At 43.5% G+C, this 57671-nt stretch carries 56 protein-coding genes, 2 pseudogenes and 2 riboswitches (2 of these 60 running past the window's edge); of the genes and pseudogenes, 38 read left to right on the plus strand and 20 right to left on the minus strand.

All coding sequences use genetic code 11. The features are described from left to right. On the minus strand, positions 1-369 hold the 5' portion of the coding sequence (locus tag R7M92_RS02415; RefSeq protein ID WP_318132607.1) for a YceH family protein. It extends 282 nt beyond the left edge of the window; only the first 369 of its 651 coding nucleotides appear in the window; it begins with the start codon at positions 367-369; its stop codon lies beyond the left edge, outside the window. 165 nt (positions 370-534) lie between these two features. Continuing rightward, positions 535-738 (minus strand): hypothetical protein, encoded by a 204-nt coding sequence (locus R7M92_RS02420; RefSeq protein ID WP_031777159.1) that lies wholly within the window; start codon positions 736-738, stop codon positions 535-537. A gap of 241 nt (positions 739-979) precedes the next feature. On the opposite strand from R7M92_RS02420, the gene R7M92_RS02425 reads away from it, so the two are divergent. Next, the gene (locus R7M92_RS02425) at positions 980-1294 is read left to right on the plus strand and encodes a DUF496 family protein (protein ID WP_005373603.1); all 315 of its coding nucleotides are present in this window, start codon (positions 980-982) and stop codon (positions 1292-1294) included. A 121-nt stretch (positions 1295-1415) separates the two neighbouring features. Beyond that, positions 1416-2753 (plus strand): MATE family efflux transporter, encoded by a 1338-nt coding sequence (locus R7M92_RS02430; protein ID WP_005385628.1) that lies wholly within the window; start codon positions 1416-1418, stop codon positions 2751-2753. A 74-nt stretch (positions 2754-2827) separates the two neighbouring features. Here R7M92_RS02430 and R7M92_RS02435 read toward each other — a convergent pair whose 3' ends face one another. Continuing rightward, positions 2828-5464, minus strand: a complete 2637-nt coding sequence (locus tag R7M92_RS02435) for an ATP-binding protein (RefSeq protein WP_104976233.1) — start codon at positions 5462-5464, stop codon at positions 2828-2830. Between the two features lie 615 nt (positions 5465-6079). Between R7M92_RS02435 and R7M92_RS02440 the strand changes: the two genes are divergently transcribed. Together R7M92_RS02440 and R7M92_RS02445 are read left to right on the plus strand one after the other, a co-directional pair. After that, positions 6080-7513 (plus strand): glyceraldehyde-3-phosphate dehydrogenase, encoded by a 1434-nt coding sequence (locus R7M92_RS02440; RefSeq protein ID WP_025767937.1) that lies wholly within the window; start codon positions 6080-6082, stop codon positions 7511-7513. Between the two features lie 240 nt (positions 7514-7753). Continuing rightward, on the plus strand, positions 7754-7975 hold the full coding sequence (locus R7M92_RS02445) for a hypothetical protein (protein ID WP_005373607.1): 222 nt from the start codon (positions 7754-7756) through the stop codon (positions 7973-7975). A gap of 125 nt (positions 7976-8100) precedes the next feature. Here the strand turns inward: R7M92_RS02445 and R7M92_RS02450 are convergent, their stop codons facing one another. The 4 genes from R7M92_RS02450 to R7M92_RS02465 all read right to left on the minus strand — a co-directional run bounded on the left by R7M92_RS02450 (position 8101) and on the right by R7M92_RS02465 (position 10894). Then, positions 8101-8430 carry a hypothetical protein gene (locus R7M92_RS02450; protein ID WP_005373609.1) on the minus strand — a complete coding sequence of 110 codons (330 nt, stop codon included), beginning with the start codon at positions 8428-8430 and terminating at the stop codon, positions 8101-8103. 329 nt (positions 8431-8759) lie between these two features. Then, complete coding sequence (locus tag R7M92_RS02455) at positions 8760-9374, minus strand: LysE family translocator (RefSeq protein WP_005373611.1); 615 nt, start codon at positions 9372-9374, stop codon at positions 8760-8762. Positions 9375-9483: 109 nt separating this feature from the next. After that, complete coding sequence (locus R7M92_RS02460) at positions 9484-10398, minus strand: LysR family transcriptional regulator (RefSeq protein ID WP_017819875.1); 915 nt, start codon at positions 10396-10398, stop codon at positions 9484-9486. A gap of 40 nt (positions 10399-10438) precedes the next feature. Next, entirely contained in the window at positions 10439-10894 is a 456-nt protein-coding gene (locus R7M92_RS02465) for an Lrp/AsnC family transcriptional regulator (RefSeq protein WP_318132609.1), read from the minus strand. Positions 10895-11221: 327 nt separating this feature from the next. Here R7M92_RS02465 and yjeH point away from each other — a divergent pair, with 327 nt between their 5' ends. Then, positions 11222-12484, plus strand: a complete 1263-nt coding sequence (yjeH, locus tag R7M92_RS02470) for an L-methionine/branched-chain amino acid transporter (protein ID WP_318132611.1) — start codon at positions 11222-11224, stop codon at positions 12482-12484. On the opposite strand, the gene R7M92_RS02475 is transcribed toward yjeH, so the two are convergent. Continuing rightward, on the minus strand, positions 12485-13930 hold the full coding sequence (locus tag R7M92_RS02475) for a PLP-dependent aminotransferase family protein (RefSeq protein WP_318132613.1): 1446 nt from the start codon (positions 13928-13930) through the stop codon (positions 12485-12487). Between the two features lie 99 nt (positions 13931-14029). On the opposite strand from R7M92_RS02475, the gene R7M92_RS02480 reads away from it, so the two are divergent. Then, complete coding sequence (locus R7M92_RS02480; protein WP_005373620.1) at positions 14030-14686, plus strand: pyridoxamine 5'-phosphate oxidase family protein; 657 nt, start codon at positions 14030-14032, stop codon at positions 14684-14686. On the opposite strand, the gene R7M92_RS02485 is transcribed toward R7M92_RS02480, so the two are convergent. After that, entirely contained in the window at positions 14667-15989 is a 1323-nt protein-coding gene (locus R7M92_RS02485) for an ATP-binding protein (RefSeq protein ID WP_005373622.1), read from the minus strand. The genes R7M92_RS02480 and R7M92_RS02485 overlap by 20 nt on opposite strands. 3 nt (positions 15990-15992) lie before the next feature. Beyond that, the gene (locus R7M92_RS02490) at positions 15993-16685 is read right to left on the minus strand and encodes a response regulator transcription factor (protein ID WP_005373624.1); all 693 of its coding nucleotides are present in this window, start codon (positions 16683-16685) and stop codon (positions 15993-15995) included. Positions 16686-17051: 366 nt separating this feature from the next. Here R7M92_RS02490 and R7M92_RS02495 point away from each other — a divergent pair, with 366 nt between their 5' ends. Beyond that, positions 17052-18593, plus strand: coding sequence for a hypothetical protein (locus R7M92_RS02495; RefSeq protein WP_258460972.1), 1542 nt, complete (start codon positions 17052-17054; stop codon positions 18591-18593). A gap of 12 nt (positions 18594-18605) precedes the next feature. Continuing rightward, complete coding sequence (locus R7M92_RS02500; RefSeq protein ID WP_031778833.1) at positions 18606-19295, plus strand: hypothetical protein; 690 nt, start codon at positions 18606-18608, stop codon at positions 19293-19295. 91 nt (positions 19296-19386) lie between these two features. Here R7M92_RS02500 and R7M92_RS02505 read toward each other — a convergent pair whose 3' ends face one another. Further along, positions 19387-20388 (minus strand): AraC family transcriptional regulator, encoded by a 1002-nt coding sequence (locus R7M92_RS02505; protein WP_258477209.1) that lies wholly within the window; start codon positions 20386-20388, stop codon positions 19387-19389. A gap of 107 nt (positions 20389-20495) precedes the next feature. Between R7M92_RS02505 and R7M92_RS02510 the strand changes: the two genes are divergently transcribed. The 14 genes from R7M92_RS02510 to R7M92_RS02575 all read left to right on the plus strand — a co-directional run bounded on the left by R7M92_RS02510 (position 20496) and on the right by R7M92_RS02575 (position 35159). Continuing rightward, a complete protein-coding gene (locus R7M92_RS02510) occupies positions 20496-20822 on the plus strand; it encodes an MFS transporter (protein ID WP_017635162.1) in 327 nt (108 codons plus the stop codon). Then, entirely contained in the window at positions 20822-22045 is a 1224-nt protein-coding gene (locus R7M92_RS02515) for an HlyD family secretion protein (RefSeq protein ID WP_318132615.1), read from the plus strand. The genes R7M92_RS02510 and R7M92_RS02515 overlap by 1 nt, the downstream gene beginning before the upstream one ends. A gap of 101 nt (positions 22046-22146) precedes the next feature. Next, the gene (locus R7M92_RS02520) at positions 22147-23469 is read left to right on the plus strand and encodes an ABC1 kinase family protein (RefSeq protein WP_005373639.1); all 1323 of its coding nucleotides are present in this window, start codon (positions 22147-22149) and stop codon (positions 23467-23469) included. A 112-nt stretch (positions 23470-23581) separates the two neighbouring features. Further along, complete coding sequence (locus R7M92_RS02525; RefSeq protein WP_005373641.1) at positions 23582-24928, plus strand: magnesium transporter; 1347 nt, start codon at positions 23582-23584, stop codon at positions 24926-24928. 805 nt (positions 24929-25733) lie between these two features. Further along, positions 25734-26972: a cytosine permease gene (gene codB, locus R7M92_RS02530; RefSeq protein WP_005373644.1), complete on the plus strand. Its 1239-nt coding sequence runs from the start codon at positions 25734-25736 to the stop codon at positions 26970-26972. A 9-nt stretch (positions 26973-26981) separates the two neighbouring features. After that, the gene (locus R7M92_RS02535) at positions 26982-28259 is read left to right on the plus strand and encodes a cytosine deaminase (protein WP_085569158.1); all 1278 of its coding nucleotides are present in this window, start codon (positions 26982-26984) and stop codon (positions 28257-28259) included. Between the two features lie 248 nt (positions 28260-28507). Next, entirely contained in the window at positions 28508-29146 is a 639-nt protein-coding gene (locus R7M92_RS02540; protein WP_318132617.1) for an HD domain-containing protein, read from the plus strand. Then, on the plus strand, positions 29147-29905 hold the full coding sequence (locus R7M92_RS02545; protein WP_042522681.1) for a helix-turn-helix domain-containing protein: 759 nt from the start codon (positions 29147-29149) through the stop codon (positions 29903-29905). It begins immediately after the preceding gene. A 146-nt stretch (positions 29906-30051) separates the two neighbouring features. Then, on the plus strand, positions 30052-31905 hold the full coding sequence (locus R7M92_RS02550) for an MFS transporter (RefSeq protein ID WP_318132619.1): 1854 nt from the start codon (positions 30052-30054) through the stop codon (positions 31903-31905). A gap of 117 nt (positions 31906-32022) precedes the next feature. Next, positions 32023-32640, plus strand: a complete 618-nt coding sequence (locus R7M92_RS02555; RefSeq protein ID WP_005373653.1) for a hypothetical protein — start codon at positions 32023-32025, stop codon at positions 32638-32640. 104 nt (positions 32641-32744) lie between these two features. Beyond that, positions 32745-32885, plus strand: a riboswitch (FMN riboswitch). Between the two features lie 114 nt (positions 32886-32999). Then, positions 33000-33656, plus strand: coding sequence for a 3,4-dihydroxy-2-butanone-4-phosphate synthase (gene ribB / locus R7M92_RS02560; protein WP_318132620.1), 657 nt, complete (start codon positions 33000-33002; stop codon positions 33654-33656). 105 nt (positions 33657-33761) lie between these two features. Next, positions 33762-34307, plus strand: a complete 546-nt coding sequence (locus R7M92_RS02565; RefSeq protein ID WP_318132621.1) for a glutathione peroxidase — start codon at positions 33762-33764, stop codon at positions 34305-34307. 10 nt (positions 34308-34317) lie between these two features. Further along, positions 34318-34761 (plus strand): DUF3429 domain-containing protein, encoded by a 444-nt coding sequence (locus R7M92_RS02570; protein ID WP_005396352.1) that lies wholly within the window; start codon positions 34318-34320, stop codon positions 34759-34761. A 152-nt stretch (positions 34762-34913) separates the two neighbouring features. Continuing rightward, the gene (locus R7M92_RS02575) at positions 34914-35159 is read left to right on the plus strand and encodes a hypothetical protein (RefSeq protein ID WP_005373664.1); all 246 of its coding nucleotides are present in this window, start codon (positions 34914-34916) and stop codon (positions 35157-35159) included. Between the two features lie 70 nt (positions 35160-35229). Here the strand turns inward: R7M92_RS02575 and R7M92_RS02580 are convergent, their stop codons facing one another. Both R7M92_RS02580 and R7M92_RS02585 read right to left on the minus strand, forming a co-directional pair. Further along, positions 35230-35829 (minus strand): thiol:disulfide interchange protein DsbA/DsbL, encoded by a 600-nt coding sequence (locus tag R7M92_RS02580; RefSeq protein WP_005373667.1) that lies wholly within the window; start codon positions 35827-35829, stop codon positions 35230-35232. 83 nt (positions 35830-35912) lie between these two features. Further along, positions 35913-36293: a hypothetical protein gene (locus R7M92_RS02585; RefSeq protein ID WP_318132623.1), complete on the minus strand. Its 381-nt coding sequence runs from the start codon at positions 36291-36293 to the stop codon at positions 35913-35915. A 278-nt stretch (positions 36294-36571) separates the two neighbouring features. On the opposite strand from R7M92_RS02585, the gene R7M92_RS02590 reads away from it, so the two are divergent. The 10 genes from R7M92_RS02590 (at position 36572) to R7M92_RS02635 (ending at position 45607) form a co-directional block, all read left to right on the plus strand. Then, positions 36572-36868, plus strand: a complete 297-nt coding sequence (locus R7M92_RS02590) for an isoamylase early set domain-containing protein (RefSeq protein ID WP_318132625.1) — start codon at positions 36572-36574, stop codon at positions 36866-36868. A 213-nt stretch (positions 36869-37081) separates the two neighbouring features. Beyond that, positions 37082-37795 carry a response regulator gene (locus tag R7M92_RS02595; protein ID WP_005373673.1) on the plus strand — a complete coding sequence of 238 codons (714 nt, stop codon included), beginning with the start codon at positions 37082-37084 and terminating at the stop codon, positions 37793-37795. After that, a complete protein-coding gene (locus R7M92_RS02600; protein WP_017819858.1) occupies positions 37795-39093 on the plus strand; it encodes an ATP-binding protein in 1299 nt (432 codons plus the stop codon). The genes R7M92_RS02595 and R7M92_RS02600 overlap by 1 nt, the downstream gene beginning before the upstream one ends. Before the next feature lie 119 nt (positions 39094-39212). After that, positions 39213-39605 (plus strand): hypothetical protein, encoded by a 393-nt coding sequence (locus tag R7M92_RS02605; RefSeq protein ID WP_005385575.1) that lies wholly within the window; start codon positions 39213-39215, stop codon positions 39603-39605. Between the two features lie 127 nt (positions 39606-39732). Further along, positions 39733-40089 (plus strand): diacylglycerol kinase, encoded by a 357-nt coding sequence (locus R7M92_RS02610; protein ID WP_017635149.1) that lies wholly within the window; start codon positions 39733-39735, stop codon positions 40087-40089. Between the two features lie 21 nt (positions 40090-40110). Then, positions 40111-41766: a phosphoethanolamine--lipid A transferase gene (locus R7M92_RS02615; RefSeq protein WP_318132627.1), complete on the plus strand. Its 1656-nt coding sequence runs from the start codon at positions 40111-40113 to the stop codon at positions 41764-41766. A 123-nt stretch (positions 41767-41889) separates the two neighbouring features. Next, entirely contained in the window at positions 41890-42822 is a 933-nt protein-coding gene (locus R7M92_RS02620) for a Gfo/Idh/MocA family oxidoreductase (protein ID WP_318132629.1), read from the plus strand. Between the two features lie 218 nt (positions 42823-43040). Next, complete coding sequence (locus R7M92_RS02625; RefSeq protein WP_005373685.1) at positions 43041-43472, plus strand: YccF domain-containing protein; 432 nt, start codon at positions 43041-43043, stop codon at positions 43470-43472. A 690-nt stretch (positions 43473-44162) separates the two neighbouring features. Beyond that, the gene (locus R7M92_RS02630) at positions 44163-44501 is read left to right on the plus strand and encodes a hypothetical protein (protein WP_017635147.1); all 339 of its coding nucleotides are present in this window, start codon (positions 44163-44165) and stop codon (positions 44499-44501) included. 257 nt (positions 44502-44758) lie between these two features. Next, positions 44759-45607 carry a patatin family protein gene (locus R7M92_RS02635; protein WP_213885439.1) on the plus strand — a complete coding sequence of 283 codons (849 nt, stop codon included), beginning with the start codon at positions 44759-44761 and terminating at the stop codon, positions 45605-45607. Between the two features lie 142 nt (positions 45608-45749). Here the strand turns inward: R7M92_RS02635 and R7M92_RS02640 are convergent, their stop codons facing one another. Continuing rightward, a complete protein-coding gene (locus tag R7M92_RS02640; protein WP_318132632.1) occupies positions 45750-46598 on the minus strand; it encodes a pirin family protein in 849 nt (282 codons plus the stop codon). A 401-nt stretch (positions 46599-46999) separates the two neighbouring features. On the opposite strand from R7M92_RS02640, the gene R7M92_RS02645 reads away from it, so the two are divergent. The 5 genes from R7M92_RS02645 to R7M92_RS02665 all read left to right on the plus strand — a co-directional run bounded on the left by R7M92_RS02645 (position 47000) and on the right by R7M92_RS02665 (position 49893). Further along, the gene (locus R7M92_RS02645) at positions 47000-47209 is read left to right on the plus strand and encodes a cold-shock protein (RefSeq protein ID WP_005373691.1); all 210 of its coding nucleotides are present in this window, start codon (positions 47000-47002) and stop codon (positions 47207-47209) included. A gap of 240 nt (positions 47210-47449) precedes the next feature. Beyond that, a complete protein-coding gene (locus R7M92_RS02650; RefSeq protein WP_005373692.1) occupies positions 47450-47659 on the plus strand; it encodes a hypothetical protein in 210 nt (69 codons plus the stop codon). A 50-nt stretch (positions 47660-47709) separates the two neighbouring features. Next, entirely contained in the window at positions 47710-47850 is a 141-nt protein-coding gene (locus R7M92_RS02655; protein ID WP_017633782.1) for a PA3496 family putative envelope integrity protein, read from the plus strand. Positions 47851-48087: 237 nt separating this feature from the next. Further along, a riboswitch (purine riboswitch) is annotated at positions 48088-48187 on the plus strand. 89 nt (positions 48188-48276) lie between these two features. After that, complete coding sequence (locus tag R7M92_RS02660) at positions 48277-49293, plus strand: adenosine deaminase (RefSeq protein WP_318132634.1); 1017 nt, start codon at positions 48277-48279, stop codon at positions 49291-49293. Between the two features lie 126 nt (positions 49294-49419). Further along, positions 49420-49893: a peroxiredoxin gene (locus tag R7M92_RS02665; protein WP_005373699.1), complete on the plus strand. Its 474-nt coding sequence runs from the start codon at positions 49420-49422 to the stop codon at positions 49891-49893. A gap of 50 nt (positions 49894-49943) precedes the next feature. Here the strand turns inward: R7M92_RS02665 and R7M92_RS02670 are convergent, their stop codons facing one another. The 3 genes from R7M92_RS02670 to yghU form a co-directional block, all read right to left on the minus strand. Further along, positions 49944-50351 carry an SPOR domain-containing protein gene (locus tag R7M92_RS02670; RefSeq protein WP_005373701.1) on the minus strand — a complete coding sequence of 136 codons (408 nt, stop codon included), beginning with the start codon at positions 50349-50351 and terminating at the stop codon, positions 49944-49946. A gap of 212 nt (positions 50352-50563) precedes the next feature. Beyond that, on the minus strand, positions 50564-51733 hold the full coding sequence (locus tag R7M92_RS02675; protein ID WP_318132746.1) for a D-alanyl-D-alanine carboxypeptidase family protein: 1170 nt from the start codon (positions 51731-51733) through the stop codon (positions 50564-50566). Between the two features lie 1183 nt (positions 51734-52916). Further along, complete coding sequence (gene yghU / locus R7M92_RS02680) at positions 52917-53774, minus strand: glutathione-dependent disulfide-bond oxidoreductase (RefSeq protein WP_005373705.1); 858 nt, start codon at positions 53772-53774, stop codon at positions 52917-52919. Positions 53775-54027: 253 nt separating this feature from the next. Here yghU and R7M92_RS02685 point away from each other — a divergent pair. After that, positions 54028-54138, plus strand: a pseudogene (locus tag R7M92_RS02685) (dihydrofolate reductase); the annotation flags it as partial. 73 nt (positions 54139-54211) lie between these two features. Here R7M92_RS02685 and R7M92_RS02690 read toward each other — a convergent pair. The 3 genes and pseudogenes from R7M92_RS02690 to R7M92_RS02700 all read right to left on the minus strand — a co-directional run. Continuing rightward, positions 54212-55666 (minus strand): sucrose-6-phosphate hydrolase, encoded by a 1455-nt coding sequence (locus tag R7M92_RS02690; RefSeq protein WP_318132636.1) that lies wholly within the window; start codon positions 55664-55666, stop codon positions 54212-54214. 31 nt (positions 55667-55697) lie between these two features. Continuing rightward, positions 55698-56621 carry an aminoimidazole riboside kinase gene (locus R7M92_RS02695; RefSeq protein ID WP_318132638.1) on the minus strand — a complete coding sequence of 308 codons (924 nt, stop codon included), beginning with the start codon at positions 56619-56621 and terminating at the stop codon, positions 55698-55700. A 165-nt stretch (positions 56622-56786) separates the two neighbouring features. Next, positions 56787-57671: pseudogene (locus tag R7M92_RS02700) on the minus strand (sucrose-specific PTS transporter subunit IIBC) (it continues 554 nt past the right edge of the window).

Consider the following 57671-nt stretch of genomic DNA (forward strand, 5'->3'; position numbering starts at 1 on the left):
ACGATTAGTACGAGTACGAATTTCCCCAGGTGTTTGAGCACCGCGCAAAAGCATACAGCATACAATGCCCTTCTCCTGCTCTGTCAGCTTTAAATCACCAAATTCCGTATTACAGAAACGGTGTTGATACTTGCTGACGCGGCTGTTGAACGCACTTTCGTCACTGACGAGCCTGCGCTCAATAAGAGCATCAACGGCATCGAGTACGTCTGACTCAGAGAGTGACATCACGGGATCACGGTTGCTTTTTTGATTACACGCGTTGGTTAATGCGTTCAGGCTGAGGGGGTAAAGATCTGGGGTAGTGACTTCTTTTTCGATCAAGCAACCAATAACTCGTGCTTCAATTGCCGTTAGCTCAACTTTCATAATGCATTTCCTTATTATTTTTGCATTTGACTTTGTACCTAAATCGCTTCGAAATCATACGCCATAAATTCACACAGCAGTGCAAGAAGCGTTAGCGGTTCAGGTGTTGGTGTCAGGCTAAAGCATAGCGTAAGACCTGACACCCCTTACGAATAGGGTCAGGTATCAATGCTCCGAGAGAATCGGCACTCTCGTCAAATTGCCATCTTGGTCGACCATCATTATTTTTGAACGATTAAGCTCAACTTCGATGATTTCGAGTTGCTCACGGGCGTTGATATACGCCGTTTTTAACTTTTCAGCCACAGAGCGAGTGACTTGCTCATTATCTTGACTATTTACTTGCTCCGCAGTGTTACCAGAGTCCATATCAAGTTCATCATTTTGCATTCAATGGTGTTGATAATATAGTGAAGGCCACGTTATGACAATGAATCGATGGATTCTACGATGTTGGCCAAAACTCGAAGAAAGCAGCACGATTATATGGACACAGCGCAATTGGTTGAGAAATGTTCAACTCTGCATTGCTATTGATCTAAAGACTGTTATGCCACTGGATGTTGTGCTTTAATCGAGGAAGATATTCATAAAATTAGGAAAGAGAACTATGAGTAGCGTATTTGAAATCGTTAACCAAGCTCGTCGTAAAAACAAACTAAAACGTGAGCTTCTTGATAACGAGAAGAAAGTTCGTGATAACCGTAAACGTGTTGATCTTCTAGAAAACCTTCTAGACTACATCAAACCAGAAATGACTCACGATGAAATCGTCGCAATCATCAAAAATATGAAAGCAGACTATGAAGATCGTGTTGATGACCACATCATTAAAAGCGCTGAGATCTCTAAAGCACGTCGTGACATCAGCCGTCGCATTCGTGAGCTGACTGAAGAAGACAAGCAAACTAGCGGCAAAAAATAAACGCGTAAGCTAGATTTTCGAACCCCGAGCAAGAATATCTTCCTCGGGGTTTATTTTTGTCTCTAAACTAACCGCCGTGTACAATCAATCTAACTCTTATTCCTAACGCATTCAGCTTTCTATGTCTTCAACTACGACAAGTACACAACCAACGCTTGCAAAACAATTATTTACGATGACCTGGCCAATGCTATTTGGCGTTCTGTCTTTAATGAGCTTTCAGCTTGTGGATAGCGCGTTTATCGGTCAGCTCGGCGTTTTACCGTTAGCCGCTCAAGGTTTCACTCTGCCTTTGCAAATGGTCATTATCGGTATTCAAGTTGGTTTAGGGATCGCAACGACAGCGGTCATTTCTAAAGCTCTTGGGGCGAATGAAAGTCGGTATGCCAAACAACTTGGCGGATTGGTATTGATGATCGGCTCAATCGGTGTCGCTATTTTTGGCGGGCTAATTTGGCTTTTGCGCTACCCCATTTTAGCTCTATTAAGCGCTCCAGAATCTGTTATGCCGATAATCGACAGTTACTGGCCTTGGTGGTTATTAAGCTCATGGACTGGTGCGGTTTTGTATTTTTACTACAGTATCTGCCGAGCTAATGGCAATACAATGTTACCTGGCACAATGATGATGATAACCAGCGGCGTGAACCTTGTGCTCGATCCGCTATTTATTTTCACGTTTGACTTGGGTATTAACGGAGCGGCAATAGCAACCATCGTCGCTTTTGGGTTTGGTATTTTAGTCGTCGCTCCTCGCGTGAAGAAGAATCACTGGGCAACGACACAATGGCAAGATCTTAACGTAGCCAAAAGTGTTGCATCTATCGGTAACATTATGGGCCCTGCGATGATTAGCCAACTGCTGCCACCGTTGTCTTCCATGCTAGCAACAAAATTATTGGCAAGCTTTGGAACCGCAGCAGTCGCCGCTTGGGCGCTTGGTTCACGCTATGAGTTCTTTGCTATCGTTTCGGTCTTGGCGCTGACAATGTCTATGCCTCCAATGGTTGGACGCTTACTTGGAGCAAAGAACTATGAAGATATCCAAAGGCTCGTCAGCATTGCCGTAAAATTCATTCTAGGTTTCCAACTTTTGATTGCTGCCATTACATTTGCCGTCGCAAACCCACTCGCATTATTGATGACAAGTGATGTGCAAGTGGAGCAAGTCTTGGAAATGCATTTACTGATAGTGCCGATCAGTTTGGGTTCATTAGGGGTTTGTATGCTAATGGTTTCTCTTTGTAATGCATTAGGCAAATCTTACACCGCGCTCACCATTTCAGCGCTGCGCTTGTTTGTCTTTTTCCTACCGTGCTTGTGGGTTGGCGCTCAAATGGATGGAATCCGAGGTTTACTCTTAGGCGCTTGTATCGGCAACCTGTTAGCTGGTGTTTCCGCATACCTAACCTATCGCCAAACCATACGCAAACTCGCAGGCGCTCAAGCCAACGCGTAACGATGAATAATCAGAACTAAGCCCCTGAAATGGGGCTTAATCGTTTTGACACCGTGTCTAAGTTGAAATGTTAGCTAGGCGAGTTTTAATTCACTAAAGAGCTCAAATAACTGGTTCGATTTATACGGCTTAGGTAAATAAGCATCCATGCCTGCCGCAAAACAGTTGTGGATGTCTTCTTCCAAAACACTCGCAGTGAGTGCGATAATCATCGTTTTTTCACGTCCTGCTTTCTTTTCCCAACGACGAATTTCTTTCGTCGCGGTCAGTCCATCCATCACGGGCATCATGCAGTCCATTAAAATTGCATCGAATTCTTCTCCTTTTGTGATGGCTTCTAACGCTTCTTGACCGTTGCTTGTTATCAAATAGTCATAACCTGCTTTATCCAGAAAGAAACTCGCTATTTTCTGGTTCATCAAGTTATCCTCCGCAATTAAGATCCTCCGATGAGAACGCGACGCTCGATATTCAGAGCTGACAACATTATTTGTGACATTGTCACTTGATATAGTCTTTTCAACCTTAGCTAAATCATCAATGACATGCTTAAATCGATTGCCAAGGAAAGGTAATGTGAGTACGGCATGTACTTTTTCTGCATTTTCGTAGGGAGTGGATAAATGATGCTGGCAAATAATCACACGGCGAAGATCGTAATTAAATGATAGATTATCCAAGATTTCATCGGTATTAGCGTCGTTACTGTGGCACAGAAATATGACATCAAAGTCATCATTTATCGCTTGCACTTCATTCACATTATTAACACCAAAGAGATTGATTTTCGCTAAGCGACACTCTTTTAATACTTGGTCGGCGTAGTCGTAATTTGAGCAGATCAAAAGCCCTTTATTAATCACCTCCGAACGCCAGCCAAACACCGGAATTGCTTCAACCTCAATCGAGAATTCAAAGCATGTGCCCACTCCTTTTGTAGATGTTGCTACGAGCTTGCCCCCCATCATCGACACAAGCTGACAACAAATTGCCAAACCCAACCCTGTGCCGCCAAATTGCCTCGACACTCCTTCATCTTCCTGAGTAAAGGGTTCAAAAATCGTGGTTAACTTATCTTGATCAATGCCTATTCCGGTATCTTCTACTTTAAACGTCAGCACTCCACGTTCTTTCTCAAGTAACTCCTCATAACTAACATCAACGCATACATGCCCACTTTCGGTAAACTTAACCGCATTCGATACCAGATTCGTAACTACCTGTTTGACACGATGATCATCGACCATCACGCGAATGGGGATATTTTCAGCTAAATTAATACCTAACTTTAGCTGTTTAGATGTTGCTTTGGATTGGAATAAAATCATCGACTGATACACGACTTCTCGGATATCCGCTTCTACTAGTGACAGCTCCAATCGTCCAGACTCGATTTTAGAGAGATCCAATATATCGTTAAGTAAAGTAAGCAGTGTTTGAGATGAGGAGTCAATGTCATCAACAACTTCTTGTTGATGCGAAGACAACTCACTTTGAGAGAGTATTTCTGTCATGCCCATGATCCCGTTAAGGGGCGTGCGTATTTCATGTGACATGTTGGCAAGAAACACAGATTTTGCACGATTAGCCGATACTGCTGACTCTTTTGCATGCAGTATTTCTTCAGTTTGTCTCTGCATTTCTTCAACCACTCGATTCACTTGCTGAGCAAAAATGGTCAGTTCATCACTTCCATCAACTTTGACTTTTGTTTGCTTCTCTTCGGAGTTGATCAACGCGTTTAAAGTATGAATGATCGCATCGAGTTTGCTGTTAACTCGGAACCAAGTACTAAATCCGAGCCAACAAAGCAGGATAACCACTAAGGCGACGCCAAAACTGATCATCGCTATATTGGCCTTTTGTTCATGAACCTGCGTGAGAAGCGACTGCTCAGTTTGTTTGGTGAACCCATCAATGAGCACTTGTAAGCGCTGCACACGAAAATCGAGTTCTTTTAAATACGCGGCGTAGTCACTTTGTGACATGTCTCCTGACATTAATTGTCCGCGAGACGCCAAGTTTCTCTGATATCTCGGCGAAGTAAACAAGCCAAGCAATTTATCCACTTGCTCGTATGACCCACCTAAGTTTAAAAACGCATCCAAATTTTGCTGCTGTCGGTCAATCGCCTGATAAAACATACTTTGACTTAGCCGACTCTCAGGGTCTTGGACTAAACGGTTCGTCAGCCAAGCTTCTTTCTGTGTCCAAAAAGAGAGCTGAGCAAGGTAGGCAATAAAATTTTGCATGCGAATGCCGTCGTCACTGCCATACCATTGATGATTTTGCAACAAAGAGCGCGACATATTTTGGAGCTGTTGAAATGCCCAATCACCCAGGTCGTCCATCTCACTCAATCTACCTGACAATACCCCCTGCATGGCTTCTTTCAGTTCATCAGCATACTCAGCAGTATTAGGGTTACGCACAAACTTTTGATGCAAAGAAGAAATAACTTCACCTTGTTCTTCAATATTAATGGCTGCAGAGACTTGAAGATCAGGCTGTCGGCGTACTTTCTCTATGGAGTAAATAAAGTGGGAGGCCTTGGATATCAATTGGAAACCTTGAATATTGCTAACCGTTTGATTGAGACGGCTCACGCGCAACGCATTATCAGAAAACTGCTGAACTGCAAATACCACTATTACCACAGCGGGTAATAGTGCGAGGAGCGCTAAGCGTGTTTTTATTGATAATCTCAACATCCATCAGCCTAATGGTTGATTTCATCCGTTTATTTAATATTAGACTAGTTTCTTGCATTGAAAGGCATATACGACATTGTTACTTTCAAACAACATTCACCTACCTAGACTATGGTTATTGTGAGTGTTTTATCATCGGCTAATGCAGTAGAAATTGTGATTTAAGTCATGTTTTTTAATCTTAAAGTTGGATGCAAACAATGAAGTTTCACTCACAACTAAGAGTCGCATCACTTTTCAGGAAATCATCTATTGTATGTTTACCTATTGAGTTGCCTTATCGAGTTAAATCACACAAAAATGCAAAATATCCATTTTTGTCAACAAAACTAATTTGAAAGCAAACGTTATCATCGCAAAAAAAGTAAGTTACTTTCTAAATGTCAATACGTGAAAACCACTGCTTTAGTCACATTAATCCACCACTAACGTCCCCTTAAGTAGTGTTTTACACTGGATTTAATTTTCCTAGCAGAATAAGGACTCCGACCTTAGAATCCGCACACATAACTATTACAACCCGATTACATAACCCACCACACTCTTGCACGCTGCCGAAGAGGCAACAGCAGAGAGTATGGTTAGCCCCCAAAACGTGAAAGGTCTAATACAACAATGAGTCCAGAGAAATATCTCCAAGACTGGCAAACTAGCCAAACGATTGCTGAATCTATTTCCCCTCTAATTGGTAAGCTATATCGTCAAAAAGGAATCGAAGTGGTTCTGTTTGGTAAAACGCTTATTAATGCTACTACTATAGACATTCTCAAAACTCATCGCGTTGCAAGACGTTATACCGGTAACCCACTTTCGCTTGAGCACACGATGCCTATTATTCAAGCGCTTTGTGAAATGAGCATTTCTTCATGCCGTGTCGATGTTGGCCAATTGGCAACTATGTACTGGAATGAACATGACGATACAAGCTCTCTAAACGATTTCCTTATCACTGCACTTGATGGCGCTCGCGACGCAGATTCTTCATTGAAAGCGCGTGATGTGGTTCTTTACGGGTTCGGTCGCATTGGTCGACTACTTACTCGCCTTCTCATTGAGAAAAGTGGTCCAGGTTACCCACTAAGACTACGTGCGATTGTGGTTCGTGGCGGTAAAAAAGGCGATTTGGAGAAGCGTGCTAGCTTGTTGCGTCGTGACTCAGTTCACGGTCAGTTCAACGGTAGCATTGTTATCGATGAAGAGCGTAAAGCACTGATCGTTAACGGCAACTACATCCAAATCATCTACGCAAATAACCCAAGCGAAGTGGATTACTCAGCTTTCGGTATCAATAACGCGCTAGTTGTTGATAACACAGGTGTTTGGCGTGATTCTGAAGGCCTGAGCCAACACTTAGCGTGTAAAGGCGCAGAGAAGGTACTGCTAACAGCACCAGGTAAAGGTGACATCAAAAACGTTGTATTCGGTGTAAATGAGTCGGTAATTAAAGAAGATGACACCATCATCTCTGCGGCAAGCTGTACAACAAATGCAATCACGCCAGTCCTTAAGGCTCTGAACGATAAATATGGTGTTCTTTCTGGCCATATTGAAACCGTGCACTCATACACAAACGACCAAAATTTGATCGACAACTTCCACTCTGGTGACCGTCGCGGACGTAGTGCTTCACTAAACATGGTTCTGACTTCAACAGGTGCGGCAAAAGCAGTTGCTAAAGCATTGCCAGAGCTTGCAGGCAAGCTAACAGGCAACGCGATTCGCGTACCGACACCAAACGTATCTATGGCAGTCGCTAATCTAAACTTAGGTGAAGACGTAGACCGTGATTCACTGAACGATTACTTGCGTGAAATGGCGTTGAACTCTGAGCTTTCGGCACAGATTGACTACACCGATTCAACAGAAATTGTATCAACTGACTTAGTTGGCTCTCGCCATGCAGGCGTCGTAGATGGTCAAGCGACTATCGCACAAGACAAGCGTTGTGTACTTTACATCTGGTACGACAACGAATTCGGTTACAGCTGCCAAGTTGTGCACTGTATGGAACAAATGATGGGTGTTCGTTACCAAACATTCCCTCGATAGGTGAACTTTGCTCCACAACGTTAACCACATAGCGTAGCGGACAATATCTCATATTTGTTCTAAATAATAAGCGCCATGCGCATTACTAATATTTTTCCCCGTTTATACGCCTGATCACCCTCAGGCGTTTTTTCGTTTCATTCATTTGACACTCTCCGGACAAAGTGAACGTCAGCATTCATGTTTTGTTCATGTTCACAGCATTAATCTGAGCACATAAATTACAGAGAGGTCATGATTATGAATCGGATTATTGTAACTGCACTAGCACTGATTACCGGCTTTTTTACGTTAGTATTTAGCTTGATCATTGCGATTCCGTTGACCATCGCAGCATTAATTACCGGCAAGCGTATTGAAAAGCGCGTCAAGAAAATGCAGAGAGAAATGCACGAAGAATATGAATTTAATACAGGTAAAGCAGATGCGATTGAAGGTGAATTTGAAGAGGTTCGCCGGTAAGTAAATAAGATTTAGATGAGTTTCTCTCCCCCGACCGCTCCTGAGAAACTTCTTGCTTTCACCCTGTCCTTAAAATGGCAGGGTGCTTTTTTGAAAAGCACAATATTGAATAAACACCTAGCGGTTTATTGCTTTATCTTTTTGTTGTAGGAGGCTGTGTAACCAGCCTCCCATAAATCACCATCGACACCAGAGTATGGGTTGGATTCTTTCGGAGCGCCGCTTAGGCAAGCATCTTTGCCTTCCTTCTTAATTTCATCGATGTGATTTAAAACAAAGTCAAAGTGTTTAGGATCAGCCTTTTGTAGTAACCCGTACAAAAGGCCAAAGCCAAGCATCGTAAATACAAACAGTTCAAAAAACACCCAAATGCTCTTTGTTGAAAAGAATATCCAAGCAACGCTGCAAACACTGGTCAAAATTACTACTGGAGCTAAATCTACTATTCTTTGCATATTGCTCTCACCTTCTAAACGGTCATGAAGTCTCTACCCCTTTCATAGGGTAAGTAAGAGGAAAGTCCGTTTTTATCCAATAAAGCACTCTCGACTTAATATGCGACACTGTTAGTATTAACGTTAAGTGGCTATCGTTCTCATTATAACAATGCGTTGGAAAGTAGCTTTCACAGCAAATGAGAATATGAACCAAAGTAACACTATTGATAATATTAATTTTAGCAACATTTAGCGTCAGAATTACGTAAATTGTGTAAGGGTTACTGAGAGTAGACAAAAAAGCAGCCACACGGGCTGCTTTTAGTATTTCTGTCTTGCGAGCTTGTCTATACCGTTACGACCACTCTAAGAGCCAGCAGCATGAGTACTACCCCTGACAAACGATCAATCAACACTGCCTTAGAGCGAATTCTGTCAACGACTTTAGAGCTCGATAGCACTAGGGTAATAAAGGTGTACCAAAGCCCATCCACAACAAACGGCGTGGCAACAATGATCATCTGATTACTCAAATCATTACCGAGCGCGACAAACTGACTGAATAATGCGATAAAAAACAAAGCAATTTTGGGACTTAAAATCGAGATAAAAAAGCCTTCTCGCGCAGACTGGATTACCGTTGTTTCCTCACCTGACTCCAACTTCGCAGCCACACCACCTTTTGAACGCAAAGCATTAAACCCTAAATACGCAAGATATGCCGCACCCACAAGGCTAATCGTCTTGAACAGCATCGGGCTTTGCTGCAAAACAACAGCGAGCCCAATCAAGGTAATAAACGCATATATACCAATGCCAAACGCATGAGCCCAAGCCGTAGCTAATCCATTGATACGTCCACCAGCCAACGAGTGCTTAGCGACAATAGCTAAGCTGGGACCTGGTGACATAGCCCCTAATAAACACACGGTAAAAAGTGATAACCAAACTGTTAGTGTCATAAGAATCTCCCCTCTTTGAAGCTCACTCTATCAACGGAAGAGGTATAATTAGAAATCAAAGTTATTCATACTAATCATGACTTCAAGTCATAGCTAAACGGTGTACGTATTAGCGAATGGAATATTCAGAGATTTGCATTACTGAGCGAATCTCTTCTCGCACCCATTTATGCGCAGGATCCGTGTCGTATTTGGGGTGCCACATTAACCAATATTGATGAATAGGTGTTTCGAGTGGTAATGCTTTATGGGTTAAGTCCCAATGCTTAGCGAGGTTAACGGCAATATGTTCAGGAGCCACCATCAGGTGCTCACTTGCAACTAAGCGATTGATCGCAGCAGAGAAGAATGGAACCTTAAAGGTAACGTGGCGGGTGTGCCCTAGCTCTTTCAATGCTAAATCAGTGTAGGAATCTTTGTCTCCGCCGCCAGTCACTTTGATGTGTGAATATGAAATCAAGTCTTCAATACTGATCTGGTCCTGCTTTGCTAACGGATGAGAAGATTTCATCAAACAAACTGATGAATCCTCACCAATTTTAACGCTCGACACACTCTGTGGTTTTTCTGGATACATAGAAGACGCGATATGGATGCCCGTCTCATGAAGTTTATCAAGAAAGTTGGGTTGCCACAGTCGGTACGCCATATCTAACTGTGGCGCTTGTTCACCCAAGTGAGAGGCAATATCGGGCAATACGTATTGCGCCACGTAGTCACTAGAAGCAATAACAAGCTCACCTTGCCACTGCCGCGGCTCAAAAGGTTGGTCATCGAGTAAATGGTCAAACTCAGCCAGTAATGCATCAAGCTTTGATTTTAACGCTATTGCTCGTGGCGTTGGTATCAGTTGATTACCTTGACGAATAAGCAGTGGGTCACCACACAGATCGCGCAATTGTGCAAGCTGTCGACTGACAGCTGACTGCGTAATGTGCAAACGGTCTGCGGTCCGGCTGACATGACACTCCTCTAAAAGTACATGCAAGGATCTAAGTAGATTCAAATTAATGTTGTTTAACATATTCGCTCAGAAGGGTTTTCAACATGGCATCCATTCATGGTCACTTCACAAACAGGTTCCCAGTCGTGTTAAAGAATTCAGCTAAGACGGTATGAGTCATCAGGTTTCGAAGCTCTGGATATCGTTGAATTTGATCTCTGATTTCGTTCAAGCGAGCCATCGTAGGCACTTCGACAAAAACCATCATGTCCGTCTCACCGCTGATCGCATGACACCATTTTACGCCATCAATTTTGTATAATTCGTCCGCGTATGATTCGCAATAATACGTAGAGGTTGATTTATCGAACTTTAAGGCAAAATAGGCGCAAATCGAATCCCCACCCGAAGGCGCAATTTCAGCGTGATACCCTAGAATCACTTTGTCATGCTCTAGCTTGCGAATACGGGCCGTTACCGCAGAACGAGAAAGGTTTACGTTATCCGCAATTTCAGTCACCGACAGCCGAGCGTTGTGCCTGAGCAGATCCACAATCTTATGATCAAACTTGTCCATACCGTTACCAAGCTTTCCTTATTTTTCTCATTCTATACCGATTCTAACTGCATAAGAAACCAACATTTTGTTGGAATTATTTAAAACAACCGTCATATTGACGGTTTAGTAAATCATTTTGTTATTAACATTTTGGATATGCTATTTGGCGGGCATGAGATGAGTGCTGTTATCCATTTCAACAGAAAATAGATAACACATTGAAATCAAATTCCCAACTTAAGTACTCAGCACATAAATAGCATCGCTTAAACACATAAAACGAAATAACCAGAAGCCACAAGCTTTTTCGTAATAAGCCTCATAACATTGGATGAATCAATTCGCATGGAAGAGCTCAAAAAAGACATTTCACTCACATCAGGTATCGCACAGTTATCCACCACATTAATGGGAACGGGGCTGTTTATGATCCCGGCTATCGCAGCAGGTATAGCTGGCCATTTTTCACTATGGGCTTGGATTTTATTGTTCATCGCGATTTGTCCTATTGCGCTGACTTTTGCTCAACTGGGTAAACGATACCCCAACGCGGGCGGAACAGCCTTTTTTGTACGCAAAGCCTTTAACGCCAAACTGGAAAGTAGTGTCGCTTGGCTATTTGTTAGTGTCATTCCGGTAGGGGTTCCGGCCGCGATTGCACTCGCCGCAGGCTTCCTACAACAAATATTGCCAGAACCTATTAGCAACAATCTGTTTGCACAAATTCTGACGGTAGTACTACTTGTGTTCGTCAACTTGATGGGCACAAAATCATCAGGTCATTTACAAACTCTTATTGCTTTGAGTGTCTTCGCACTTGTTGGCGCATTTTTATGGAAAGGCGACGTTAACAGCGCCGATCTTGTGATGCCCGCCATCACACAAGAGTCAATTTGGCCTATTACCGCAGCGTTAGGCGTGATGTTCTGGTGTTTTGTTGGCATAGAGGCTTTTGCCCATATGGGGGAAGAGTTCAAAAAACCTCAAAGAGATTTCCCTATTGCCATTGTGGTCGGTTGTTTTGTAGCAGGGGCTACCTATTGGGCATGCTCTGTCGTTATTTTAAAGTTTGGCGCGTATGGTAACGCTCAATTTGATAACGCATCCATCCCCTGGCTTAGTGCCCAACTACTAGGCGATGGAGCCAAATGGATAATCAGCTTGATAGGTTTCTCCGCTTGTTTCGCGAGCGTTAACTTATACACACAGAGCCTAGCGCGAATGGTCTGGGCTCAAGCTCGGGAACATCGTCCTTCTAGTCCACTAGCCAAGATTTCACGTCGTGGTGTCCCTTTCTCAGCCACCATATTAGTTGGCGGTATATTATTGATATCTTGTGTGATAGGAACCCTATCACAGCTCGATCTGGAGTTTTTCCTAAAACTCGCAAACAGTGTATTCGTTCTGGTTTACATGTTGGCGATGTTAGCCGCTTTCAAATTGCTTCGAGGATTTGGTAAAACACTTGCGGGACTGTCCCTACTGCTTTGTACCGGTGTTTTTATATGTTTAGGCTGGTCAATGTTTTATGCACTTGGCATTTTTACTCTACTTTTACTGCCTTGGAAACAGTGGCGACATAAGCGACAAACACGTGTAGTTGAATAGTCATCGCTTCCCATTTCGAAATATGTGAGCTAAACGTTGGATACCAGCGTCTATGTTCTCTAACGCGATATTGCCGTAACCAAGCACGGCACCATGCCAGTGACGTGCTTGAAAATCTGGGTGTTCATAATAGCTCAAAGGTCGCAAGATGATCCCTTCATGCTCTGCTAGTTTCGTAAAACGCTGCTCATCCATACCATCTTGCCATTTCAACGTAATATGAAGCCCCGCCGCTTGGCTAACGACGCAAACACGGTCGCCAAAATGCTGTTGAATGGATAAATGCATCTGTTCATGCTTAGTTTTGTACAGTCGACGCATTTTTCGAATATGACGTAATAACCCACCTTCAGTAATAAAGTCTGCCAATGCTTCTTGTGTATGCGTCGGCGAATCACCACTTAACGCATCCTTAACCACTAAACATTGCTCTACTAAACGTTCAGGAACCACAAGGTAGCCAAGTCGTAAGCCGTTAAACATCACTTTACTGAAAGAACCCACATACAACACGCGATCATCTCGACCCATTTGAGCCGCTAGCCCTTGTAAGCTGGTATAGGGGCGATGAGCAAACTGGAATTCGCTGTCATAATCATCCTCGATGATCCAACTTGATTGTTCGACCGCCCAGTTGATGATCTTTCCTCTTTGCTCGGTATTGAGTGTGGTGCCCATCGGATATTGATTACTTGGTGTAATATACAGCGCATCGGCATCGCTTGAGGTCACCGCTTCCACATCAAAACCTAATTTCTCTCTTACGAACAAAGGCTCAAATTGATAGTTTTGGAACTGAATCAACTTCCGCATTTGCGCGTAACCTGGTTGCTCCATCAGAACCTTATCACCTTGTTTGAGCACTACCATCGTCGCAATTGACAACGCTTGCTGCGCCCCAGAGGTAATAATAATGCGCTCTGGAGAACAATTCACTGAACGGCTTGATGCGAGGTAGTCAGCTAAAGCACAGCGCAATGCCCAACTACCCTGAATATCTTGATTCCCCAACAAGCAAGTACGAGACATATGGCGAGTGAGTAACTTTTGCCATTGCGCCATCGGAAATGCGTCCAAATCCGGCACACCCGGTGCAAATGCGCGGTTGATATCAAAGTGAGCTTTCGGTGATGAGTCTCTCTGAACTGAACTAGGTTCAGGCAAGTACTGCTCTGGCAGTTCTACGGCAACATAAAAACCAGAACCTTTTTGGCTGTTCAAGTACCCTTCCGCCACTAACTGTTCGTAGGCAGAAATCACGGTATTCCTACTTAGATTAAGCTCTTGTGAAAGCTTCCGCGTAGAAGGCAGCTTCCCATTCTTCACCCACAGTCCTTGAACAATTTTCTTGCGAATAGCAAAAAACAACGCTTGCTGACGCGTTCCATCACTGTCTTTTAAATGCAGGTCACCGATATCAATCAAAGACAAACTGGATCCATCCATTAGTTAAAAGTGGCTCTCTTTAAGCTACCAGTTAAACGCTACATTGCAATCAAAGAATGAGGATCAATCGCTCGTAATGTGAGCAAACAAGGAGAGAAAATGCTATCCAACACCAATAGAACGGAAATTAAGAAAGGCGCACATAAAGCCGTCTCTGATGTTAGCAAACTGCACGCCATCATAGATGAAAGCCTAATCGCTCATATTGCGATAACCAACGAGTCAGGCCCTGTGGTCATCCCTATGCTGGCATGGCGTGTCGATGATTACGTGTATATCCATGGTGCCAACAACAGTCGACTATTACGCTCACTCAAACAAGGAGTGCAAACGTGCTTAACCTTTACTTTGTTTGATGGTTGGGTATTGGCTCGAAGTGCGTTTCACCACAGTGCGCATTATCGCAGTGTTGTGGTCTTTGGCCAGTTTGAGATGGTGGAAGATAACCAAGAGAAAGACAGGTTGCTGAATCACTTTATTGAACAGATCGCTCCGGGGAGAACAGAACAAGTCCGTTTGAGTAATGAAAAAGAACTCAAAGCCACCATGCTGCTGCGTATTCCACTCCTAGAAGCATCAGTGAAAATCAGCAATTTTGGCGTCAACGACGATGCGGAAGACATGGACATCCCTGTTTGGGCAGGTGTCCTACCCTACCGAACCGTCGTAGGTCCGCTGCAAGCTTGTGACGATTTGTATGAAGGTATCGCAGAGCCAGACTACCGCAGTGCCTACTCTAACCGTTGGCAGGAATAAGCACCGTAAAACGTGCGCCGCCTAAGTGACTCTCGCCGACAGAAAGCTCCCACCCCAGTTGCCGCGCTGCACTGGTAGCAATGGCAAGCCCTAAACCAAAGCCTTTCATGTCGGCGTTGCGGCTTTTGTCTAAGCGCGAAAATGGCATAAATACTTCTTCTCGCATCGCCTCAGGGATGCCCGGACCATCGTCCTCAATATCGATGCTCCAGCAATCCGCTACCGTTCGAATCGTCACCTCAACGCAGGACTCACCATAACGCTTGGCGTTTTGCAGTAAATTATCGAGGACAAGGTTACCCAAAGTAGGCTGAAAGTGAATCAATTGGTTCGCGAGTTTATTTTCTGCTCTCAACATGGCGGACTCTAAGCCTAGGTAATTCATGCGGCTTTTACACCAAAGTGGCAGTTCCATGGTTTCAACAGAATCGATCCATGAGTGGTTTTTCACACTCAAGCGAGACAGCATGACAATGTCGGACGTTAAATCCGTCACGACATCAACGTATCGTTCAATATCGTCATGTAACTCTGCCTGCATTTCACCACTCGTGCGTCGAGCTAAATCCGTCGCTAGCTGAATACGACTCAGCGGAGTGCGCACTTCATGAGGAATAGCTTGAGTAAAGATGTGTGTTTGGCGCACTCGTCTCTCAATCTCTTCAGACATGCAGTTGAAGCCTTGGGCGAGCTCTTTCACGGGTTGCGAAAATTGCTTTAGCTCGACTCGCGTATTCAACTCACCAGAACCAAATTGTTGTTGCGCAGCCGTTAGTTGCCGAATTTGGCGGTCAAGACGTCGTACAGGTATGTAAACCATAATGCCTAAACTGCATACAACAACCAAAAGTAGAGTAAGTATAAATACAATCTCAGAATCTTCATTCCAATCAACGTGTGGGCTAAAGAAATCCGTTTTTTCTTTGAAAACTAAACTCTTCGAAGTGTTAGGCAAAGGGAATACCGCAGCATAGGTACTGCCATCAATAAGATAAACAGGTATCCCTTGCATACGGTACAGCAGATTACAATCTCGACAAGGCGGTGATCCGTCCCAGTTTTCAACCAATGTTAAATCAAAGATAAAGAAATCTTGCTTGCCGTTTTCGGTTAACTTCTTGTAGAGAGAATCCGGAGTGCCTCGTTGCTCAATGTATTGATCGACAAAATAAGCACCGTCACTCAAAAAAACACCGACTTCTGTTTTGCGCATGTACTCTTCCCCCATAAAGAGAAACAAAGCAACAGTCAGCGCAAGGCCAGTTACTAACCCCACATATAGACGAGTAAACAGGGAAAACATGCGTCATTTACCTGTCAGCATGTAGCCGTGGTGACGTATGGTTTTAATGGTAGCCGTATGGATATGAGCCTTAGAGAATTTCTTCCTTAGTGAGGATATACGCATATCAATCGAACGATCAGTAATACAGTATTCAATGCCTCGGGCAAGACGGCAACATGATTCACGAGATACTGGCTTATCGACATTCAGCATCAGGAGCTCTAAAATTTCAAACTCAGAACTCGTTAAACCAATATCTTTTTGCAAATAAAATGCTTGGGAGCGACGAAGACAAAGACTAATGCCATATCGGCTCAGCTTTTCTTCTTCAACGATATCAACTTGACGACAATAGCGACGCAACGCTGCTTCAATACGGGCGAGAAGGATATTGCCTTTTATCGGTTTGGTAAGGTAATCATCAGCACCAAACTTAAATAAGCTCACCTCGCTCATTTCATCATCGGTCGCAGTCAAAACAATGATAATACCATGATAAAACTTACGCGCCTCTTGACATATTTCTGCGCCATTTTTTCCTGGTAACATCAAATCTAACAGCACTAGGTCCGGCTTGAGCCCCTTAATCGTTTCTAATGCATTTTGACCGTTATCGATGACAGTTACCGTATATCCTTCGGCTTCGAGGTACATTTTGGTTAATCGAGCAATCTCAGAGTCGTCTTCTACCAGTAAGATTGTATTACCCACCATGAATCATTTACTCCACCAATATGATGGAGGGAGTATATCGCTCGTCCTATACTGCGCAACCTACTTAAATGATAATTTTAATAAAACGCAGGCTTACATACGCTTACAAACCATACATATACGATAATCCTAATCATTCTATACCCCTAAAACCATGCAATAACCTGAGGTTTTATTAATTACCAGAATATAGCTTCACATAGAAAATAAAATTCGGAATAAAAATCCACTATATTTTTAAATGTATCGAATAATAGGTCTTACCAAAAAACAATATCAACATATATGACTTAGTTTGCTTATATAGACAGGACTTTATGTTGCTTCTAAGTTTCTTGCTCTAATAAAGTCTACGAGTAACATGAAATGAGATATTCCAAATTAACACCTTTAGCCATATTTTGCGCGATAAGTCTAACTGCTTGTGGCGGCAGTGAATCTAATCCGAAACCATCGAAAACAACACCTCCACCACCACCAATGCCAACATTGAGCACTGTCACAATCCCAACTGTCGTTTCTACAGAGTTTCCAGCCAAGTTAAAAGTGGCTGCTGATGCTGGCTTCACCCACTATGTGAAAATCTCCCTTTCCGAAGCAAACAACAACGATACATTTCACATTGTGGCTGTTGATGACGGTGCGAATAATGAAAAAATCTTTCGTGCAGCCAAAATCATCCAACACCTTCTCACAAACCAACCAGACTCTAAGTACGGTGCTGACAAGTCTCGTATCGCTAAGACATTAGCCGAGCGTGATGCCACACTAATGCTGACCGAAAACGACGAACAGAATGATGAGATGCTAACCAAAATCTTTATCAACGAACTGATTCGCCAAGGCAAATTGAACGATGCAGTTACAAGCTCGGGCTTAGCACACTCTTTTGATACGAGTTCTCTAGAAAAGTTTGTTGTAAGCATGATGGTACTTAACGAAGATGATATGGATACACTTGTCACATCTATCGCGTCAACATTAGTAACTAGTAAAGAAACACCAAACTGGCTAAAGAATAGCCAATCTTTAATGTATCGAGAACTGACAGTTGAAGGCGATTGCCATTACATGAGTAATTTTGCCGATTACTGCGCCAATCTTGGCAAAAAAGCCGAACGAGACGCCGCTTTTGAAGAAATTTTACACTTGGTCCAAGCGCAAGGTATTGCACCTAACACGGCGACTGCGGCACTGCAAAATGACATTCAAGCTCATGCGTTAAGCATCTATAACGATATTCAATCGGGCAAACCGACGGTGTGGCGCCCTACTCAGTATGACTGGGACGATTGGAAATCAGACGACTTCGATCCTGAAAGTGTTAAACAAACGGGCCCTTCATATTCTCACGAATATTTTGCTGCCGCTTTTGAAGCTTACATGGGTGTAGCAAAAGCAAACGGACATGGTTTAGATGGCTACCAAGCGTTAACGCGTGAAGAAATGCAAACCCAAGATCCACAAGCCGTTGATTGGATCAGTGGCTTATTCCACGGATACTTGCAATATACCGCGAATATCGACTCTGCGGGCGTCAAGCTCTACACAGAAAAGACAAATCCAGGCACAGTACCTACCTTCCGTATGGCTCCCAACAAAGACGGTTTGATAGAAGCGTACACCTACAAATCTCAGTGGTTAACAAAAGTGAAGATCATTGGCGACGACGCGATGAATGTGATCGGTAATGATCAAAACAATACTTTTGAAGGCAACAGCAAAGACAACAGCATTTATGGTGAAGGCGGTATCAACACCTATATCGTGCCACACAAACTGGCGGAATGTACTGTTATCAAAGCAAAGAGCGTTTCTGTTGAGTGCCCAAATACAGGCACTGACGAGTTGTACGACATTCAGAACATCCAATTCACCGACCAAACCCTAGATGTAACCAAGCTATAAACAATGAAAAACATGAAGAAACTTATTCTATTCGCTCCCTTGCTCCTTGCTGGTTGTGGTGGCCTAGCCGTCATGGATCGTACTGATGCCGTAAAAGCACAACCAGAAATGCTGATCAAAACCGACGGTGATTTTTGGGGATTCGGTGCAGATGGCCATTTTGATTTTGCTGGTAAGTACAAAGGCAAGTATTCACGCAGTGCTTCTAACTCAAGTTGGTTTAACCGTATCTCTTTCAAAGAAGGTTCAATGGGCGCAGAAGTGACTCGTATCGACAGCGGAGAAACTTGGCTTTTGAACTGCACCGGAGGCGGTATGTCGGTTAACTACATGGGCGTCGATTTTGGTGGGAATGATCCTTACACCTGTGACATTACTCAAGATGGTAAAAAAGTCGGTGAGTTTGCGATGGAGCCAAAATCGGCTCTCATCGACATCAGCTTTGAAAAAAAAGAGACAGGCGTAGTGCGTATTGGTAGCACCCACTTTAATGTAGAAACTGTACATACTAGTCCTGACGCCATGATGGCGGTAGACATTCCATTGGGTTATAGCTTTAAGGAGGGCACACAAGAAATTGCCGCAGTGCAGACGAACGGTACCATTGCGGTACAGATGCTCCCTGAACTTAGCGAACAAAAAAAGGATGTAATTGCCATCGGCGCTGTTGCAAGTGCACTAAGTTGGCGCCCTAAAAAATAGCCATTACATAAAACAACAACACACAAAAAAACAAAGCCCTCTACTTTTTTGAGGGCTTTTATTGCTTGTACTCATAGAGATAAGTGGAGCACTACTTCTCTAATCTTCCCGTATACTGCTTGGGCGTTAATCCACGATGTTTCTTAAACATACGATTGAAGCTCGCCACATTGGTGTAACCAAGGCGCGTGGCAATGTCATCAATACTCACGCGCTTACTCAACAAACCAGCTGCAATATTACTCAATACATAGCCAGAAACCGTCGAAAAATTGAGCCCTAATTTATGCAAACGACGTTGAAACTGCTGTTCAGATAAATCAAGCAGAGAAGACACGCGCTCTAACGTTGGCAATCCATAATGGCTGCTGTAGTTCACCACTTCATAAATCACTTTCAACTCGTCTTCTGGATCGGGCATATTAAGCAGATCATCCAAATCGGAAAAACTCATCGCTAGACGGCTGTCTTCTCGATGGCTCACTTGGCGAGAAGCTAGTCGGTCATCTCCCGGGATCCATATCTCTGTTTTTGGCTGACTCCATTCCACCTCGCAGCCGAAATATTCCCGGTATCGCTCAGTATTTTTTCTCGAGCCTGAAACCTTGACACGTAAAGGCTGGTAATCTTTGCCAAGAAATTCGCGTAACACCTTAATCATAAATACCGCACAGCGGATACTATCGTGCACCTTTACTGACGTTTCTATAAACGGGTTGTGGTAAGTCCATTTGATGATTTTACCCGACTGTTCGCCAGCAAAAAACGCCCCTGATTGTAGGTTGCTCACACCATAATTCACTCGCCGAATGGTACTGGCTAAATCATTGCCGGAGAATAACCAGCGTCCCACTGGCCCTAGCTTTTGCAGTTCAATACCTCGGCTGAGACTCAACACCACATCCGGGTCACAACTGGCTTGTTCAACACAACGGTACCATTCCGCAACGGCTTTTAGCGGGATCAGTGTCATTGGGTTACGAAACACCGATGCTGGGATCCCTAACTCATCCGAGTCCAAATTGTATTTAGATAACGCGAGGTTATGCATGTTTAGAATGCCCATCGCGCGAATAAACCGAACCGTTTTCATAACCAATCACATCAAATTCAATCCTGTAGTGATTGAATCTGTCACAAAGACAGCCGCAAATCAAATTCAGATCACAATACGCCAACAGTTTGATAGAGGAGTGTTTAATGAGTTTACTGAGTGTCCCATTTGTCGGTACAGGCGCAGATACGGCGTTACATGTTGTCGCTGCTGTCGTTTTAATTGCGAGTGTCGCGGGCGCGTGTTACGGCTTTTGGAAAATCCATGAATTGCCTATCAATAAAGCACACAGCAAAGACCATCATCAGATAGGGCTCATCACTGCGCTGACCTGGATAGGGTTTGTCTGGCACTGGGTTTGGGTGCTAGCCGTGATCTTTGCATTTGTTGATATGGAAAAAGCCATCATCAATCTGCGTGATACATGGAAAAGTAAACCGCAAACAGAAACACAGCCAAAAGAGGAAGCATAATGTTAGAAGGTTTAGCGGTATGGGCACTCTTCATCTATCTGCTGCGTTTGGTTGGCATGCCTTGGAACAAAGCAACCAAATCGTTCGCTTATCTTGGCGGTTTGAGTTGGCTGATGTTCGTCTGGGTAGGTTTGATTAACTTCACCCCGATGGATTTATCCGGCGGTTCTGTCGTGCAGTCGCCTCACATCCAATTGCGTCCAGATTCAACCAATGTAAAAGGTAAAGTTGACCACATTTACATTGAGCCGAATCAGCAAGTTAAAGAAGGTCAGCTCATTTATGAACTTGACCCAACGCAATACAAAATCGCATTAAATCAAGCGAACGTATCCGCTGATTCTGCTCGCGTTGCATTAGCTACAGCAAAAGGCGACATCGAGATTGAAGAAGCTAACCACGAAGCGCTAGTGCAAGATCTAGAAACATCAAAGAGCCAGTTGGAAGCGGCGAAAGTTGACCACAAATTGCAGAAAAAAATGCTAGATCGTTATGTTGAGCAAAACCGAGTAGTGCACAACACCATCACGGAAAGCGATATCGACAAACAATCGAGTGCGGTTGATATGGCACGTCACAACGTGTTAACTCTTGAGTCTCAAATCAAGAAGAAACAAGTCGATATTTCCCGTGCAAAACTGGCGATTCATAAAGCGGAACTTGCAGTTGAAACTAAACAAGCCGAACTGCGCCAAGCTGAAGAGCAAATTGCAAAAGCGCAATGGGATTTGAATAGCACAAAAGTTCATGCCCCAACAGATGGCTTTGTCACCAACTTTATCCTGCGTGAAGGTCAGCGTGTATCGATGATGCCGCGTATCAACATGTACACTAACGAGAAGTACGTGCTGATGCGAGTCAACCACCAGGCGATTCGTAACATCAAACCGGGTCAGCCAGCGGAATTCTCTTCGTCCGTTTACCCAGGTAAGATCTTCTCAGCGACCGTCGAAGGCATTGTTGAAGCAACAGGTGAGTCACAAGGTAATCTACTGGGTTTCGATGATTCCGTACGTGTCACCACTGGAAAGAACTTACAGAACAAACACCACTTTGTTCGTCTTAAGATTGATGAGCCAGAAGGCTACGATATCCCAGTTGGCTCTGTTGGCCTGGCATGGGTCAGCGGTGAAAAACCGATAGGCTTCATGGCCTTCTTAGATGTGATTCGCGGGATCATCATCCGAATGAAGTCTCAACTGTACTTCTTCTACTCTATCTAAACTCGCAAACCGCCAGTTACGCTGGCGGTTTTCTTTTCATTTGTATCCAAACATATCCTTTTCCCGTATAACAATTAGTTAGTAAATAGCGGAGAAGATTCATGTCGGCAAAGGAAAGAAGCCTACCTACCCATCGCATCTCAAGATTCAGCAAGTTCGCTTCACTTGCTACCCGTGTCGCAGGCAATGTGATTACAGAAGGCACGAAGCAGATAGCCAAAGGCAACAAACCAAAAGCGAAAGACCTCTTGCTGACGCCACAGAACATCGCGCGTTTAACTGACCAACTTGCTCACCTACGTGGCGCTGCAATGAAGCTTGGTCAAATGCTGTCAATGGATGCTGGTGATGTTTTAGAACCTGAACTTGCCGATATTCTTTCCCGTCTTCGTTCCAACGCAGACCCAATGCCTGCAAAACAACTCAACGCAGTAATGGAAAGTTCGCTAGGGACGAATTGGAAAGCTGAGTTTCTGTCATTTAACTTCAAACCAATCGCCAGTGCATCAATAGGACAAGTGCACCAAGCCTACAGCGATGCGGGCGATAACCTAGCCGTCAAAGTGCAATATCCGGGCATACGGAAAAGTATCGATAGCGACGTCGATAATGTCGGTACACTGCTCAAGGTCGTTGGGTTGATTCCCGAGTCTGTCGACTACAAAGGATTGCTCGAAGAAGCGAAAAAGCAGCTACATGACGAGGCCGATTACGCACGAGAGGCACAATTTGCCATTCGTTATCATGACGCTTTGAAGGAGCACCCTCATTTTGTCGTACCGAAGATTCATACTGAAAGTTGCTCAGACTCCGTTCTCGCGATGGAATTCATTGATGGTAGCCCGATTGAGCAAATCGAACATTATGATCAGAGTACACGGGATTTTGTCATGCACAGCCTACTCGAATTACTGTTTCGAGAGCTGTTCGAATTTAAGATGGTACAAACCGACCCAAACTTCGCCAACTACTTATATATCGAAAACACTCGTCAAATCGGCTTGCTAGATTTCGGGGCGACCCGCGAATACAGCGAACGGTTCAGTACCGGCTATCGCCAAGCTTTTGCGTCTGTCGTGAATAATGACGAACAAGGCTTAAATGATGCGCTTGAACAAATAGGCTTCTTCAGCCAAACCATCCTTCCAGACCAGCGCCAAGCGATTCTCGATCTAGTGAAAATGGCATGTGAACCGATGTTAGTTGATGAGCCTTATGACTTTAAAGCCAGTGGCTTAGCACAAAAGCTTCGCGAAGCTGGCACTATTTTAAGCATGGAACAAGAATACTGGCATACTCCACCAGCAGATGCCCTATTTTTGCACAGAAAAATAGGCGGAATGTACTTGCTGGCAGCCCGTATTGGCGCAAAAGTGAACATTCGCCAATTGGTACAGCCATATCTCACCATCAACAGCAAATAGCCTATTGTTTTTCTGTTACTTTCAAGTACCTTGAGCAAGGTTAAGATGCATAGTTGTGCATCTCAATAACATGCCATACTTCCATAAAACGAATTAACTATCGGGGTACTCGGTGAGCAAGTTTCAAGATCTCTCCACTCTAATCCAGCAAATTGGCCAAGCCGAAGAAGCGGATCAAGTCGCAACGCTCAATGAATCTATTGAAGCGGGCCTCGAGCCCGGCGCGGTTGCCCTGATTCTAGAAGCATTTCCAATCGACGATCGTGTTCGCTTATGGCGAGCTTTACCACTAGAGCTACATATCGACGTGTTAACGGAAATGCGTGCGGACGTACGTTTCTCTATCATCAATGCGTTATCTGAAGTCGAGCTAAAGCTCACTCTCGCTAAACTCGACAACTTGTCGCTCATCGAATGGGCCGATTCGTTGCCAGAGTCGATCATCAACGAAGCGCTCTCGTTGATAGAAAAAGATGAGTTGGAACTTTACGATCAAGCAAACGAGTATGCTGATGAAGAACTCGGCCACTGGGCTGAACGTAAGATCATCACCCTGCCCTTCAACATTACGATTGGGACAGCTAAGCAGTTAATGGAGCGCTATAGCTACGACACGCCTCAACAGGTGTATCTGATTAATCGTAATAAACAGTATCGTGGAACGGTCAACTACTTCGATATCTTACGTGGTGACCCCGATACTCGCTTAAAAACACTCGTTATTGAAGCTGTGACGGTTCTAGACAGTAAAATGATGCTTCCTGAAGCGGTAGAGGCATTAGAACACAGCACACTGCCCGCTCTCCCTGTAACTGATGCAGACCAAACACTGATCGGTGAAGTCGATTGGCAGTTTGCATTGAGTACACAGCGTGAAATCTACGAAGCACGTTTGATGGCCGGTACAGGTATGGATGAAGGCGATGACTTGTTTGCGCCAGTATTAAAAAGCTCGCAAAAGCGCGGGGTTTGGTTAGGCATCAATTTGCTTACTGCTATTTTGGCGTCTGTCACTATCGGACTGTTTGAAGATGTAATTGCTCAGGTAGTGGCTTTGGCGGTGCTCATGCCAATTGTTGCATCCATGGGGGGCATTGCTGGCAGCCAAACGCTCACTCTAATGATTCGTGCGATGGCGCTTAATCAGATCACCCCAGGTAACCGTTTCAAGCTATTGAAAAATGAGTTGGGTATTGGCTCTCTGAACGGCATTGCTTGGGCGTTAATCATCGGCGGGCTCGCCGGATTGTGGTTTCAATCTCCGGTTCTTGGGGGAACCATCGCGCTGGCCATTATCGTCAATATTATTACCGCAGCTTTATTTGGTGTGCTGATTCCCATTATTCTGGATAAGTTTAAATTGGACCCCGCTTTGGCTGGCTCGGTGATTCTAACAACAGTGACAGATGTAGTTGGTTTTTTCGCCTTTTTAGGAACGGCGAGTTTAGTCATGCTTTAAAAGGTTCATTGTTTATTAATCAATCATTAGCATAATAGAGTCAAATTGCATAACGCAGTTGCAAATTGCAAACATACTCAAACTTTAAGCAACGCATGTCACAGAAACTACGTATTTTAGGGTATATTAAAGTTGGCACAGTAACTGCATTATATAAATCGACCCTTCTTAAGCCGAGGGTCACCTAGCCAACTGACGTTGTTAGTGAACTTGATTTTGTTCACATGTATATAAGCCAATCGCACTCTTTGCGGTTGGCTATTTTTTTATGTGGCTATTGCCCTCTTATCCTCTGACCGAGCTCGGTTGTACTTTTCTTACCCACAACAGATTGTTTACTGTTTATAAAATTCAAATATTCGCCCACTAAACCATTAGAAATGCCAGCTTCAACAAAAATAAATCACCTACACAAAATAAAACCAAGAAAACACACCCAAGAAAAGAACAAATAACGCCCAAACCAAAAACCTCATCATGAAATCGTTTTCTTTTCATAGAAATCGACTGAACAATCCAGAGTTATAGATAAATTTAATCCATAAAAACAAATAGCAATTCAAAACATTCATTTCACATAGAAAACCTGTCTATAAATCATAGAAAATATGTAAAATCAAAATTTTCACCTTTAGAATTTAAAAATCAAACCATTGTTATTAAAAGAAAAAATACACATCAAAAACAAAGCAAACGTTTAAATTGCAATTTTATCATTGACTATTAAATTTACATCACGATAATACGCGCCGTTTGCCTGAAAATCAGGTGCTATAATTTAATATTTCAATGTGCGGAGGTAATAATGGCTGGAGACAATAACTACAGTCTTGGACCAGTTCCCAACACGGCCAGAAAAGGCGTGGCGTCACTAACCATGGTGATGTTAGGACTCACTTTTTTCTCCGCAAGTATGTGGACTGGGGGTTCTCTCGGTACTGGGCTCTCCTTTAATGATTTTTTCCTCGCTGTTCTCATCGGTAACCTAATCCTCGGTATTTACACTTCTTTCCTCGGTTACATCGGCGCTTCTACTGGTCTCTCTACTCACCTTCTTGCTCGTTTCTCTTTTGGTTCTAAAGGCTCTTGGCTTCCTTCTGCTCTTCTTGGCGGTACTCAAGTTGGGTGGTTTGGAGTTGGTGTCGCGATGTTTGCGATTCCGGTGCACAAAGCAACGGGCATCGATACCAATACTTTGATCCTCGTCTCCGGTTTGCTCATGACCGCGACCGTTTACTTTGGCATCTCCGCACTGATGGTGTTGTCAGCAATTGCCGTTCCTGCCATTGCGCTACTTGGCGGCTACTCTGTCATCGAGGCAGTAAATAGTGTTGGCGGTATAAGCGAACTACAACAGGTTCAACCAACCGAGCCACTCGATTTTTCAATAGCTCTCGCGATGGTTGTCGGCTCTTTTGTCAGTGCTGGTACATTAACGGCGGATTTCGTACGCTTTGGTAAAAAGCCGCGCAGCGCCGTGATGATCACCATGGTGGCATTTTTCATCGGTAACTCGTTAATGTTTATCTTTGGCGCGGCAGGTGCGTCGGTGACGGGTCAATCAGACATCTCTGAAGTGATGATCGCGCAAGGTCTTCTTATTCCAGCTATCATCGTTCTTGGCTTGAACATCTGGACGACCAACGACAACGCGCTCTACGCATCGGGTCTTGGATTTTCCAACATCACAGGCTTACCAAGTAAATACATCTCAATGGCGAACGGTCTTGTTGGCACACTTTGCGCTCTCTGGCTCTACAATAACTTTGTTGGCTGGCTGACCTTCTTATCTTTGGCAATTCCACCGATTGGCGGCGTGATCATCGCTGACTTCTTCACGAACCGTAAACGCTACGCAAACTTTGAAGCCGCCCAATTCCAAAACGTTAACTGGGCTGGCATTATCGCTGTCGTGATTGGCGTTGGTGCGGGACACTTCCTGCCTGGCGTAGTGCCGATTAACGCTGTACTTGGCGGCGCAATTAGCTTCCTGATTCTTAATCCTATTCTCAACAAAAAAGCACTGGCTACACAGCCAGCGTAAGGAACCATCATGACAACACTACTGATCAAAAACGTAACGCTAAAAGGACAAGAAGGTCTGCAGCAAATTTTGATTGAAGATGGTCAATTCAAGCGCATTGAAAGCAACGATGTGGAGCTTAGTCATAACGGTGACATCATCGATGCTGAAGGCGGTATGGCGGTTGCGCCTTTCTGCGAGCCACACATTCACTTAGATACAACTCAAACCGCAGGCGAGCCAAGCTGGAACATCTCTGGCACATTGTTTGAGGGTATTGAACGTTGGGCTGAGCGCAAAGAAATGCTGTCGATTGAAGACGTGAAAGCGCGCGCAAAACAAACCTTAAAATGGCAGATAGCAAACGGCGTACAACACGTTCGTACCCACGTCGATGTTTCAGACCCTACCCTAATTGCCCTAAAAGCGATGGTAGAAGTGCGTGAAGAGATGAAAGAATGGGTAGATATCCAAATCGTCGCCTTCCCGCAGGAAGGAATTCTCTCTTACCCAAATGGCAAAGAGCTGCTAGAAGAAGCCGTCAAATTAGGTGCGGACGTGATTGGCGCGATTCCACACTTTGAATTCACACGCGAATATGGCATTGAATCGCTGCACTACGTATTCGAGTTAGCGAAAAAATACGACCGCCTGATCGACGTGCATTGTGATGAAATCGATGACGAACAATCTCGGTTCGTTGAAACACTGGCAGCATTAGCGCACAAGTTTGATATGGGGAATAAAGTCACGGCCAGTCACACCACAGCGATGGGTTCCTACAACGGTGCATACGCATCTCGCCTGTTCCGTTTATTACGCATGTCCGGTATCAACTTCGTGGCAAATCCATTGGTGAACATTCACTTACAAGGACGTTTTGATGATTACCCAAAACGTCGCGGCGTAACACGAGTGAAAGAGATGCTGAATGCCAACATCAACGTCTGCTTTGGACACGATGATGTATTTGACCCTTGGTACCCACTAGGCACTGCAAACATGCTGCAAGTACTGCATATGGGTCTGCACGTGTGTCAGGTGATGGGTTACGACCAAATCAACAACTCACTGGATCTGATCAGCAACAATTCAGCACGCACACTGAACATTCAAGACAAGCACGGCATTGAAGAAGGCAAACCAGGTAGTTTACTGATTCTTCCCGCAGAAAATGGTTTTGACGCAGTACGTCGCCAAGTGCCGGTTCGTTACTCTGTTCGTCACGGTAAAGTGATTGCAGAAACACAGCCTGCGACAACTCATATTCATCTTGAACAAGCAGAGCAAGTAACGTTCAAACGCTAAAAAGATCGGCGAAACGAAAAAGGCCTGACGACATCGTCAGGCCTTTTTTCTACTGGTAAACATCACTGCTCGCTCTGTCTATTCTTGTCTCATAAACCACTGAACACATTGAAAGGCCATATAAAACGGCTCAGTACCAAACGTTGCACAAGGTTCTGGTGGCTGAATCTCAATTACACCATCGCACTTGGAAATTATTCTAAGCGTTGGGCATACTTCTGACTTCATTTTAGTTGTAGATATGAACCATGACGTCATTAAGCCAGATAGAACCGCAATTTTTGGAATTTATGCAGCAAGAGATGCAAGTAGATGCAGCTCATGATCTTAAACACGTTAAACGCGTGGTCAAAACAGCGAAACAGCTCTGCAAAGAAGAAAATGCAGACATCGCGATTGTATTACCGGCTGCCTATTTGCATGATTGCTTTACTTACCCGAAAGATCACCCAAATCGCAAAGAGAGCTCAATCATCGCAGCCAAAAAAGCGGTCGCATTTTTAGAGAGTATCGATTATCCGCAGCAATATCATGATGCCATTGCTCATGCGATAGAGGCACACAGCTTTAGCGCAAACATCAGGCCAAATACGTTGGAAGCCAAAATCGTCCAAGATGCCGACCGTCTGGACGCTTTAGGCGCAATTGGCGTGACGCGATGCATTCAAGTCAGCACTCAATTTAACGCGCAACTTTACAACGACAGCGATATATTTGCCGAAGAACGTGAACTTAACGATAAACAATTCACTCTGGATCACTTTCAAACCAAGTTATTCAAAATCGCTGAAACCATGAACACGGAGTCAGCGATACGCGAAGCGCAAAAACGCAAAACCTTTATGCAAACGTACCTAGAGCAGTTACACGACGAGGTAACAGCGTAAATGTCAGAAAGCTATACGTTAATTAAAGAGCTTAAACGCCAACTAAAGTTAGCTGGGCTGCATTATGCGGATGTTGCACAACACCTTAATTTAAGTGAAGGAAGCGTCAAACGTTTACTCGCTGAAGGTCAGCACATTAGCCTTGAGCGCTTAGAACGAATTTGCCAATTGATTGGTTTAGAAATGGCGGAACTATTTAAGCTCGCGGCTGCGCACAATAAAGGTCTAGAGTCGCTAACGTTAGAGCAAGAAAAGCAGCTGGTTGACGATAAAGCCCTGCTGCTCGTGGCGATCTGTGTTGTAAATGGCTATCAGTTTGAACAAATCGTTCAGCAATATACCTTCAATGAGTTGGAACTGGTGCAAAAGCTTGCTCATTTGGATCGGCTGAACATCATCGACTTGCAGCCAAATAACAAAATTCGTTTGCGTATATCTCCGACATTTAAGTGGCAGATGGGCGGCCCTATTCAACGGTTCTTCCAACAGCAAGTTCAAGACGCCTTTTTCCAAAGCTACTTTTCTGGTGAAGATGAAAAGTTCTCCATGGCAACAGGATTGATGAGTGTACCAACCAACAAGAAGCTACAACAGAAACTGCAAAAGGTCATCGATGAGTTTTATCAGGCTTGCCAAAGTGATAGCTCTCTCGATATGGACGAAAAACACGGCACCTCTCTGATTATTGCGATGCGTCGCTGGACGTTCCCTTTATTTGAACCATGGGAAAGAAAACTCACCAATAAGTCTCGCAATTAGTAACCCAACAAGCAAATGGAAATAAAAGTAACGAATTTCGTTACTTTTGGTGGCATACAACGTCACTTGAAAGAGAAAGCTGGTTTAATCGTTCATTGAGCATAAAGTGCTCCCATCTCATTCGACTTTGTTTAATCGGGGCCCGTATGTTTTTCTCAAAACGCTTTTTTCCTTACTTTGTGACGCAATGCCTTGGCGCACTCAATGACAACATCTACAAAAACGTTCTGTTATTGATGGTGACATACAGCCAAATTGATAACCTACCAATATCCGTCAATCTATTCGTTAATTTGGCGGCAGGCTTATTCATCCTACCTTTCTTTCTATTCTCAGCGCATGCTGGTGCCGTCGCTGACAGCATGGACAAAGCCAAATTAATCCGACGTCTAAAGCTCATCGAGCTGGCTATCATGTTTTGCGCAGCAACCGCTATTGCCACCCAAAGTGCCATGCTGATGCTGGTTCTGCTGTTTATGACAGGCACTCAATCGGCCTATTTTGGTCCCGTGAAATACGCCTTGCTACCACAAGCGCTCAAACCAAATGAGCTTGTTAAAGGAAATGCTTGGGTTGAAATGGGCACGTTTCTTTCGATTCTTATAGGTACGCTTAGCGCAGGCCTGCTGCTAGCCATTCCTAATGGTACCTTGATTGCTTCTTGTACCGTGATTGCCTTGTCTTTGCTTGGGTTCATGAGCAGCGTGAATATTCCAACGATGCCTAGCCAATCGAATGACAAAGCGAAATTTGAACCGATTTCTGGTTTAAAGAACACGTTAAAAGTGGCAAAAAAACAGAGAGGCATCTGGATGTCTATTCTTGCCATCAGTTGGTTCTGGTTCATGGGTGCGACTTACCTAACTCAATTCCCTAACTTCGCACGCGAACATTTGTTCGCAGATAGCACTGTCGTTTCTTTACTGTTGGCATTGTTTTCCATTGGTATCGCTACAGGCTCTTGGTTGTGTGAAAAACTTTCTTTCAACCACGTTGAGCTTGGCATTTTGCCATTCGGTATCCTTGGTCTGACAGTCTTTGGCGTCGACTTGCTATGGGCAGTCCCGAGTTATCTATCACTTCCGGTGCACTTTTATGATGTGCAAAACTTCGTTGCTGAATCAAAACATCTACGCGTCATGATTGACCTGTTCCTTGTTGGTGTAAGCGGCGGTGTCTTTATTGTTCCTCTTTATGCGTTCATCCAATCGCGTTCAAACAAAGGGGAGTGTGCACGTGCCATTGCTGCTAACAACATCATGAATGCGTTGTTTATGGTGGTGTCTGCTTTGGTTTCGATCGTTGTACTCAGCGTACTAGAGCTTTCTATTGTGGAACTGTTTGCCATGATGGCAATAGGTAACTTTTTCGTGGCGATCTATGTCTATCGCCAAGTACCGGAATTTACACAACGCTTTATCAGTTATTTACTCAGCCATTGTATGTATCGTGTGTCCGTAAAGGGGCGCCAACATATTCCTGAACAAGGTGCTGCGTTAATCGTGGCTAACCATGTTAGCTATGTCGATGCATTGATTTTGATGGGAACCTCTACTCGCCCGGTTCGTTTTGTGATGGACAAGTCCATCAGCGAGCTACCTGTTCTTAAATATGTATTCCGTCATGCCGGTGTTATCCCGATCTGTTCTCCACGTAAGTGTGCCGACACTTACCGACGAGCATTTGAACAGATTGAACAAGCACTTAACGACGGTGAGGTTGTCTGTATCTTCCCTGAGGGTCGTTTAACGTCTAACGGTCAATTGGGTGAGTTTCGCCCTGGTGTAGAGAAAATCCTTGAACGTAACCCTGTTCCTGTCATCCCTATGGCGTTAAAAGGGCTTTGGGGTTCTTTTTTCAGCCACAAAGGCGGACATGCTCTCACAAAACGACCGACTCGTTTTTGGTCAAAAGTGGATGTTGTTATCGGTGAAGTGTTAAGTTCTGCGTCTTTAAATCGTCATCAATTGCAACAACAAATACAGGATTTACTGGGCTGAGTCGCTTGCTACAGCAGTCAAACTTTGCAGCAAAACGTAAATATGCACCACAAAGCACAAGTAGTTTCTTGTCAATTAGAGTAGGATATCTACGACGTCATAAATCTAGGAGGTATTATGAAAATCATCATCTTACATGGTCTTTATATGCATGGGCTGGTCATGCAGCCTCTTAGCCAAAAGCTGAGAAAACTCGGATACGAAACGCAAGTACTCAGCTATAACACTGTTGCTATCGATGAGTCTTCACTGTTTGATTCTATTGATCATTCGCTTAATCCACTGACCACAAACGTGCTCGTGGGACACAGCTTGGGAGGCTTGATGATTAAGCGCTATCTCGCCAACAGAAAACCGAGCACTAACTTAATCTCTCATGTTGTCGCTATCGGTTCGCCTCTTAAAGGCGCGTCCATTGTAGGTCGAATTCAAGATCTCGGATTGGGTGCAATTTTAGGCAATTCGCCACACCACGGATTAAACAAACATGATGACGCCTGGGATTTCCCTCAAAAACTCGGCAGTATCGCAGGAACGATGCCGATTGGCGCTCGCCCATTGTTGATCCGTAATGACAACACCATGTCGGACGGTACCGTTACCGTAGAAGAGACAAGACTGGACGGTATGCAAGATCATATCGAAGTGAAGCAAACGCATACGAGCCTGATTTACAACACCTTCGTGCCGCAGCAGATTGATCACTTTATTCGCACAGATTATTTCCGTCGATAGCACACTTTTCCATCATACAGATGGAATCGACTTTCCAAGCTATTCAGTTCGCAGTACTATCCTAGCTCCACTTCTTCACAACTTGGATGAAGTGGTACATTTTTAATTGTTCTCAGGGCGGGGCGAAATTCCCCACCGGCGGTATACTTTTTCAAGTGAGCCCGCGAGCGCTCGATTCGTCGAGGTCAGCAGATCTGGTGAGATGCCAGAGCCGACGGTTATAGTCCGGATGAAAGAGAATAAGAATACACCAGCATAGCGAGTCAGATCGCTAAGAATGCTGGTGCACTTCTTTTTTGATCGTATTTTACGGCGATCTCTCATACCGCCCTGATTCTGGTGAAATTTAGGAGTTAACCATGAATCAGTCATCACTACTTGCCGAATTCGGCGACCCAATTACTCGCGTTGAAAACGCACTTATCGCTTTAAAAGAAGGCCGTGGCGTACTGCTTCTTGATGATGAAGATCGCGAAAACGAAGGCGATATCATTTATTCAGTCGAGCACCTCACTAACGAGCAAATGGCATTGATGATCCGCGAATGTAGCGGCATCGTTTGTTTGTGCTTAACAGATGCTCAAGCAGACAAACTGGAACTGCCTCCAATGGTGGTAAACAACAACAGCGCAAACCAAACCGCATTTACGGTTTCTATTGAAGCGAAAGTTGGTGTAACAACGGGTGTTTCAGCAGCAGACCGCGTAACGACCATTAAAACGGCGGCAAACCGGCACGCAAAACCGGAAGATCTTGCTCGCCCGGGTCACGTATTCCCTCTGCGCGCACGTCCAGGTGGTGTAATGACTCGCCGTGGTCACACAGAAGGTACGATTGATCTGATGCAAATGGCAGGGCTTCAACCCGCTGGCGTACTGTGTGAAGTGACCAATCCAGATGGCACGATGGCAAAGGCACCGGAGATCGTAGCATTCGGTCGCCTGCACAACATGCCGGTACTGACGATTGAAGACATGGTAATGTACCTGAACCAGTTCGAGTTGAAACTGGCATAGTCAGATCTCAGCTCTTGAAAAAAGCCGCGCATTTGTGCGGCTTTTTTGATCGATCCTCTTTGCACTTAAGTAGTTATACTTATTGAAAACAAGGGGAACAACACCATGAAAGGATTACTGAACTTCGCCGCTCTCGTTAGCTTTCTCTCCATGAATTCGCTTGCTCTTGCATCTGAGTGCCCTGATATTCTTCAAGGTAAGCAAAGGTTGTTAAACTCAACGGAAGAAGTCGATCTATGCGAAAGCTTTAAGGGAAAGACACTACTAATCGTCAATACAGCAAGCCAGTGCGGCTTCACTCCTCAGTTTGAACAGTTAGAAACCCTCTATCAAACTTACAAAAACCAAAACTTCACCGTTATCGGTTTCCCGAGCAATGACTTTCGACAAGATAGAGGAAGCGAAACAAACACAGCGAAAGTCTGTTATCTCGATTACGGGGTAACCTTTCCAATGATGGCTCGCTCTTCAGTATTAGGTGTAGATGCGAACCCAGTCTTCAACCAGATTACTAACCAAGCAGGCATAAAACCAAAATGGAACTTCTACAAGTTTCTAATTAGCTCTGAAGGTAAAGTTATTGCTACTTTTCCAAGCTCCACATCACCGACAAGTACTACGCTTACCAATATGATAGAGCAACAATTATAAGGTGACGACCATGACAACACGCTCAACCATGCTACAACTCGGTTACTTAGGCCTGGTTCCATTTGTGTTTAGTTTAGGGCTGATTTTCACTGACATCTCACTCTTCAATTTAAGTGGTCAGCAATTTTTCATCGCATATAGCGCCGTTATATTAAGTTTTTTATCCGGCATCCTTTGGGGTAATGGCATTGAGCATTACTACCACCGCCTTAGCCGAAATATATTAATTCTCAGCAACCTTTTTGTCTTACTGGCTTGGGGCGCATTACTGCAGGGCCACAAACATTACGCAGTCGCAACCCTACTCTTAGCAATTGGGTACCTTGCTGTTTGGTATGCAGAAAAGCTCGTGAGGAAAGTCGAACAAGACGCCGAGCCCAAGGGATATCAAGGAATGAGGAGCAAACTGACCTTCGGCGTAATCGTAATGCACGGATTGGCTTTAGTTTCATAACCTGGTCTGTCCAGTACTAAGATCACAAAAAAACGTCTTTTTATAAAACAATGTTCATTTCGTGAATGCACACATATTTTGAACACTGTTTTGTTTCATTTATGAATCAATCCACATATAAGTAATTCAAAGCATTCACAAAGGATATGAATATGTTTTTTCGCAAACTTTTGTTTAGCACTGCGATGATCAATGCAACGACAGGTTGCGTGTCTTACCAGGCACAACAAGCCGCCGCTCAAACAGTAAATAATACAGGTGCCGTGCTTACCAATGTGATTAAAACCACGATTGCTCAGCCATGTAATGTTGCAATCACTGCTGCTAGCTTGTTTTATCCGCATGCCATATTTATGACTAGTGTTCCGACTCAAGCATGTACAAGCGTTCTTAGATAATACGAGTGTGATAAGCATAAAAAATGGCGACTCTACCGTCGCCATTTTTAAGCATCAATGCTATTTACAGTTACAGCGTCAATAAGTAATTAACTAATTGATTGTACTCGTCGTAAGTACGAATTTCGTTGGCCAAAACAATGTATTTATTGTTCACAACCACACCCGGAACCCCTCTTAACGTGCTAGCAGAGAATTGCTTATCAAAACCTTTCTGCATTGAGTTTACGGCGAAACTGTTGTACGCCGCATCAAACTTCTTACCTTCTACGCCATTATCAACGAAGAGTTGTTTCAGCTCAGCTTCGTCTTTTGGCGCTTGTCGCTTTTGATGAATTTGGGCAAACATGGCAGGAATCATTGTATCTTCAACCCCAAGCGACACCATCGTCGCGTAGGACTTGGCCATCGGAATCGCCATATCTCCGCCCATGAACCCCACATGCACCTTTTCAAACTTTGCCTCTTTTGGCAGAGCAGGTTTTAAACGCTCAATAAGCGACTCAAACTTGTAGCAATGTGGGCAATAAAAAGAAAAGAATTCCGTCACAACAGGTTTCGATGCTTTCTTTACATCCAGAACTTTGTAGTGCTTCCCTTCTTCAAATTGCGCTGCATGAGCGGTAAAAGTCAGTAAAAGTGCACTACATAAGGCAAGTAGTTTTTTCATTGTTTATTTCCTTGTGGCATTCAAATGCCAAATCATTTCATTTGGTAAAAAGGGGTAAACCCCAAGTAATTTGAGATGAGGAATTAAACAATCGGAGGACGATAAAGCTTGGTGATCACTGTCACTACTTTTTCGACTAGAGGCCTATCAATCAAGGCAATGCTATAAGGAAGAAGCAGTAAGTCGTTTTGAGATAAGTTGGCGGGAATTTTGACCATGCAGGAAGAGCTACAACTCGTGTGAGATTGTTGTGCCTTATTGATGGCTGACTCATCGTGATGTGATTCTACGCAGTCGTCATTGACGCCAAGTTGTTTGTGCAGAGCAGCCTGTTGAACAATAAGATCGCGTACTTCAATTGTTTTCATCGGAGCGGAAGCCTGCGCCACAGGAGCGACACTACTCAAAAGCATAGCAACTAAGCAAACTATCGCAGTCAACAATGTACGGTTAAACTTCAACATAGCTACATCAAGGAAAATGGTGATTTAAGATAATACATGATAACGGTTTGACTTCAAGATACGGACTCTCGGCTCGCTAACAAACTCTGTTCTTTGACCATTTTAGGCTAGTGACTTTTCTCTCTAACGCTCCCTCAGTACACGAAACCAGCACAACGAGCTATTCACCGTTCGGATACTCCCCTCATCAGATACCAGCAACAATTCGATAAAACTTGAAATCATTATGAAACACGAGTAATAGTTAGAACGGTTTTTGTACGAACAAGGAAAGATCAATGCTTAAAAAAAGATTCTTTAAGACAAAAGATGAAGTCGAAGTCACGTTCGAGCTAGATAAAGATCAGTGGGACTCTGTCCAAATTGCTGGAGACTTCAACAACTGGCAGCCAGAACCGATGAAATTAGTGAAGAAAAGTCGTCAGTTTAAATTTGAAACCCGCTTACCTAAAGCGCAGAATGTTCAGTTCCGTTACTTGCTCGATGACGCGAAGTGGGAAAATGACCCACAAGCTGATGCTTACGTTCCAAATGCATTTGGCAGCGACAACAGCGTCGTGTGTACCACCGAATAAGCGGTAATTTCGCTTTAAGATTCCATACCTAGGCGCAAACGTTGCGCCTTTTTACATCTCTCGAAATGTGATTGGTGATTAGATTTAAATCATTAATTGGCAATTTTATCCAATTAACTCATCCGATAACCTTATTCTGAGAAAGCTTTATTTGAAATAATTCGTAAATTTGTTTAAGTTCCATTGATATTAAATATTGTATCCATCACTTAAATGAACGCACAACAAATCAAACCATCTCTAATCATTGTGGAAGACGATCCCAAATTACAAACTATGTTGGGTGAGTATTTTGTTGAACAAGGTTTTCAGGTCAAATGTATCGACAATGGGACGGACGCACCCAATGCGATTATTGACACACAACCAGACGTGGTGCTGTTAGATTTGATGCTACCCGGGCAAGATGGTCTGAGTGTATGTCGTCAAATCCGAGAATGCTACAAAGGCAAAGTGTTGATGCTAACAGCAAGTGATGATGACTTCGATCATGTCGCCGCATTAGAAATAGGCGCAGATGACTTTGTTACTAAACCCATCAAACCTCGCGTATTGCTAGCTCGTATTCGCATGCTGTTAAGAAGAAAAGAGGCGGCGCCTACCGAGTCCGAAAACGGCCTACAAATTGGTGTTCTGTGTTTAAACCGATTACGTAAATCGTGCGTAATGAACCAAGAAGAAATTGCGCTGACAGACGGCGAGTTCGATTTGTTGTGGGTTCTTGCAACGCATGCTGAAAAAACACTATCACGCGAGTGGCTGACCAAAACACTGCGTGGTATTGAATACGATGGAACAGACCGCACCATTGATAATCGCATAGTGACACTGAGAAAGAAGCTAGGCGATGCTTCTTGCTCACCACAAAAAATCATTACCGTTCGCGGCAAAGGCTACCTATTTATGCCTGATGCATGGAATGAATAATGAGACGGATTTATCTGGAAAGCTTTGTTGGCCTTATCATTCTGTTTATGGCTAGCTTGTGGGGATACGAGTTCTTAGTTTATGAGATCAACACAGATTATGACTACCTGTTACAAGAGCATGAGGGTCAAGCTTTTCACGATCTGATCTACCCTATCTATAAAGAACACGGATTAGAATATACTCAACAACAGTTGGAACAATTTGCCACATCAAGCCATCGTTTGTTGGTGCCTCATACGCTTGAAGAGCTTCCAACAGACATCAAAAAGGCGTTTGAAAGTGATACCTCCGTTAACGTCGCTTACGATGAAGAAAGGGATATCTGGTTCCGCCTAGATGCGAGCACGCCTATCTTTAAAATGAGCGATAATCCGAATAGCCCTGTGGTTAAAGCTGCCAACTTTGATGACAATATCGTTTGGTTGTTCTTTTTAGCTGGATTTGCTCTGTATTGCATATTGTTGATCTGGTTCTTAAGCCGTCGGATTCGAGAGCTAGAGAGAGTGACCGTTGAGTTTGCCTCAGGTAACTTCAAGGCTCGAGCTAGTACCTCAAGCGCTAAGTCTGTTGGGACGTTAAACAAAAGCTTTAACACGATGGCCGATAAAGTATCTCGCTTGATCACTAGCAATAAAATGCTAACTAACGCCGTTGCACATGAATTGCGTACCCCAATCTTCCGCTTACAATGGCAAGCAGATTTGTTATCGGATTCAACCTTAACTGAACAACAGAAAAAGTATGTTTACAGTATCGTCGAAGACATTGACGAGATGGAAGAAATGGTTGAAGAATTGCTTTACTACGCAAAGATGGAGCGTCCTGACACAGCATTACAAACTCAAGAAGAAGTCGTCCTATTCAACTTAGTCAAAGAATTACGACAGAGATGGCAAAAAGAGACTACGCTCGGTATTTCGCTTCAAGAAGTAAACTCAGAAAACGTTCTCGCGTTTGCTGACCCAAAATTGTTAAAGCGAGCCTTAGATAACTTGCTGCGCAATGCAATGCGGTACGCGGATAAGCAGATTTTAGTAGAGATAAAACACGATCAGCACCGCTGCTTCATCAATGTTCATGATGATGGCATAGGTATTGAAGAAAAGCATTGGCCTCATCTATTCGAACCATTTTACAGCGCGGATGAATCTCGCAACAAAAAGACGAGCGGGTTTGGGCTCGGTTTGGCGATTGTCAGACAGATAATGGAGCTTCAACGTGGAGAAGTTTCGATTTGCCATAGCCCACTTGGAGGAGCTTGCTTCACACTTAGCCTCAAAAAATCAGACAGTTAACTTAACCTTCCTACCCCGTTTACAGAAGACGACACTTCAATACACTCAAGCGACAGAGCCCAACAATAAAACAGTGTACATTTAATCCATAAGATTCACACACTAAATGGATAGTACTCATGTATAAATCTTTTATCCTGATTATGGCGCTTACTTCTACGCTTACAGCTTGCGCCTACAACCAAAAACCTGTCGTCGACATGACCAATGTCGACCCTAGTACATATGAACAAGACTTTCTTTACTGCCAAGGCTATGCAGAAAATGTCGACAAATCAGAGGCAGCGAAATCTGAAGCCACTAATGGGGCAGTTACAGGCGCATTGATCGGCGCAGCTGCTGGTGCGCTAGAAGACGGATTAGGTGGAGCGGCTGTCGGTGCTGCTGCCGGCGGTGCTGTAGGAGCTGGAGCTGGTGCTTTGAGTGGAACAAATGATTCAACCAAAACTCAATCTCTCGTATTGCGTAAATGCCTCCAGCACAAAGGCTATACCGTCTACGATCTTGATTAAATAAGCACTTTTCTTAAATTATCGCGCGATGGATTCTATTCACAAATGTTTCACGCTGTAACGATTAATCTCGTTACCTCTCTGGGATATGTGTTCCATCCCAATGCTTAAATAGTAAGGTCATATTTTGAAGCCAGGTAAAACAGGTATACGCCGTGTCATGGATGCGACCGGCTATTCATTTCAAGGATTGAAAGCCGCATGGACACACGAAGCCGCTTTTAGACAAGAATTGATTCTCGCCTTGGTGCTTTCCGTCTGTGCTTTTTTCCTTCCTGTCACCACATACGAAAGAGTGCTGATGATCAGTAGCCTGTTCTTGGTATTGATCGTCGAACTCATTAATTCCGCCGTAGAAGCGGTTGTCGACCGTGTTAGCGATGACTGGCACGAGCTCAGTGGTAGAGCCAAAGATATTGGCTCAGCAGCAGTATTTGTTGCGTTAACTCTTGCCCTTTTTATTTGGGCTTCGTTCTTGCTCTAATTTTTATTCAAGACACTCATTATGAAGACACATGATTTACAACAGAGAGGTATCTCTTACGTTACCTTTACTTTCCTGTTGGCGCTGTATTTCGCTCTCGTCGTAAATATCCCTATTTATAAAGAACTGATCGGCATCTTTACACACTTAGATAATGTCAAGATTGGATTTATTATCACAATACCAATTTTCTTTCTTGCCGCGCTCAATTTCCTTTTTAATTTATTTAGTTGGCCTTGGATCGGCAAGCCGTTCTTTATAATTTTAATCATTGTTTCAAGTATGGTGAGCTACGCAAGCTATAACTATGGCACACTTTTCGATTCTGGAATGATTGCCAATATTGTTGAAACCGATTCGAGCGAGGCGAGTTCTTACCTGAGTGCTCACTCTGTAATTTGGACGCTGATTATGGGAGTTATCCCAGCGATAATTGTCTTTAAGGTCAAGCTGCAATCTCAACGTCACCAATTACTGTACTTCTCTGTTACCAAATTAGTATCGATGCTGTCGTCGCTAGCTGTCATCGCCGTCATTGCCAGCGTGTACTATCAAGACTACGCATCTGTAGGGCGCAACAATAGCCACCTAAAAAAAATCATCATACCCACCCAGTTCGTTTACAGCGCGACCGGGTATGTGAAGGAGAAATATTTCACCACGCCAGAGCCATATCGAGAAATCGGCACAGATGCAAAGCAGTCAAATAGCGCCGTACAGCAAGCACAGAGCAAACCAACACTACTGGTTTTTGTCGTAGGAGAAACCGCTCGAACTCAGAACTACCAACTCAATGGCTATACACGAGAGACAACCCCTTATACTAGTAAATTGGATGTTATCTCATTTCAAGACGTCGCATCTTGTGGCACCGCGACTGCTGTATCTGTGCCTTGTATGTTTTCACAGCTCACGCGAAACGAGTTTGAACGCACCAAAGCGGATAACCAGGACAATGCTCTCGATATAATGCTGCGCGCTGGGGTTGACCTCATTTGGAAAGAAAATGACGGTGGGGATAAAGAAGTAGCCCACAAGATCAAGAAGATTGAAGTGGATCGAAAGCAAGTAAGCCCTATGTGTAATGGCCAAACTTGTTACGACATGGCGCTATTAGATCATTTTGATCAGGAAGTCGCGGATATGCACGGTAACCGAGTGGTCGCCATGCACCTTATAGGAAGCCACGGTCCGACCTACTTTCAGCGTTACCCAAGAGACAACGCCTTTTTTAAACCAGACTGTCCACGTGCAGATATCGAAAACTGTAGCATCGAACAAATAGTGAACACATATGACAATACAATACGCTACACCGATCTTGTATTGGCAGAAACCATCAAAAAACTTAAAGCGTTAGAGTCTGAGTATAATACCGCGCTAATTTACATATCGGATCACGGTGAGTCACTAGGCGAAAACGGATTGTTCTTACATGGTATGCCTTATGGCCTTGCACCAGATTTCCAAAAACGTGTTCCTTTGATTATGTGGCTGTCTTCGGGCTTTAAACAAGCGAAGCAGATCAATACCGACTGTTTGTATAAACAAGCACAGAATGCAGGCCAATACTCACATGATAACGTGTTCCACTCTTTATTAGGCATTATGGATGTACAAACTCAAGCCTACGATAGCAAGTTAGATATATTCAAAGCCTGCCGAGCCGTTTCCTAAATCATTCAATAAAGCCTGGCTCAAAGTGTGAATCAGGCTTTTTCTAACAAGGTATTTAAACTCATCGCCGCGCCAAGCGTTATACTGACAGTCCGCGATCCATACATCGAGATAAGGACTAGGATGAAAATTGGTATTATTGGTCTAGGGGATATCGCTCAGAAAGCATACCTTCCTGTTATCACTCAGCTTCCAAATATCGAACTTGTATTTTGTACCCGCAACCCAAACACACTTGAGAGCCTGGCTAAGCAGTATCGAATCTCAGAGATCTGCCAAGACTACCAGCAACTTCTGCACTTTGGCGTCGATGCCGTCATGATTCATGCGGCAACAAGCGTACACCCTCAAATAGCGGCATTTTTTCTGCAGCATGGAATTCCAACCTTTGTCGACAAACCATTAGCGAATAGTGCTGATGACGTGGAAAAGCTGTACGACATTGCCGAAAAAGAGAGACAGCCACTCTATGTGGGCTTTAACCGTCGTCACATTCCACTTTACAACCAACATATGCCACAAGTGCAGCAAGGCAACATATCTGACTTAAAGTCGCTACGCTGGGAAAAGAACCGTCACCAACTACCGGGGGATGTTCGTACCTTTATATTTGATGATTTTATTCACCCATTAGACAGCGTTAACGTCACAGCCAAAGCCGATCTAAAAGATGCTTATGTAACTCATCAACTTGAAGGTGGTCAGTTGGCGCGTTTAGATATTCAGTGGCAACATGGAGATACTTTGCTCCACGCCTCGATGAATCGCTACTTCGGTATCACTACAGAGCGCGTTCAAGCTTGTTATGCAAACAAGGCAGTTGAGTTCGACTCCTTCGTTGAAGGCAAACTATGGCAAGCTAACCAAGAGCAAAAAATCAATTTGAAAGACTGGACGCCAATGCTGACGAGTAAAGGTTTCCATTCGATGTTGCTCGATTGGTTTGGCGTCGTTGAGTCTGGAAATATTGCTGATGAAGTAGTAACACGCAACATTGCCAGCCATCGATTGGCAGAGCAAATTTGTCAATATCTCGAGAAAGTTGTCTCTAGATAATGCGATTCTTGGCTATATGCTTGATTGAGTATTACGCTCTATACTAAAAAGACTTGCCTTAAGGAAGGCATTCATTCTCTGTTAAGACTACTGCGATTATTCTATCAATCAGGTGAATGAGGGCACGGAAGCACACATCGACAAAACAGACGGTTTAGATTTGTTTTACGGTACTCTCAGGTATCTGAATCATCACATTCAAGAATAAAGGAAATAGAATGAGAACACTTGGTAACATCATTTGGTTTGTATTTGGTGGCGTATTTATGGGGTTGCTATGGTGGTTTTTTGGTATTTTGGCCTTTATTAGCATCATCGGAATACCTTGGGGGCGTGCGTGTATCGTTATGGGTAATTTTTCCTTTTTCCCATTCGGTAAAGAGGCCATCTCACGCGATGAATTGACCAATGAAATGGACATTGGCACGAGTCCGCTCGGCGTTATTGGTAACGTCCTTTGGTTTGTATTTGCAGGCCTTTGGTTAGCTATCGGTCACGTACTTTCTGCCGCAGCATGCTTTGTCACCATAATCGGCATTCCGTTTGCGCTCCAACACCTCAAGCTAGCGGTTATTTCACTCGCACCAATTGGTAAAACGGTTGTATCGTCAGAAGAAGCTGCAATGGCTCGATATAACATCAATCGTTAGCGATCGGCTAATGCACTTTCTATCCTCTGGGCAGTCATGCTCAGAGGGTAACGCCCGTCAAAAGTAAGCCTATAATCGCTATCGCATATTCAATAATGGCTGATTGTATATTCATACCGTCACCTTTACGTTGAAGTTTATCCTAGCTCAGCACTGCTTTACTTTTATAATTAATTAATACGCCCAATCGAGTTCAAGATGCTAGACTCATAGCGTCGTCACTGATTCAAACTCCAAGAACGACGTAACGAAAAAGCGAGCTATCCTATGCTCGAAATATGGGTTCTTTCCCCCTCGAAGTAGAGTTCAACAACAAAAAGACGAACTATAATCATAGCCAAAATTAATGCTTTTCGACCTAAAATATCTCACATCAATCAAAGAAAGCTTCTAAGATTTTCTCTTTTTGAGTAAATATAGAGAGTTACAGTAGCGAAATTCTTCTCGGTAAAACTCCCCACTCAATCTCATGATCAGTTTTTTTAAAAAACAACAAAAATTCGTTGTTATCTAGAGTAATTATTTTATTTGTCGCAGAGCAATTCCATCAATATCATTTGCGACATCGGAGTGCTAGAGCATTGAACTTTTTAGCATTTATCACAGGTATAGAACGTAAAAAACCTTTTATTACTTATTTTTCTTTTTACATATGTTCTAACTCAACGTCTATTCAGACAGGAATATACCGTGGATAAATATCAAGCAGCTTATGCTAAGCGTCTAGAGAAACTAAATGGGGATCCATCTCCTAAAACGATAGCCCGCCTTTCGGCTTGGGATGCGTTTTTTAACAAGGAGTACGAGCTCCAAGACTTGGAATACCAGCTATCGGACGCTGCGCACCAGCACTATGAACAGTCGCATGCGAAGAGCGACATTAGCTTCAAAGAATTCAAACGAGCGTTCTATAATGAATCCATCAAAATTTACAATTTAACTGATGGCGCTTCTATCCAGAAAGTATTCACCCCATTACTTTTACTTACAACGCTCTGGATAGTGTTTGTATGCCTATTTAACAAGTGATCATCAAACTATTCCAACAACGATCAGTATGGGACTACAGGTATGGCTCTATGTAAGGGGGCTAATTCGCTCAGTCTCCTTCACTAAATTAGCGACTCAATTACCCGCAATTCCATAGGCTAAAAGTGACAAGGGCATCCGTTGATGCCCTTTTTATTCAAAGGAACGCAACCTAGACCTTTGGCCCACTTGGGTATAAAACCATTATGCGTTAAGCTGCACGCTATTATCCGATTGATAAAGAGTGGAGCGAAGTGATGGAAAAAGTAGGCTCTCGAGCATTGATTGTCGAAGGTGGAGCCATGCGAGGCGTATTTTCATGCGGCATACTCGATCATTTTCTTGCTAGCGAGTTCTCTCCATTTGATAGCTTTTGGGGAGTGTCTGCGGGTGCTAGCAACTTGGCTGCCTACTTAGCTAAAATGCCCGGACGTAACTTAAAAATCTACCTCGATTACAGCTTAAGAAAAGAATTTATCTCTCCATCTCAACTTCTACGTGGTGGTGATATGATGAACTTAGACTGGATGTGGAATGTCACCCTCGAAGAACTTGGCATCGATAAATCTGTGCTCAAAGCCGATTCACGACCCTTCTTTTTAGGCGTGACGCGTCAAGACAATGGGCAAGCGGAGTACCACCTTCCTGATGTCGACGACTTGGCAGAAACAATGAAAGCCAGCAGCGCACTGCCTGTACTTTACCGAAATGGCGTATCACTGAACGGAATTCAATACGTTGATGGTGGCGTCTCAGACGCACTTCCTGTTGCAGAAGCAATAAAGCGAGGAGCCAAAAAGATTATGGTTTTACGCAGTCAGCCCGCAAGCTATCAAAAGCCAAGAGGAAGATTCAGCGCCCTAACTAGGAAGATGTTGAAAGAAACGCCCGGATTAATTGAACCGATGTTGACACGTGAAGTTCGCTACAATCAGACCTTAGCGCTGATCAACAACCCACCACCTGGTATCGAAATCATTCAAGTGTGTCCTCCTGAAACATTCAAGTTGAAACGGCTGAGTCGATCGCCAGCACCACTGCGTCATGCTTATGAGTTAGGAATTGAAGCAGGAAAGGAAGCCATCATACGATGGAGTCAGAAGTAGAAAAAAGCCACGTGGATTAAACGTGGCTAACGCAAATTCGATGGCAGTGGATTATCGTATTTGCTTCTGGTCGAGCCCAATATTCAGGCTCAAAACTGTTTTAATTTGCTCGCTAACTGAAAAAGCGAGTAGGCAGTCCAAACTAGTAAGTTTCAAACAACCCAGAGTTGTAGTCTTGGATGGCTTGTTCTATCTCTTCCATGCTATTCATGACAAAAGGGCCATAATGCACCACGGGTTCATTAATTGGCTCACCAATAAAGATCAGTGCACCACTCTCTTTTTCGGCCTGCAATTCAGCCCATTCACCTTTCGATAAAATGGCCATTTCGCCTTGATTGATCTCACGACCTTTTAATTGAATACGACCTTTATAGACATAGAGCATCATGTTGTTGTCTTGATCCGTGTTCAAATTCAAAGCTTGACCACCCATCGCTCTCCAATCGGCTACCGTGGCAGCAACACCTGTCTCTGTTAGCGGCCCCTGAATTCGTTCGTTGTTTATAGTCATATGACCCGCAATCAAACGTACAACCCCCGTATTCGGAGTATCAAACTCAGTGATCGTTTCAGGTTGAAAGTCATGATATTGAGCTGGCTGCATCTTATTTTTCGCAGGCTGGTTAATCCAAATTTGGAAACCATGCAGTTCGCCTTCCTTCATAATAGGCATTTCGCTATGGATGACGCCTCTTCCTGCTGCCATCCACTGTGCACCACCGGAACGAAGCTCGCCAACATTATCCATATGATCACGATGCTGGAAATGACCTTTCAACATATAAGTAAGCGTCTCGATACCGCGGTGCGGATGCGGAGGGAAACCGCCGATATAGTCAGCACGGTCTTCTGATTTGAGTTCATCCATCATCAAAAATGGAGAAAAGCTAGCATGATTGAAACCCGCTACTCGGCGAATTTTCACTCCATCGCCATCAGCAGTAGGTTGCGCAGGAATAAGCTGACGAATTTCTCTGAATGTACTCATACTAGTTCTCCTAGTTTATCTTTGTGACCGCTTGCAAATCGCATGTTCAATCTATGGCTATCGATAAGGTTCTATTTTAGGTTGATGAGCTAAAATTATGAGCCATACTATTCGTTCTACTTATTCAACTTTTTCGAACAATACAATTTATCGAGTTAATAATGAGCACATTTAATTTATCTAAAATAAATGTAGCTATTTTCTAAACAAGGTGTATAGTGTGCCTTGGCTCTTAGAAGAGAGCTGTTAATGCAACATTTAGTTTAAGTTTCCTCTCAGTAAAATCTTGAATCCCCAATTCAGACACCTGCGTACAACTTCCTCTTGATTGAACATTCAATAGCTTAGAAAAGATCCACAAAACAAATCATAATTTTTATGTTTAATTCAAAGGTATTTTTATGTCTAAAGTAACTGGTTCAGTAAAATGGTTTAACGAAACTAAAGGCTTCGGTTTTCTATCTCAAGACAACGGCGGCCAAGATGTATTCGTACACTTTAACGCTATCGTTTCTGACGGTTTCAAAACACTGACTGAAGGTCAGAAAGTAAGCTTCAATGTAGAGCAAGGTAAAAAAGGTCCTCAAGCGACTGAAGTAACTCCTCTATAAGACTGCTTTTCTTGGTGTAGCATGCCCATGCTGCACCAAACCTCTCTCCTTCAAAAATATTCTTTCATCAATCACTCAGCCTAATTTTAGGCATTGCTTTGTGCTATCTAAAATAAACTGAATAGTACTGCTTAATTTATTATTTATAGGAAAAATCATGTCCTCAAAAAGAACTGGCCGTCAAAGGCATTGGTATCAATTACTTAACAAAGAGAAAATCACTAAAAAACAGGAGAATAAATGTTAGAAATTGAATTTAATTTAGAACAACCTCAAACCTCTTGGAACGCTAAAATACATCAATTAAATGGTGATATTTTACGAAGACACGTATTACCGAAACTTCTTTCTCATAGCTTTATGATCGATTTTGAATATTGTGAGAAAACGCAATCTGGAACTATTCTCTGTGATTCAGGTTCAAAGTTAGGAAGTTTTACTGTTAACTGATTCAGTTTTCATGCATTAATGGATAATGCAACTAATTTGGAAGGTATCCAATGGCTAGAAAAAGTAAGAAGCAGTCAGAAAAAGACAAAAAAGAGTCTGAACAAAACGCGGCGGCGGTAAAGCAGAAAACTCGACGCCGCATAGAAGACATTATGGAACAAAGAGAATTTGATAAGTTATTCGATCTATAAATGCTCTCTAGTGCTTTCTCTGCCTTTATCGTTGTGCAAGGTACCGCCACCTACCTTTGCTCAAACGAATCTCCACTCTTTTAGACTACTCTTCTAATTACACGTGCCTCTCACACACGCAAAAACAACTGGCTCCTCTATACTCAAGTGACTTGCAAATAGTCGTTTCGCTCACAGGAAACCCCGTGACTAATGACAGCTAGGTTATTTGCGTATAGCCAAAGCGATATTTTTGCGTATAATCCCTCTCGTTTGCTTCGTATAACCCCAATGATATGGTTTGGGGGTCTCTACCAGTTCCCGCAAAGTGCTGATTACGAAGAGTTGAGATCATCGTGGGTCTTACTCTTTGTGATAGCGTTCGATTTATTTCTATCTATACCTATTCTTAGAGTAACTGCATCCACAATACACATAAGGTGGAATATGAACGCATTTATTCAAGGTCTTCCAAAAGTAGAGCTGCACTTACATATCGAAGGTTCACTTGAGCCGGAACTCTTATTCAAATTAGCAAAACGAAACGGCATCGAGATCCCTTACTCTTCTCCGAGTGAACTACGCAGCGCATATCAGTTCACAGACTTACAATCATTTCTCGACCTCTATTACCAAGGAGCGGGAGTTCTGCGTACTGAGCAAGATTTTTACGATCTCACTTGGGAATACTTACTGCACTGTAAAGAAGACAACGTTATTCATACCGAAATCTTTTTTGACCCTCAAACACACACAGAACACGGCATAGACTTTGACACTGTTATCAATGGAATCGCTCGCGCGCTAAAAGATGGTCACGAAAAACTTGGCATTACCTCGCAAATTATTGCGTGTTTTCTCCGTCACCTTTCAGAAGAGAGCGCCATAGAGACCCTACAGGCTATTCTGAAACACCGTGATAAGATCATTGGTGTTGGACTAGATTCTTCAGAACAAGGTCATCCGCCAGCTAAATTCAAGCGCGTATTTAAACAAGCAGTAGAAGAAGGCTTACTTACCGTTGCTCACGCAGGTGAAGAAGGCCCCGCACAAAATATTAGCGATGCAATTGAAATGCTTTACGTGAGCCGCGTGGATCACGGTGTTCGCTGTGTTGATGATGAAGCATTAGTTGAATCCTTAATCGAAAGCCAAATGCCACTGACAGTGTGTCCGTTATCGAATCTTAAGCTATGTGTATTCGACGATATGAAAGATCACAATATTGTGGATTTGCTACGAAAAGGTGTCGCCGTAACGATTAACTCAGACGATCCTGTGTACTTTGGTGGCTACATGACGGATAACTTTCTGGCCGTCAACAACGCACATCCAATGAGTAAGAGTGAACTTGCCCAATTTACAATGAACGCGATTGATGCCAGCTTTATCGATAACGAGTTAAAGGCGAAATATCGTCACCTTGTTAGCCAATACGTAAACCAGCACGAAGCGTTGCAATAAAGGCATCAGTGCCACGCCTTAGGTCAAACGCGTAGGTATTAAAACCCTACAAAAACTCTGTGGTTAACCGCATTTATAAACGCTAGACTGAGAAAGCTAAACTAGCACACAAAAAGGAATATAATCATGATTCAACAAGGCCAAGCTCTACCAGTTGCAACTCTAAGTGAGTTGACTGCCGATGGTATGGTTAACCACGACGTTACAGAACTGTTTGCGAACAAGAAAGTCGTACTCTTTGCTGTACCTGGCGCATTCACCCCTACCTGTTCAGAAGCTCATCTACCAGGCTATGTGGTATTAGCTGATGAGCTAAAGGCAAAAGGTGTTGATTTAATTGCGTGCGTTTCTGTAAACGATGCATTTGTGATGCAAGCGTGGGGCGAAGCTCAAAACGCTTCTGAGATTCTGATGTTGGGTGATGGCGACGCTAGCTTTACTAAAGCATTGGGTCTTGAAATGGATACAGGCGGCTTTGGTGGTATTCGCTCACAACGTTACGCGATGATCATTGAAAACGGCACAGTGACTAAGCTTAACGTTGAAGAGCCAAAAGAGTTTGAAGCAAGCAAAGCAGAAACGATTTTAGCGGCGCTTTAAGCTTACTCCTAAATACAAAAACGGAAGCCATCGCTTCCGTTTTTTGTTGGCTAACGCATTCTCACAACACTCGTTTGTTGCTTACGCTGCATTTCCGCAAAAGTCAGCACAAACGGGGATGACTGCTTTACACGGCTTGGTAATGAAGAAAGCGCATTGTAGGCATCCTGTTTCGTTTTAAAATCACCAACAGTTACCGTATACCAACGCGTGCCTCGGCTGTTTTTCCAGTTAACCCAAACCGGATGCTTAGGATCGATATAGCGAATATAATCTTTCACATCTTTTTCTTGCTTTAGCGCGAGTACCTGCATCGTGTAATGGTTTGGGTTTAAATAACCATATGCATCCTGAGAGGTCATGACTCCAACACATTGGCCGCTATCGACCTCCTGCTGGTAAGGCATAGCGCAGCCCATGAGCGATAAAATCAATGTCAAAGATAAAATCTTGTGCACGTGTCACTCCATTCTTGTTCTAGTTTCTTTTCTCTCGCACCCAAAAACACAAAACGCTCTTGGTCAGGTAAAAACACACCCTTACAAGAAGGCCTGCGTTTTAACGCAACGAGTATTCCAAAAACGTAAGGCGACCACGTTGGTCGCCTTAGTAAACTGATTTAATAGAAAATTAACAAGATAGAGTGATATAGACAGAAGTTCGCTACTGTTTAGAACCAGCTAGCGACCAATTGCTTAAACCAGTCTAAAATTCGCTTGAATAAACTGCCTTCCTCCACGGACTCCAATGCAACGAGCTCGGCTTCATTTACGACCTTACCGTCGACTTTGTAAAGCACTTTACCAACCACTTGTTGCTCAGAAATTGGCGCAACTAAATCACCGTTGTATTCAACTTCCGCTTGCAGCTTTTTTACATCTCCCTTTGGCAAAGTGAGATAAACATCGTTAGCTACGCCGACAGTAAGCTCGTCTTTTTCGCCCATCCAAACTCGAGCTTTCGCAAGTTCCGCACCCGCATCAGTCGGCATTACCGTATCGTAAAAGCGGAAGCCATAACTCAACAGCTGCTTGCTTTCTGATTCACGAACATTCTCACTCTTCGCTCCCATCACTACGGCAATCAAACGCATATCACCTTGTGTTGCAGAAGTCGCTAGACTATAACCCGCGCCGCTTGTATAACCAGTTTTCATGCCATCGACATTCATACTACGATCACGAAGCAAGCCATTACGGTTGTATTGAGTGATGCCATTGTAAGTAAACGAGGTTTCGCTATACAGCGGATAGATATCAGGTAAGTCACGAATAATCGCTTGGCCCAACTTGGCAATATCATAAGGTGTCGAATATAAACCGTCACTGTCTAGGCCGTGAGGGTTGGTGAATGCCGTGTTAGACAATTCAAGCTTGGCGGCCCAACTATTCATCAAACTCACAAACCCTGATTCACTTCCCGCAACATGCTCAGCAATAGCGACACTGGCATCGTTACCAGATTGAACAATCAGACCACGGTATAAGTCAGACAAAGAAACGGAAGTATTGACTTCAATAAACATTTTTGAAGAATCTGGGAAATTTTTTGCCCAAGCATTTCGGCTGATGACAACATCATCATTCAACGTAATATTGCCTGTATTAATTTCTTGACCAGCTACATAAGCAGTCATCAACTTCGTTAAACTCGCGGGGTTTAAACGTTTGTGGGCATCACGTTCAACCAGTACTTTCCCCGTATGGAAGTCCATCAAAACATAACCACGAGAACTGAGTTCCGGCGCATTTGGCACAACTGAAGGCGCAGCATAAGCCAACGAGGATACAGCAGCGAACCCTGTAATTAACACTGTGTGTAATATAGTACTTTTTCTCATCATGACATCTTATCTTAGTAGCATTTAAGGCTTACAAACGGTACCCGAATGAATTCAAAGCGCGGGATTACCTAGTTAAAAAACGAGTATATTGAAACGGCGCTCAGTTACAGCCACCTTGTTACGATTGGTTACTTTTACTCAATGTTTGTCGAAAATAATGAGAGGTAGGTAGAGCTTTCGTCTTGAAGAATGAAACAGGAGCGAAAATAATTCCGTAACGCTATGTTTTTTGAGAGGGGAGAAAAAGCGCGCAAGTCAATTCAGGGAGTAAGTTGGTATAGGAAAAGTAGTTGAGCTTTTATCCATATCTAAATAGGAAACAACAAAAACAATCAACAATAAGCCCGGATAATTATTTACCAAGAAAACATATTGAAAACGCATCATAAAATCGTAATTAATTATCGATAAATTTAAAAACCTAATATTATAATTTATGTAAATTTCATTTATTATTAAACTGGAGAAAAATACAGCTTTCCTTTTTTAAAACTAAGAGACGATTTTTTCGATGTTTTTAGGTTTATCTCATCAGAGAACTTGGTATAACAGTGAGGGATAAGGCATCCGGACTTAGCGCGAAAGGATAACCCACTGTTATTTAAGTTCACACGCTGCTTTTTAATGACTAGAGACTTTAAACTGCGGTTACCTTCGGTTTGTGCGGCTATTCTTTGACGTATCCCAACCCAGTACGACTCAAACGACGACATCATACATATCCTCTTTCATGATATAAGCATTAATAATTAAACATCGCTAAAAGCTAAGCTTGTCTTAAATAAAAGTACTAGAAATTAATTTTATTTCTTCAAAACAAATCAACCCGCATATTCCACATAAATTCAGTGGTCATGTCAAATATTAATTATCATTAATTTTATTTATAATGGATATAAAATCAGTTTATAATTTTTAAATAATTTAATTATTAGAAAGCAGTATGACCAGTCCATATTTAACATGGAAATATGAGCTTTGTTTTGCATCATAATATATAAATACATTAAAGATTCATCTACGAACTAAATGCTCTTCAAGAGGTGATATAAATTAGCATTTCGAGACTAAATGAGAATAAAAATAGCGCACCGTATATGGTGCGCTATAGATTTGATTAAGGTCACTGTATAAGCATAGATAAAACTAAACTCATTTGACGTAGCTAGGCCAAGATTACTTATGGTTTAAGTTTCAATACTTTATCAATATCTTCTGCGCTGTGGCGCTCAGGTAACTGCTCCCATTCTTCACCCCATGAACGGTTCACAATTCGACCACGTTTTACCGCTTCACGCTCATCAATTACTTTTGCCCAACGCACAACGTTTTTGTAGCTTTCTACGTCTAAGAATTCAGCCGCATCGTAAGCACGACCCAACACAAGGTTGCCGTACCATGGCCATGTTGCGATATCAGCGATGCTGTACTCATCGCCACCTAGGAATTCATTGTTCGCAAGACGCTTGTCTAATACATCTAACTGACGTTTTGCTTCCATTGTAAAGCGGTTGATTGGGTACTCGAACTTCTCTGGTGCGTACGCGTAGAAGTGACCAAAACCACCGCCTAGATATGGCGCAGAACCTTGCAGCCAGAATAACCAGTTCATTACCTCAGCACGCTTAGCGCCTTCTTTTGGTAAGAAATGATCAAACTTCTCTGCTAGATAAAACAAGATGTTGCCAGATTCAAACACGTTCACTGGCTCAGAACCCGAACGGTCAACCAATGCCGGAATTTTAGAGTTTGGGTTAACAGCCACAAAGCCAGAGCCAAACTGGTCGCCATCGCCAATCTTAATCAGGTATGCATCGTATTCTGCTGCCGTTACGCCAGCCGCCAAAAGCTCTTCAAACATGATCGTCACTTTCTGACCATTTGGGGTACCCATTGAGTAAAGTTGGAATGGGTGCTCACCAACTGGAAGCTCTTGCTCATGACGTGCGCCAGAATCCGGACGGTTGATGCTCGCCCACTGACCGCCGTTTTCATTATCGTTTGTCCAAACTTTTGGTGGAATGTATTCGTTAGCCATTGTTTTCCCTTATTGTGTTTGAATGCATCTTCAAACTGACGGGTCTTACGCGCCAGCAAGCATTATTAACATCACCTCTTCGCCAACTGCGATTAGGCATACTCAAGATATTAGGTCGAATTCGCCAAATAAAAGTCCTGCAATCTCTTTTAGTTAGAACCTTTGGTTATGGGATTTTCTTTCACGCTATAAGTAAAAACGTCGCGATAATGTGAACTAGGTTCGAGATGCCAACGATGAGTAAGCTACACTCGGCGGCGCACCTCTATTTGGGGATTTAGAACAACCGCTAAACTTCAAAGTCACCAAGAGTGAAGTTGTTTTGGATACTTTAGTTCAAACGACCTACGTGCGTGAAAGATAATCTACCTAGGTATTTTGAACAAAAAACGCCCTTCACTAAATCAATGAAGGGCGTTTTAATGTATTCGAAACCGTTACTTAGCTGATTCAAACAAACCCGTTATACCTTTCAAAGGGAAAAGCCTTGCTTGTTCCAACCCTATCAACGTTACTTTACTAAGGTCATCAATAAAGAAACGACTGGTCATCGTGTGTTTGCCGCCATTAATGAAAATCTCGATGACAGAATTGTCGATATACATCTCAATCGTCTGCTTAGCGTCCAATCTTGGTGCTTTTCGAATACCACCAAATTCTTCTGCGTACAAATGAGACATGTGACGACGGTCCAGCATAAACTCGTGCTCTGTCGCACTAAAGACGATGTTGTCACCTTTGAGGTTACTCAGCTCAAGTTCAAAGCCATCGCCCTCAAGGTCTAATTGGATCAAACAACTTGTGCTTTCCAGTGTATGGGATTGTGCAAAGACCACCTCTTCTTTTCTTAAACTCTTCAGCTCAGGGAGCGGAGCTTGAACAAGAAAACCATCTTTCAACGTTAGTTCTCTAGGAAGAGACAACATTCCTGCCCACTGGTGTGTGACCAATGGCGTGTCGATTTCTGGCAACCCTATCCATGCAATAAGAATGCGACGCCCATTCTCATCTAAATAGGTTTGTGGGGCGTAGAAATCAAACCCATAATCTGGCTGTAAAATATCTTGGTGGTTTTCTAAAGTCATCGACTCTAGGTTCAACTGATCACCCACGATATATGCGACAGAATAGATGTTTTTGAAATCATAAGGATTACTACTGCTCACGCCCTGTGGAGAAAACAGCATCACCGATTGACCATTAATCTCAAAGAAATCAGGACACTCCCACATGTACCCAAGGTCAGAAAACTTGGTCTTGATATGACCTTTATGCTGCCACGTTTTCAAATCTTTGCTTTGATAGAGCGCCATTGAACCATGCTCGGTTTTGGTTTGAGCACCCACCACCATCAAATAGTCGTCGCCTTTCTTCCAAACTTTTGGATCACGAAAGTGCTCCGTGTAATGTTCGTTCTCAATGACCACACCATGCTTTTCAATGTTGCCATCTGAATCCATGGTGGCAAAGCACTGTGTTGAAATTCGATTCCAGTTTTGGTCACGCTTATTACCAGTAAAAAACAGCAAAGCCTTGTTGTTTTCCACCAAAGCACCGCCCGAATAGACACCATGTGAATCGTAGTCTTGGTCGGGATGAAGACCCACACCATGATCAGTAAAATGGATGAAGTCTTTAGTAGAAAGGTGGTACCAATACTTCATTCCATGGACTGGTCCCACAGGCGTCCACTGGTAAAAGATGTGGTGCTCACCATTAAAATAGCACAACCCATTTGGGTCATTTAACAGCCCAAATCTAGGGGCGATATGAAAACTAGGAAAGCCTTTATCTTGCTGACGTGAAAGTGTCATTTCTTCGATATCACACTGAGGGATTTGCTCAAGTCGGCGATATCTTTGCTCTACAGTCCAACGGTTGTTTAAGCTCATAATTTTTCTCAACTGAAATTGGATCTGAAGGTCATTGCCCAATAAATTGCAGCAACTCTGCCTGGGTCGGAAGCGCGGTCATTGCGCCTTTTTGCGTCGTCGCTAATGCACCACAGCCATTTGCCCATTGAATCGCAGAGCTAACAACAGGATGATTTTTCCAATCGTCATACCGAGACAGGCATGCCAGTAGCCCTCCGACAAAAGCATCACCCGCACCTGTGGTATCAATCGGACTAACGACTTGACCTGTGATCAGTTCACTCTGACTTTCAAAGACGCGCCAAACACCTTTCGCACCTTGTGTCACCAAGACCAAAGCAATATTCAAAGAGGCTATTTGTTTTAAACCTTGCGCCATCGATGTTGAGTCAGTTAAGAACAAAAGCTCTTCTTCAGAGAACTTAACCACATCAGCCATCGCTACAGCCTTCATCACGACAGCTTGGATTTCTGATTGATCTTGCCACACTTCATCACGCAAGTTAGGGTCAAAGCTAATAAAACCACCAGCGGCTTTTGCTCTTTTGATCGCCTCAAACGTGCTGCTTCTACTTGGCTCATTTGCCAGTGAAATAGAGCAAACGTGTAGCCAATCACCTTGCTTAAAGTTAGGGATGTCTTCAATAGACATAAACTGATCAGCGCTCGGTTTTACCATAAACGTAAAGCTGCGTTCACCTTGATCATCTAAATCCACCACAACTGTTGATGTTCTTTGCTCTGGGTCTTTAACGAGAAACTCCGTGCTCACGCCCTCTTGATCGAGCGTTGATTGCATGAATCGACCAAATGGGTCATCACCTACACGTCCAAAAAACGCACTCTTACCAGATAGACGAGCAATAGCTACGGCGACATTCGCTGGTGCACCACCGGGACATTTGAGTAAAGAAGTCTCAGATTCCGGTATTAGATCGACAACAGCATCACCAGTTACCCACACTTGATTCATCTTGCTTACCTTGAAATTAAAGCCCTGATAGTCCAACGTGTTGAACACCTTCACTACCAAGTAAAAATTGAAAAAGGCTAGCCAAGCCATTAGTGCTTGGCTAGCATCCCAAACATTTAGGAAAAGAAGTGGATTTTGGGGGACTCCACCCCTAAGGAGTTCAGATTAAGCCGCTGCTTTTCTACCGACTTTAGCGCGGTCACGCATACCAAGAACAATGGTGAGAACAAATGCGGTCAAGAACGCGATCACCATACCCGCGATGTAGTACCCAATCTTCTCTGGCGTAATGGAAATGATGCCTGGAAGACCAGCTGCGCCCAATGCCTGAGCTTTCACATTAAACATTGTGATGAACGCACTTGATAACGCCGCAGCGCAAACTGCCGCAATAAATGGGTAACGTAGTTTTAAGTTAACACCAAACATAGCCGGTTCTGTAATACCCAGCAAACCCGTAACACCAGATGGAATCGCAATACCTTTCATCTTCTTATCTTTGCTCATCACGCCCACCGCCAACGCTGCTGCACCTTGAGAAACGTTAGACATCGCCGCAATAGGAAAGATAAAGGTGCCGCCCGTCGTCGCAATATCCGCAAGAAGTTGCGTTTCAATCGCAATGAAGCTGTGGTGCATACCAGTAATAACAAATGGAGCATAAATAAGACCAAATACCGCACCACCAACAAAGCCAGCAGTGTTGTATAGCCAGTTCAGACCATCACCCAATAGGAAACCGATATCACGCGTGAACGGACCGACGACAGTAAACGTTAGCAAACCCGCTATGAAAATCGCCAGTAATGGCGTTAAAAGGTTGTCTAAAACAGAAGGTATGACTTTACGTAAGCCTAGCTCAACCTTCGCAAGAATGAATGCCGATACCAAAACCGGTAACACCGAACCCTGGTAACCCACTTTTTGGATTTCAAAGCCAAGAATATTCCAAACCGGAATGTTGCCAGACACAGATGCGCCGCCGAACCCCCAACCATTCAACAAATCAGGGTGAACCATCAACATACCTAACGCCGCCCCTAAATAAGG

Source organism: Vibrio sp. Vb2880 (assembly GCF_033337975.1).
GTDB classification, from domain to species: domain Bacteria; phylum Pseudomonadota; class Gammaproteobacteria; order Enterobacterales; family Vibrionaceae; genus Vibrio; species Vibrio alginolyticus.

Coding starts and splice junctions, on each gene's coding strand:
- R7M92_RS02420 (WP_031777159.1), bottom strand. CDS start 738: ATGGACTCTGGTAACACTGCGGAGCAAGTAAATAGTCAAGATAATGAG.
- R7M92_RS02425 (WP_005373603.1), top strand. CDS start 980: ATGAGTAGCGTATTTGAAATCGTTAACCAAGCTCGTCGTAAAAACAAA.
- R7M92_RS02430 (WP_005385628.1), top strand. CDS start 1,416: ATGTCTTCAACTACGACAAGTACACAACCAACGCTTGCAAAACAATTA.
- R7M92_RS02435 (WP_104976233.1), bottom strand. CDS start 5,464: ATGTTGAGATTATCAATAAAAACACGCTTAGCGCTCCTCGCACTATTA.
- R7M92_RS02440 (WP_025767937.1), top strand. CDS start 6,080: ATGAGTCCAGAGAAATATCTCCAAGACTGGCAAACTAGCCAAACGATT.
- R7M92_RS02445 (WP_005373607.1), top strand. CDS start 7,754: ATGAATCGGATTATTGTAACTGCACTAGCACTGATTACCGGCTTTTTT.
- R7M92_RS02450 (WP_005373609.1), bottom strand. CDS start 8,430: ATGCAAAGAATAGTAGATTTAGCTCCAGTAGTAATTTTGACCAGTGTT.
- R7M92_RS02455 (WP_005373611.1), bottom strand. CDS start 9,374: ATGACACTAACAGTTTGGTTATCACTTTTTACCGTGTGTTTATTAGGG.
- R7M92_RS02460 (WP_017819875.1), bottom strand. CDS start 10,398: ATGTTAAACAACATTAATTTGAATCTACTTAGATCCTTGCATGTACTT.
- R7M92_RS02465 (WP_318132609.1), bottom strand. CDS start 10,894: ATGGACAAGTTTGATCATAAGATTGTGGATCTGCTCAGGCACAACGCT.
- yjeH (WP_318132611.1), top strand. CDS start 11,222: ATGGAAGAGCTCAAAAAAGACATTTCACTCACATCAGGTATCGCACAG.
- R7M92_RS02475 (WP_318132613.1), bottom strand. CDS start 13,930: ATGGATGGATCCAGTTTGTCTTTGATTGATATCGGTGACCTGCATTTA.
- R7M92_RS02480 (WP_005373620.1), top strand. CDS start 14,030: ATGCTATCCAACACCAATAGAACGGAAATTAAGAAAGGCGCACATAAA.
- R7M92_RS02485 (WP_005373622.1), bottom strand. CDS start 15,989: ATGTTTTCCCTGTTTACTCGTCTATATGTGGGGTTAGTAACTGGCCTT.
- R7M92_RS02490 (WP_005373624.1), bottom strand. CDS start 16,685: ATGGTGGGTAATACAATCTTACTGGTAGAAGACGACTCTGAGATTGCT.
- R7M92_RS02495 (WP_258460972.1), top strand. CDS start 17,052: ATGAGATATTCCAAATTAACACCTTTAGCCATATTTTGCGCGATAAGT.
- R7M92_RS02500 (WP_031778833.1), top strand. CDS start 18,606: ATGAAGAAACTTATTCTATTCGCTCCCTTGCTCCTTGCTGGTTGTGGT.
- R7M92_RS02505 (WP_258477209.1), bottom strand. CDS start 20,388: ATGAAAACGGTTCGGTTTATTCGCGCGATGGGCATTCTAAACATGCAT.
- R7M92_RS02510 (WP_017635162.1), top strand. CDS start 20,496: ATGAGTTTACTGAGTGTCCCATTTGTCGGTACAGGCGCAGATACGGCG.
- R7M92_RS02515 (WP_318132615.1), top strand. CDS start 20,822: ATGTTAGAAGGTTTAGCGGTATGGGCACTCTTCATCTATCTGCTGCGT.
- R7M92_RS02520 (WP_005373639.1), top strand. CDS start 22,147: ATGTCGGCAAAGGAAAGAAGCCTACCTACCCATCGCATCTCAAGATTC.
- codB (WP_005373644.1), top strand. CDS start 25,734: ATGGCTGGAGACAATAACTACAGTCTTGGACCAGTTCCCAACACGGCC.
- R7M92_RS02535 (WP_085569158.1), top strand. CDS start 26,982: ATGACAACACTACTGATCAAAAACGTAACGCTAAAAGGACAAGAAGGT.
- R7M92_RS02540 (WP_318132617.1), top strand. CDS start 28,508: ATGACGTCATTAAGCCAGATAGAACCGCAATTTTTGGAATTTATGCAG.
- R7M92_RS02545 (WP_042522681.1), top strand. CDS start 29,147: ATGTCAGAAAGCTATACGTTAATTAAAGAGCTTAAACGCCAACTAAAG.
- R7M92_RS02550 (WP_318132619.1), top strand. CDS start 30,052: ATGTTTTTCTCAAAACGCTTTTTTCCTTACTTTGTGACGCAATGCCTT.
- R7M92_RS02555 (WP_005373653.1), top strand. CDS start 32,023: ATGAAAATCATCATCTTACATGGTCTTTATATGCATGGGCTGGTCATG.
- ribB (WP_318132620.1), top strand. CDS start 33,000: ATGAATCAGTCATCACTACTTGCCGAATTCGGCGACCCAATTACTCGC.
- R7M92_RS02565 (WP_318132621.1), top strand. CDS start 33,762: ATGAAAGGATTACTGAACTTCGCCGCTCTCGTTAGCTTTCTCTCCATG.
- R7M92_RS02570 (WP_005396352.1), top strand. CDS start 34,318: ATGACAACACGCTCAACCATGCTACAACTCGGTTACTTAGGCCTGGTT.
- R7M92_RS02575 (WP_005373664.1), top strand. CDS start 34,914: ATGTTTTTTCGCAAACTTTTGTTTAGCACTGCGATGATCAATGCAACG.
- R7M92_RS02580 (WP_005373667.1), bottom strand. CDS start 35,829: ATGAAAAAACTACTTGCCTTATGTAGTGCACTTTTACTGACTTTTACC.
- R7M92_RS02585 (WP_318132623.1), bottom strand. CDS start 36,293: ATGTTGAAGTTTAACCGTACATTGTTGACTGCGATAGTTTGCTTAGTT.
- R7M92_RS02590 (WP_318132625.1), top strand. CDS start 36,572: ATGCTTAAAAAAAGATTCTTTAAGACAAAAGATGAAGTCGAAGTCACG.
- R7M92_RS02595 (WP_005373673.1), top strand. CDS start 37,082: ATGAACGCACAACAAATCAAACCATCTCTAATCATTGTGGAAGACGAT.
- R7M92_RS02600 (WP_017819858.1), top strand. CDS start 37,795: ATGAGACGGATTTATCTGGAAAGCTTTGTTGGCCTTATCATTCTGTTT.
- R7M92_RS02605 (WP_005385575.1), top strand. CDS start 39,213: ATGTATAAATCTTTTATCCTGATTATGGCGCTTACTTCTACGCTTACA.
- R7M92_RS02615 (WP_318132627.1), top strand. CDS start 40,111: ATGAAGACACATGATTTACAACAGAGAGGTATCTCTTACGTTACCTTT.
- R7M92_RS02620 (WP_318132629.1), top strand. CDS start 41,890: ATGAAAATTGGTATTATTGGTCTAGGGGATATCGCTCAGAAAGCATAC.
- R7M92_RS02625 (WP_005373685.1), top strand. CDS start 43,041: ATGAGAACACTTGGTAACATCATTTGGTTTGTATTTGGTGGCGTATTT.
- R7M92_RS02635 (WP_213885439.1), top strand. CDS start 44,759: ATGGAAAAAGTAGGCTCTCGAGCATTGATTGTCGAAGGTGGAGCCATG.
- R7M92_RS02640 (WP_318132632.1), bottom strand. CDS start 46,598: ATGAGTACATTCAGAGAAATTCGTCAGCTTATTCCTGCGCAACCTACT.
- R7M92_RS02645 (WP_005373691.1), top strand. CDS start 47,000: ATGTCTAAAGTAACTGGTTCAGTAAAATGGTTTAACGAAACTAAAGGC.
- R7M92_RS02650 (WP_005373692.1), top strand. CDS start 47,450: ATGTTAGAAATTGAATTTAATTTAGAACAACCTCAAACCTCTTGGAAC.
- R7M92_RS02655 (WP_017633782.1), top strand. CDS start 47,710: ATGGCTAGAAAAAGTAAGAAGCAGTCAGAAAAAGACAAAAAAGAGTCT.
- R7M92_RS02660 (WP_318132634.1), top strand. CDS start 48,277: ATGAACGCATTTATTCAAGGTCTTCCAAAAGTAGAGCTGCACTTACAT.
- R7M92_RS02665 (WP_005373699.1), top strand. CDS start 49,420: ATGATTCAACAAGGCCAAGCTCTACCAGTTGCAACTCTAAGTGAGTTG.
- R7M92_RS02675 (WP_318132746.1), bottom strand. CDS start 51,733: ATGAGAAAAAGTACTATATTACACACAGTGTTAATTACAGGGTTCGCT.
- yghU (WP_005373705.1), bottom strand. CDS start 53,774: ATGGCTAACGAATACATTCCACCAAAAGTTTGGACAAACGATAATGAA.
- R7M92_RS02690 (WP_318132636.1), bottom strand. CDS start 55,666: ATGAGCTTAAACAACCGTTGGACTGTAGAGCAAAGATATCGCCGACTT.
- R7M92_RS02695 (WP_318132638.1), bottom strand. CDS start 56,621: ATGAATCAAGTGTGGGTAACTGGTGATGCTGTTGTCGATCTAATACCG.